This window comes from Sphingopyxis sp. Soil_C_28 (assembly GCF_057657055.1).
On sequence record NZ_JBDGJE010000003.1, the window covers coordinates 447792 to 503737 of the forward strand.

At 64.2% G+C, this 55946-nt stretch carries 58 protein-coding genes (2 of these 58 cut by a window edge); 26 read left to right on the plus strand and 32 right to left on the minus strand.

Going from position 1 to position 55946, the window contains the following annotated elements; genetic code table 11:
* Positions 1-1067, minus strand: the 5' portion of a protein-coding gene (locus tag AC3A43_RS15605; RefSeq protein ID WP_487793464.1) for a phosphoserine transaminase. The gene continues 61 nt to the left of window position 1, outside the view; the window shows 1067 of its 1128 coding nt (coding positions 1-1067); it begins with the start codon at positions 1065-1067; the stop codon falls past the left edge of the window.
* 171 nt (positions 1068-1238) lie between these two features.
* On the opposite strand from AC3A43_RS15605, the gene AC3A43_RS15610 reads away from it, so the two are divergent.
* Together AC3A43_RS15610 and AC3A43_RS15615 are read left to right on the plus strand one after the other, a co-directional pair.
* On the plus strand, positions 1239-1940 hold the full coding sequence (locus AC3A43_RS15610) for an extensin family protein (RefSeq protein WP_487793465.1): 702 nt from the start codon (positions 1239-1241) through the stop codon (positions 1938-1940).
* Positions 1941-1978: 38 nt separating this feature from the next.
* Positions 1979-2854 carry an LOG family protein gene (locus AC3A43_RS15615; protein ID WP_487793466.1) on the plus strand — a complete coding sequence of 292 codons (876 nt, stop codon included), beginning with the start codon at positions 1979-1981 and terminating at the stop codon, positions 2852-2854.
* A gap of 24 nt (positions 2855-2878) precedes the next feature.
* Here the strand turns inward: AC3A43_RS15615 and AC3A43_RS15620 are convergent, their stop codons facing one another.
* Complete coding sequence (locus AC3A43_RS15620) at positions 2879-3307, minus strand: c-type cytochrome (protein WP_487793467.1); 429 nt, start codon at positions 3305-3307, stop codon at positions 2879-2881.
* Positions 3307-3942: a c-type cytochrome gene (locus AC3A43_RS15625; protein ID WP_487793781.1), complete on the minus strand. Its 636-nt coding sequence runs from the start codon at positions 3940-3942 to the stop codon at positions 3307-3309. The genes AC3A43_RS15620 and AC3A43_RS15625 overlap by 1 nt, the downstream gene beginning before the upstream one ends.
* Positions 3943-4123: 181 nt before the next feature.
* On the opposite strand from AC3A43_RS15625, the gene AC3A43_RS15630 reads away from it, so the two are divergent.
* On the plus strand, positions 4124-5017 hold the full coding sequence (locus tag AC3A43_RS15630; protein ID WP_487793468.1) for a prephenate dehydratase: 894 nt from the start codon (positions 4124-4126) through the stop codon (positions 5015-5017).
* 10 nt (positions 5018-5027) lie between these two features.
* Here the strand turns inward: AC3A43_RS15630 and AC3A43_RS15635 are convergent, their stop codons facing one another.
* Positions 5028-5702, minus strand: coding sequence for a CDP-alcohol phosphatidyltransferase family protein (locus AC3A43_RS15635; RefSeq protein ID WP_487793469.1), 675 nt, complete (start codon positions 5700-5702; stop codon positions 5028-5030).
* A gap of 314 nt (positions 5703-6016) precedes the next feature.
* Between AC3A43_RS15635 and AC3A43_RS15640 the strand changes: the two genes are divergently transcribed.
* Positions 6017-6553: a DUF805 domain-containing protein gene (locus tag AC3A43_RS15640; protein ID WP_487793470.1), complete on the plus strand. Its 537-nt coding sequence runs from the start codon at positions 6017-6019 to the stop codon at positions 6551-6553.
* 2 nt (positions 6554-6555) lie between these two features.
* Here the strand turns inward: AC3A43_RS15640 and AC3A43_RS15645 are convergent, their stop codons facing one another.
* The 6 genes from AC3A43_RS15645 to guaA all read right to left on the minus strand — a co-directional run bounded on the left by AC3A43_RS15645 (position 6556) and on the right by guaA (position 14540).
* Entirely contained in the window at positions 6556-7059 is a 504-nt protein-coding gene (locus AC3A43_RS15645; protein WP_487793471.1) for a hypothetical protein, read from the minus strand.
* Complete coding sequence (gene polA / locus AC3A43_RS15650) at positions 7056-9866, minus strand: DNA polymerase I (RefSeq protein ID WP_487793472.1); 2811 nt, start codon at positions 9864-9866, stop codon at positions 7056-7058. Before polA ends, AC3A43_RS15645 begins: the two co-directional genes overlap by 4 nt.
* A gap of 28 nt (positions 9867-9894) precedes the next feature.
* A complete protein-coding gene (purT, locus tag AC3A43_RS15655) occupies positions 9895-11073 on the minus strand; it encodes a formate-dependent phosphoribosylglycinamide formyltransferase (protein ID WP_487793473.1) in 1179 nt (392 codons plus the stop codon).
* A 70-nt stretch (positions 11074-11143) separates the two neighbouring features.
* Positions 11144-12337, minus strand: coding sequence for an MFS transporter (locus AC3A43_RS15660; RefSeq protein ID WP_487793474.1), 1194 nt, complete (start codon positions 12335-12337; stop codon positions 11144-11146).
* 118 nt (positions 12338-12455) lie between these two features.
* Positions 12456-12947 carry a GFA family protein gene (locus AC3A43_RS15665; protein WP_487793475.1) on the minus strand — a complete coding sequence of 164 codons (492 nt, stop codon included), beginning with the start codon at positions 12945-12947 and terminating at the stop codon, positions 12456-12458.
* Between the two features lie 6 nt (positions 12948-12953).
* Entirely contained in the window at positions 12954-14540 is a 1587-nt protein-coding gene (gene guaA / locus AC3A43_RS15670; RefSeq protein WP_487793476.1) for a glutamine-hydrolyzing GMP synthase, read from the minus strand.
* Between the two features lie 196 nt (positions 14541-14736).
* Here guaA and AC3A43_RS15675 point away from each other — a divergent pair, with 196 nt between their 5' ends.
* Positions 14737-17196 carry a TonB-dependent receptor plug domain-containing protein gene (locus tag AC3A43_RS15675; RefSeq protein ID WP_487793477.1) on the plus strand — a complete coding sequence of 820 codons (2460 nt, stop codon included), beginning with the start codon at positions 14737-14739 and terminating at the stop codon, positions 17194-17196.
* Between the two features lie 17 nt (positions 17197-17213).
* Here the strand turns inward: AC3A43_RS15675 and AC3A43_RS15680 are convergent, their stop codons facing one another.
* The 5 genes from AC3A43_RS15680 to cobT form a co-directional block, all read right to left on the minus strand.
* Entirely contained in the window at positions 17214-18287 is a 1074-nt protein-coding gene (locus AC3A43_RS15680; protein ID WP_487793478.1) for a glycosyltransferase family 4 protein, read from the minus strand.
* Complete coding sequence (locus AC3A43_RS15685; protein WP_487793479.1) at positions 18284-19165, minus strand: UDP-2,3-diacylglucosamine diphosphatase; 882 nt, start codon at positions 19163-19165, stop codon at positions 18284-18286. Before AC3A43_RS15685 ends, AC3A43_RS15680 begins: the two co-directional genes overlap by 4 nt.
* Before the next feature lie 261 nt (positions 19166-19426).
* A complete protein-coding gene (locus tag AC3A43_RS15690; protein ID WP_487793480.1) occupies positions 19427-20860 on the minus strand; it encodes an aldehyde dehydrogenase family protein in 1434 nt (477 codons plus the stop codon).
* An 86-nt stretch (positions 20861-20946) separates the two neighbouring features.
* Positions 20947-22593 carry an acetolactate synthase large subunit gene (locus AC3A43_RS15695; protein ID WP_487793481.1) on the minus strand — a complete coding sequence of 549 codons (1647 nt, stop codon included), beginning with the start codon at positions 22591-22593 and terminating at the stop codon, positions 20947-20949.
* 172 nt (positions 22594-22765) lie between these two features.
* On the minus strand, positions 22766-24589 hold the full coding sequence (gene cobT, locus AC3A43_RS15700) for a cobaltochelatase subunit CobT (protein ID WP_487793482.1): 1824 nt from the start codon (positions 24587-24589) through the stop codon (positions 22766-22768).
* 185 nt (positions 24590-24774) lie between these two features.
* Between cobT and AC3A43_RS15705 the strand changes: the two genes are divergently transcribed.
* Positions 24775-25968 (plus strand): MFS transporter, encoded by a 1194-nt coding sequence (locus AC3A43_RS15705; protein WP_487793483.1) that lies wholly within the window; start codon positions 24775-24777, stop codon positions 25966-25968.
* Positions 25965-26096, plus strand: a complete 132-nt coding sequence (locus tag AC3A43_RS15710; RefSeq protein ID WP_487793484.1) for a hypothetical protein — start codon at positions 25965-25967, stop codon at positions 26094-26096. The genes AC3A43_RS15705 and AC3A43_RS15710 overlap by 4 nt, the downstream gene beginning before the upstream one ends.
* Here AC3A43_RS15710 and AC3A43_RS15715 read toward each other — a convergent pair.
* The 4 genes from AC3A43_RS15715 to AC3A43_RS15730 all read right to left on the minus strand — a co-directional run bounded on the left by AC3A43_RS15715 (position 26093) and on the right by AC3A43_RS15730 (position 29309).
* On the minus strand, positions 26093-27283 hold the full coding sequence (locus tag AC3A43_RS15715; protein WP_487793485.1) for an alpha/beta hydrolase: 1191 nt from the start codon (positions 27281-27283) through the stop codon (positions 26093-26095). The genes AC3A43_RS15710 and AC3A43_RS15715 overlap by 4 nt on opposite strands.
* Positions 27283-28272 (minus strand): cobaltochelatase subunit CobS, encoded by a 990-nt coding sequence (cobS, locus tag AC3A43_RS15720; RefSeq protein ID WP_487793486.1) that lies wholly within the window; start codon positions 28270-28272, stop codon positions 27283-27285. The genes AC3A43_RS15715 and cobS overlap by 1 nt, the downstream gene beginning before the upstream one ends.
* A 96-nt stretch (positions 28273-28368) precedes the next feature.
* Positions 28369-28806, minus strand: coding sequence for an ester cyclase (locus tag AC3A43_RS15725; protein WP_487793487.1), 438 nt, complete (start codon positions 28804-28806; stop codon positions 28369-28371).
* Positions 28807-28817: 11 nt separating this feature from the next.
* Positions 28818-29309, minus strand: a complete 492-nt coding sequence (locus tag AC3A43_RS15730; RefSeq protein WP_487793488.1) for a J domain-containing protein — start codon at positions 29307-29309, stop codon at positions 28818-28820.
* Between the two features lie 179 nt (positions 29310-29488).
* Between AC3A43_RS15730 and AC3A43_RS15735 the strand changes: the two genes are divergently transcribed.
* The 7 genes from AC3A43_RS15735 to AC3A43_RS15765 all read left to right on the plus strand — a co-directional run bounded on the left by AC3A43_RS15735 (position 29489) and on the right by AC3A43_RS15765 (position 33741).
* On the plus strand, positions 29489-29767 hold the full coding sequence (locus AC3A43_RS15735; RefSeq protein ID WP_487793489.1) for a BolA family protein: 279 nt from the start codon (positions 29489-29491) through the stop codon (positions 29765-29767).
* Positions 29764-30138, plus strand: coding sequence for a cupin domain-containing protein (locus AC3A43_RS15740; RefSeq protein WP_487793490.1), 375 nt, complete (start codon positions 29764-29766; stop codon positions 30136-30138). Before AC3A43_RS15735 ends, AC3A43_RS15740 begins: the two co-directional genes overlap by 4 nt.
* Before the next feature lie 2 nt (positions 30139-30140).
* A complete protein-coding gene (locus AC3A43_RS15745) occupies positions 30141-31022 on the plus strand; it encodes a pirin family protein (RefSeq protein ID WP_487793491.1) in 882 nt (293 codons plus the stop codon).
* Positions 31019-31468, plus strand: coding sequence for a hypothetical protein (locus AC3A43_RS15750; RefSeq protein WP_487793492.1), 450 nt, complete (start codon positions 31019-31021; stop codon positions 31466-31468). The genes AC3A43_RS15745 and AC3A43_RS15750 overlap by 4 nt, the downstream gene beginning before the upstream one ends.
* Positions 31469-31561: 93 nt before the next feature.
* A complete protein-coding gene (locus AC3A43_RS15755) occupies positions 31562-32485 on the plus strand; it encodes an alpha/beta fold hydrolase (protein ID WP_487793493.1) in 924 nt (307 codons plus the stop codon).
* Positions 32486-32716: 231 nt separating this feature from the next.
* Complete coding sequence (locus tag AC3A43_RS15760) at positions 32717-33493, plus strand: helix-turn-helix domain-containing protein (protein WP_487793494.1); 777 nt, start codon at positions 32717-32719, stop codon at positions 33491-33493.
* A gap of 2 nt (positions 33494-33495) precedes the next feature.
* Complete coding sequence (locus AC3A43_RS15765; RefSeq protein ID WP_487793495.1) at positions 33496-33741, plus strand: hypothetical protein; 246 nt, start codon at positions 33496-33498, stop codon at positions 33739-33741.
* Here AC3A43_RS15765 and AC3A43_RS15770 read toward each other — a convergent pair.
* Positions 33738-34157 (minus strand): hypothetical protein, encoded by a 420-nt coding sequence (locus tag AC3A43_RS15770; RefSeq protein WP_487793782.1) that lies wholly within the window; start codon positions 34155-34157, stop codon positions 33738-33740. The genes AC3A43_RS15765 and AC3A43_RS15770 overlap by 4 nt on opposite strands.
* On the opposite strand from AC3A43_RS15770, the gene AC3A43_RS15775 reads away from it, so the two are divergent.
* Positions 34156-35313, plus strand: coding sequence for a serine hydrolase domain-containing protein (locus AC3A43_RS15775; protein ID WP_487793496.1), 1158 nt, complete (start codon positions 34156-34158; stop codon positions 35311-35313). The two genes, AC3A43_RS15770 and AC3A43_RS15775, sit on opposite strands and share 2 nt — an antisense overlap.
* On the opposite strand, the gene AC3A43_RS15780 is transcribed toward AC3A43_RS15775, so the two are convergent.
* Together AC3A43_RS15780 and pdxH are read right to left on the minus strand one after the other, a co-directional pair.
* Entirely contained in the window at positions 35308-36129 is an 822-nt protein-coding gene (locus AC3A43_RS15780) for a PhzF family phenazine biosynthesis protein (RefSeq protein ID WP_487793497.1), read from the minus strand. The genes AC3A43_RS15775 and AC3A43_RS15780 overlap by 6 nt on opposite strands.
* Positions 36126-36704 carry a pyridoxamine 5'-phosphate oxidase gene (gene pdxH, locus AC3A43_RS15785; RefSeq protein WP_487793498.1) on the minus strand — a complete coding sequence of 193 codons (579 nt, stop codon included), beginning with the start codon at positions 36702-36704 and terminating at the stop codon, positions 36126-36128. The genes AC3A43_RS15780 and pdxH overlap by 4 nt, the downstream gene beginning before the upstream one ends.
* A gap of 133 nt (positions 36705-36837) precedes the next feature.
* On the opposite strand from pdxH, the gene AC3A43_RS15790 reads away from it, so the two are divergent.
* The 7 genes from AC3A43_RS15790 (at position 36838) to AC3A43_RS15820 (ending at position 44536) form a co-directional block, all read left to right on the plus strand.
* On the plus strand, positions 36838-37773 hold the full coding sequence (locus AC3A43_RS15790; protein WP_487793499.1) for a DnaJ C-terminal domain-containing protein: 936 nt from the start codon (positions 36838-36840) through the stop codon (positions 37771-37773).
* 3 nt (positions 37774-37776) lie between these two features.
* Entirely contained in the window at positions 37777-38868 is a 1092-nt protein-coding gene (locus AC3A43_RS15795; RefSeq protein WP_487793500.1) for a YihY/virulence factor BrkB family protein, read from the plus strand.
* A 2-nt stretch (positions 38869-38870) separates the two neighbouring features.
* The gene (fabI, locus tag AC3A43_RS15800; RefSeq protein ID WP_487793501.1) at positions 38871-39698 is read left to right on the plus strand and encodes an enoyl-ACP reductase FabI; all 828 of its coding nucleotides are present in this window, start codon (positions 38871-38873) and stop codon (positions 39696-39698) included.
* Positions 39691-40221, plus strand: a complete 531-nt coding sequence (locus AC3A43_RS15805; protein WP_487793502.1) for a GNAT family N-acetyltransferase — start codon at positions 39691-39693, stop codon at positions 40219-40221. The genes fabI and AC3A43_RS15805 overlap by 8 nt, the downstream gene beginning before the upstream one ends.
* 4 nt (positions 40222-40225) lie before the next feature.
* Positions 40226-41302 (plus strand): chorismate synthase, encoded by a 1077-nt coding sequence (gene aroC / locus AC3A43_RS15810; protein WP_487793503.1) that lies wholly within the window; start codon positions 40226-40228, stop codon positions 41300-41302.
* A gap of 7 nt (positions 41303-41309) precedes the next feature.
* Positions 41310-43094 (plus strand): sodium:proton antiporter, encoded by a 1785-nt coding sequence (locus AC3A43_RS15815; RefSeq protein ID WP_487793504.1) that lies wholly within the window; start codon positions 41310-41312, stop codon positions 43092-43094.
* A gap of 95 nt (positions 43095-43189) precedes the next feature.
* Positions 43190-44536, plus strand: coding sequence for a dicarboxylate/amino acid:cation symporter (locus AC3A43_RS15820; RefSeq protein WP_487793505.1), 1347 nt, complete (start codon positions 43190-43192; stop codon positions 44534-44536).
* Positions 44537-44552: 16 nt separating this feature from the next.
* Here AC3A43_RS15820 and AC3A43_RS15825 read toward each other — a convergent pair whose 3' ends face one another.
* Positions 44553-45467, minus strand: coding sequence for a hypothetical protein (locus tag AC3A43_RS15825; protein ID WP_487793506.1), 915 nt, complete (start codon positions 45465-45467; stop codon positions 44553-44555).
* A 173-nt stretch (positions 45468-45640) separates the two neighbouring features.
* On the opposite strand from AC3A43_RS15825, the gene AC3A43_RS15830 reads away from it, so the two are divergent.
* Complete coding sequence (locus tag AC3A43_RS15830; protein ID WP_487793507.1) at positions 45641-47047, plus strand: cytochrome P450; 1407 nt, start codon at positions 45641-45643, stop codon at positions 47045-47047.
* Positions 47048-47116: 69 nt separating this feature from the next.
* A complete protein-coding gene (locus tag AC3A43_RS15835) occupies positions 47117-47557 on the plus strand; it encodes a hypothetical protein (RefSeq protein ID WP_487793508.1) in 441 nt (146 codons plus the stop codon).
* Positions 47558-47608: 51 nt separating this feature from the next.
* Here AC3A43_RS15835 and AC3A43_RS15840 read toward each other — a convergent pair whose 3' ends face one another.
* Positions 47609-47821 (minus strand): type II toxin-antitoxin system Phd/YefM family antitoxin, encoded by a 213-nt coding sequence (locus AC3A43_RS15840; RefSeq protein WP_487793509.1) that lies wholly within the window; start codon positions 47819-47821, stop codon positions 47609-47611.
* A 165-nt stretch (positions 47822-47986) separates the two neighbouring features.
* Between AC3A43_RS15840 and AC3A43_RS15845 the strand changes: the two genes are divergently transcribed.
* Together AC3A43_RS15845 and AC3A43_RS15850 are read left to right on the plus strand one after the other, a co-directional pair.
* Positions 47987-49378, plus strand: a complete 1392-nt coding sequence (locus tag AC3A43_RS15845; protein ID WP_487793510.1) for a cation:proton antiporter — start codon at positions 47987-47989, stop codon at positions 49376-49378.
* A gap of 115 nt (positions 49379-49493) precedes the next feature.
* Positions 49494-50210 carry an extensin-like domain-containing protein gene (locus tag AC3A43_RS15850; RefSeq protein WP_487793511.1) on the plus strand — a complete coding sequence of 239 codons (717 nt, stop codon included), beginning with the start codon at positions 49494-49496 and terminating at the stop codon, positions 50208-50210.
* Here the strand turns inward: AC3A43_RS15850 and mddA are convergent.
* The 8 genes from mddA to sufB form a co-directional block, all read right to left on the minus strand.
* On the minus strand, positions 50207-50941 hold the full coding sequence (mddA, locus tag AC3A43_RS15855; RefSeq protein WP_487793512.1) for a methanethiol S-methyltransferase: 735 nt from the start codon (positions 50939-50941) through the stop codon (positions 50207-50209). The genes AC3A43_RS15850 and mddA overlap by 4 nt on opposite strands.
* Before the next feature lie 107 nt (positions 50942-51048).
* Positions 51049-51408 carry a HesB/IscA family protein gene (locus tag AC3A43_RS15860; protein ID WP_487793513.1) on the minus strand — a complete coding sequence of 120 codons (360 nt, stop codon included), beginning with the start codon at positions 51406-51408 and terminating at the stop codon, positions 51049-51051.
* A complete protein-coding gene (locus AC3A43_RS15865) occupies positions 51405-51899 on the minus strand; it encodes an SUF system Fe-S cluster assembly protein (RefSeq protein WP_487793514.1) in 495 nt (164 codons plus the stop codon). The genes AC3A43_RS15860 and AC3A43_RS15865 overlap by 4 nt, the downstream gene beginning before the upstream one ends.
* Positions 51896-53071, minus strand: a complete 1176-nt coding sequence (locus AC3A43_RS15870) for an aminotransferase class V-fold PLP-dependent enzyme (RefSeq protein ID WP_487793783.1) — start codon at positions 53069-53071, stop codon at positions 51896-51898. Before AC3A43_RS15870 ends, AC3A43_RS15865 begins: the two co-directional genes overlap by 4 nt.
* Before the next feature lie 2 nt (positions 53072-53073).
* Positions 53074-53805, minus strand: coding sequence for a SufD family Fe-S cluster assembly protein (locus tag AC3A43_RS15875; RefSeq protein ID WP_487793515.1), 732 nt, complete (start codon positions 53803-53805; stop codon positions 53074-53076).
* The gene (sufC, locus tag AC3A43_RS15880) at positions 53802-54545 is read right to left on the minus strand and encodes a Fe-S cluster assembly ATPase SufC (protein WP_487793516.1); all 744 of its coding nucleotides are present in this window, start codon (positions 54543-54545) and stop codon (positions 53802-53804) included. Before sufC ends, AC3A43_RS15875 begins: the two co-directional genes overlap by 4 nt.
* The gene (locus tag AC3A43_RS15885; RefSeq protein WP_487793517.1) at positions 54532-54801 is read right to left on the minus strand and encodes a hypothetical protein; all 270 of its coding nucleotides are present in this window, start codon (positions 54799-54801) and stop codon (positions 54532-54534) included. The genes sufC and AC3A43_RS15885 overlap by 14 nt, the downstream gene beginning before the upstream one ends.
* A protein-coding gene (gene sufB / locus AC3A43_RS15890) for a Fe-S cluster assembly protein SufB (protein ID WP_487793518.1) crosses the window boundary here: on the minus strand, positions 54798-55946 show its 3' portion. 339 nt of this gene lie beyond the right edge of the window; the window shows 1149 of its 1488 coding nt (coding positions 340-1488); its start codon lies beyond the right edge, outside the window; its stop codon occupies positions 54798-54800. Before sufB ends, AC3A43_RS15885 begins: the two co-directional genes overlap by 4 nt.

Genomic DNA, 55946 nt, shown 5'->3' on the forward strand with positions numbered 1-55946 from the left:
GTGTCGACGGTCGCGCCGCACCAGATGCGAAGGCCCGGAGGCGCGTCGCGGTATCCCGCGATGTCATACGCCGCGCCTTCGCCATCGAGCAGCCCCGCGAACCTCTTGATGAAGGCTTCGTCGGCCCCTGCAACCGACAGGCAGACCGACGTCTTCGAGCGGCTGGCCGGATCGGCGGCGAGGTGGCTCAGCCATTCGCGGTCGGCGACGATCTTGTCGAGCGCGGCGGCGTTCGCATCGCTGCGCGCTTTCAGCCCGTCGAGGCCGCCGAGCGATTTTGCCCATTCGAGCGCGAAGATCGCATCCTCGACCGCGAGCATCGACGGGGTGTTGATCGTCTCACCCTTAAACACGCCTTCGGTCAGCGCGCCCTTCGAGACGAGGCGGAAGACCTTCGGCAGCGGCCAGGCGGGGGTGTAGGTTTCGAGGCGTTCGACCGCGCGCGGGCCGAGGATCAGTACGCCATGGCCGCCTTCGCCGCCGAGCACTTTCTGCCAGCTGAAGGTCGCAACGTCGATCTTGTCCCACGGCAGGTCGTAGGCGAACACCGCACTGGTCGCGTCGGCGAAGCTCAGCCCCCCGCGGTCGTCGGCGATCCAGTCGCCGTTGGGGACGCGCGCACCGCTGGTGGTGCCGTTCCAGGTGAAGAGCACGTCGTTCGACCAGTCGACCTGCGTGAGGTCGGGAAGCTGGCCGTAATCGGCGCGAATGACGGTGGGGTCGAGCTTAAGCTGCTTCGCGGCATCGGTGACCCAGCCCTCTCCGAAGCTCTCCCAAGCGAGCGTCGTGACGGGTTTGGCGCCGAGCATCGTCCACATCGCCATTTCGAAGGCGCCGGTGTCGCTGCCCGGAACGATACCGATGCGGTGCGTGTCGGGAAGCTGGAGCATCTCGCGCATCAGGTCGATGCAGTAGGCGAGGCGCGTCTTGCCGATCTTCGCACGATGCGAGCGTCCAAGCGATTCGGTTGCGATTTTTGAGGCATCCCATCCGGGCGGCTTTGCGCAGGGGCCGGAGGAGAAATAGGGGCGCGCAGGGCGCAATACTGGTGTCGGCACTTCAGTCATTATAGTCTCTCCTTGCAGAGAGCTCGCGCGGCGTTGGGACCGCGTGGCCCGGCGCCGCGTTTAGGGTCACTCGCGCAACTGTCAAACAAATTGCATGGACCGCGCGAAATTTTCGACGAGCCGAGAAAAAGGTATACGACTTGTTAACCATATCGTCGGTAATTTGACGCTATGGCGATCCCCGCGTTCTTGAAACCCCGGATTTTGGTTGCCGCCACGGCGGCACTGGCGCTGTCGGCTTGTTTCGGCGCCCCGGAGGTGATGAAGAATAGCGGCGGGAAGCGGCCCACCGCAAGCAAGCCCAGCCGCCCCCAAGCCGTTGGTACGCCCTCTTTCACCAGCGCCGAAGCGCAGCAATGCGCCTTCGATCTCAAACAGGCCGGGGTGCGCTTCACGCCGCTCGCCAATCAGGATCATGGCGGCGGCTGCACTTCGATCGATTCGGTGAAGCTTCTCGATATCGGCACCCCGGTGTCGAACCTTGGCGCCATGACCTGTCCGCTCGCGAAGAATTTCGCGGCATGGGCGCAATATGCAGTGAAACCTGCGGCGCGGAAATATCTCGGGCAGGAGGTCGTGAAGATCGAGACCTTCGGCACCTACAGCTGCCGCAACATCTATGGCGGCCGCTCGGGCCGGATGTCGCAGCATGCGTTTTCGAACGCGATCGACGTGTCGGGCTTCGTGCTCGCCGACGGTCGCCGGGTCATGCTCGACGGCGGGTGGACCGGCGACAAATCGTCGCAGGATTTCCTCCGCGCGCTGCACAAATCGGGCTGCCGCCGCTTCGGCACCGTGCTCGGCCCCGACTATAATGCGGCCCACTATAATCACTTCCATTTCGACATGAGCGGCAATGGCTACTGCCGCTGAGCTTGGCAATCCGGCTCGCAGCGGCTAGCTGCGAGGGAATGACAACAGACAAACAACCCCATCGTTCGCGTTTTCACAAGGCCAAGGAAGACGCCAGGTTCGCCAAGCAGGCGGTGTCGACCCCGCAGACGCAAAGTCCGGCGTACCGGCTGGCGTTTCAGGACACCGAATTTCTGCTGCGCGAAGATTTGCGCCCGGTGCGCTTCCAGCTCGAACTGCTGAAACCCGAATTGATGCTCGACGAGGCGAAGATCGAGTCGATGCTCGTCATCTATGGCTCGGCGCGTATTCCGTCGCCCGATACCGCGCAGGCCGTGCTCGATGCGGCGCGTACGCCCGAGGAACAGCGGATCGCCGAACGCCTCGCGGCCAAGGCAAAATATTATGAGGAAGCACGCAAGCTGGCGCGGATCGCGAGCCAGGTGCCGCCCGACGAGAACGGCTGCCGCAACTTTGTCGTCTGTTCGGGCGGCGGGCCGTCGATCATGGAGGCCGCGAATCGCGGCGCCGACGATGAAGGCAAGGAATCGGTCGGGCTGAACATCGTGCTGCCGCACGAGCAGGCGCCGAACCGCTATGTCACCCCCGACCTCAGCTTCCAGTTCCACTATTTCGCGCTGCGCAAGATGCACTTCCTGCTTCGCGCGCGCGCGGTCTGTGTGTTTCCGGGCGGGTTCGGGACGTTCGACGAGACGTTCGAGCTGCTGACGCTGATCCAGACCGGCAAGATCAAGCCGATCCCGATCGTGCTGTTCAGCGAGGAATTCTGGACCCGCGTCGTTAATTTCGACGCGCTGGTCGAGGAGGGCGTGATCAGCCAGCGCGACCTCGCGCTGTTCCACTTTGTCGAAACCGCCGAAGAGGCGTGGAAGATCATCCAGGATTTCTACGGCGACGTGCAGCATCCGGACTGAGGGGCGCGCGCCGTCAGGCGCGCGTCACTTCGACTGCTCTTCCAGATACAGGATCAGCGCCTTGCGGTCGGCATCGTCAGGAATTCCTGCAAACGCCATCCTTGTGCCCGGCACCGCCATCATCGGCTGTTTGAGATAGGAGCCAAGCGCAGCTTCGTCCCAGACGCCGCCCTTGGCCTTCATCGCGCCCGAATAGGAAAAATCGGGGTGCGATGCGACCGCGCGGCCGACCACGCCATGCAGGTTGGGGCCGATACTGTTTGCGCCGCCCTTGTCGATCGTGTGGCACGCGACACAGCGTCGGAACACCTGTTCGCCCATCGCCGCGGTCGGCGCGACGGTCGGGGTCTTGACCGCTGGCTCGCCGGTGGCAGGCGCATCGGCCGGCGTTTCGCCCTTGCCACAACCGGCGAGCGTCAAGGCGCCCGCCAGCAGGACGGGCGCGAGCCGCATTATTTCTTGGCTTCGGCCGGGGCAGGGACCGCAGCGGCGGGCGCGCCAGCTGCCGGAGCGGCGGCTGCGCCTTCGGCGGGGGCCGCCGCAGCGCCTTCGGCCGGTGCAGCGCCTTCGGCGGCAGGCAGCGGCAGGTTCGAACCCTGGCTGTTCAGATAGACGATCAGGTTCGCGCGATCTTCGGCGCTGCCGAGGCCGGCGAACGACATTTTGGTGCCCGGCGCATATTTACGCGGGCTCTTCAGCCATTCGTCCATCCCGGCAAAGTCCCAATTGCCTGCAACGCCCTTGAGCGCCGCCGAATAGGCGAAGCCCGGGACATGGCCATGTGGTTTGCCAAGCGCACCCCACAGATTCGGACCAATGCCGTTGGCGCCGCCGGAAGCGATGGTGTGGCACGCGGCGCATTTTGCGAACACGGCCTCACCTTTCACCGGATCGGCGGCGGCGAGCAGATTGGGAAGCGGTACTGCCGAATCGCCGCCGCCTGCGCCGCCTTCGGCGTCTTCGATCGGATAACCGGGCTTTTCAGGATTGTGGCTGGCAAACAACATGCTCGACCCGACAGTCAGGCCCAGCGCGCAAATGCCGGCAAACAGCACCCATCCGGCAATAGTGTTGTTGCGATTGTCCATGCTCATGCAGCCCCGTTAACGGACGCCCGCTTGCCGGGCGCATATTTGATTTGGACGCTCCCTTACTGGCGCGGCGACGGCGGCGCAAGGGGATGAAATCGGGCGACGACAACAGAGCGCGCCGGTTGCGCGCCCGCAGCGGGGCGGCTATGCGCCGCCGCTCCAGCGTGGGAAGGCAATCATGGGCAGCTATTCGGCTTCGGCACAGCATCTGGTCGACGAAATGCGGGCGGCGGCGCTCGCCGAGCCGGCGCGCGGCTTGGCGTTCCAGGGGGCGCCTGGCGCGAACAGCGATCTGGCCGCGCGCGAATATGACGCGAACTCGTTACCGATGCCCTGCTATGCCTTTCAGGACGCCATCGATGCGGTGCGCGACGGCCGTGTCGATCGCGCGATCATTCCGATCGAAAACAGCCTGCACGGCCGCGTTGCCGACATTCATTTCCTGCTCCCCGAATCCGGTCTGTCGATCGTCGGCGAGCATTTCCTGCCGATCCGCTACGGCTTGATGAGCCGTGACCTCGGGCCTGTGACACGCGCGATGAGCCACGAACAGGCGCTCGGCCAATGCCGCCACTGGCTGCGCGCGAACAATATCGCGCCCGTCGCGCACAGCGACACTGCGGGCGCCGCCGCGTGGGTCGCCGACAGCGACGAGGTCGGCCTCGCCGCGCTGGCGCCGCCGCACGCCGCCGAACTCTATGGCCTGACGCTGCACGGCACAGGCATGGAGGACGCCGATCATAATACGACGCGCTTCGTCGTGCTGGCGCGCGAGCCGCTGGCTGACCTTGCGGCGCTCGACGGGCCGGTGATGACCACGTTCATGTTCGAGGTGAAGAATATTCCGGCCGCGCTTTACAAGGCGCTTGGCGGCTTCGCGACCAACGGCGTCAACATGACCAAGCTCGAAAGCTATCAAACGGGCGACAGCTTTGCCGCGACGCAATTTTATTGCGATATCGTCGGCGCTCCGGGCGACGAGCGGATCGACCGTGCGCTTGAAGAGCTTGATTTCCAGACGAAATCGTTGCGGCTGCTTGGCACCTATGCGCAGGCGCGCGCGCGCCGCTGAACCTTATCTGTTAACCGCCGCGGCGACGAAGCATCCGGGCAGTCGCTGACGTCTGGACGATGAATAACGTCACCAGAATGCTGGATACCACAAGCGCGAACAGATCGAAGGGCGAGAAATTGGTGCCGGTGATGTCGCGCCCGCCGACGATCGGCATCAGCACGGTCATCGCCATCAGCATCAGCCGCAGCTCGGTCGGCCCGCCCGCCATATAGGACAGGCGAAACTCGCCGACGACCTTGGCAGCGATGAAGGTGTGGATCGAGAGCAGGAAATAACCGATGACAGCCATCAGCGCGACGTCGAGCCGCATATAGGGGCTCATCCCGATCGCACTGATCATCAGCAGCGTCGCGAGCGCGTCGACGCTATGGTCGACGAAATAGCCATAATTGGGCCGCTCGATGCCGCGCCAGCGTGCAAGGCTGCCGTCGAGCGAATCGCCGAACCAGTTGACGATATAACCGACGAGCGAAAGGCCCAGCCATTCGCTGTCGAACCAGCTGAGGACATAGCCCGCGGCGACGAGCACCGCGCCGGCGAAGCCGAGCGTCGTGAGCTGGTCGGGGGTGACCCAGCCGGGAAGGCGCGCGCAAAGCCAATTGAGCAGGCGGCGCTCGCTGCGGGCGAGGATATTCTGCTGGATACGCACCGGCGCCTTGGCGACGGGTTCGAACTTGCTCATGTGGACCCTTTGTCGGTGGCTGTCACAAAGGCGCCAACCATATGTCATGGGTTCGTCATAGAGGCAAAGTTCCGTGTGCGAAAGGGCATGACGTTCGGCGCGGCGCGCCGGGGTGCCGGTCAGTCCCGCCGCGGGTCAATTTCGCCCGCTTCGCGTGGCGCGGTATTTGGCACTCCGATACATCATTGATATGCAGGCCGACATACCGATGGCGCGGGGGGATCATGGCCGAGTTTTCGATCAGGCATATTGCGCGGCACGGCTTTGGCGGCCTGTTTCACGCTCGCGGCCGCGACGGCCGGATGCAATTCTGGATGTTTGGCGCGCTGGTCTTCGCCCCGCTGATCGTCGTGCAGTTTGCCGCGCAGATCGTGCTGACCTTTCCGTCCTTCGATGAAATGGTCGCGGCCGCTCCCGGGGAAGGGATGGCTAACGCGAAGATTTTCGAAGCCCAGATGCGAGGTCTCGTCACGTCGGCCTATGTGAATATCGGCCTCTATTTTCTGGGGTCGGTGCTGTTGCTTGCGGCGGCGGCGCGGCGCCTGCATGACCGCGGGCGCAGCGGCTGGTGGGCGCTGATCCTGCCGCTCGGGCTATTTGCTACGGGGCTGGGTCAGGCTGAAAAAATGGCTGCAGCGACCAAACGCATGCCCGCGATGCTGGCGGAGCTGGAACGGCAATCGGCCCCGGACGCGAGCGCGATGTTCGATTGGGTGACCAAAGCCAATGCGTCCCCGGACGGCCCCAACTGGCTTGCGGTCGTCGGCTCTCTGCTGCTGTTGGGGCTTCTGATCGATTTGGCGTGCACGGGTGCCAGTGGCCCGAATCGCTTTGGATCTGCACCCGAATAGGTTCAGTCCTGCCAGGGACCGATTTCGCCGACCTCGCCGATCGTGCGGTAACGCACCGCCTCGTCGATCCACGCCACCTCCCACATCGGTGCGGGGCGCGCCCATTCGCCGATCACGAACAGCGGCAGCTTGTTGGTGGCGACAAAGGCGAGATCGTCGGGAGTCGGCCCGGGAACCGTCGTTTCCGACCGCTGATGCAAGCGGACGACCGCAAGCGTCGTGGCCGGCGGCGCCGGCAGGGACTGGCGCGCGGGAAAGCCGATGCTTGCGGCAATCACCGGAAAACCTTTGTCGTCGCGCGCAACCAGCAGAACCTTGTCGGCGGTGGCGTAAGGTCCGCCGACGGGCCGGCCCACGACCTTGCGCCCCGCGATGGCCGCGAATTCGCGCAAATCGGTGTCGGCGACAGGGGAAGGGCGCGCCGGCGAGGTTGCCGCTGCGGCGGCGGGAGGCACCGCGACGGGATCGGCAGCGAGCGCCGCGACGAACAACAGGGCTGCGATCAATGCGCTTCGCCCCAGCTCTTGCCGATTCCAACCTCGACCTCAAGCGGGACCGAAAGCTTGAGTACGGGCTCGGCGGCGCCCGACATCACTCTGCGGATCACCGCGCCCGCGGCTTCTGCCTTGCCTTCGGGGGCTTCGAACACGAGTTCATCGTGCACCTGGAGCAGCATCTTCACGTCGGACAGGCCCGCATCCGCCAGCGCCTTCGGCATCCGCGCCATCGCGCGCTTGATCAGGTCGGCGCTGGTGCCCTGGATCGGCGCATTGATTGCAGCACGTTCGCTGCCCGCGCGTTCGTTCTGGTTCGCGGCCTTGATGCGCGGGAACCAGGTTTTTCGGCCGAACAAGGTCTCGGTGTAACCCTTCGACCGGACGCTTTCGAGCGTGTCGGTGATATAGTCCGAAATGCCCGGGAAGCGCTCGAAATAGCGTGCGATCAGCGCTTGGGCCTCGTCGGGGGTAATTTCGAGGCGGCCCGCCAGCCCCCAGCGCGAAATGCCATAGAGGATCGAGAAATTGACCGTCTTCGCCTTGCCGCGCGTGTCGCGGTTGCTCTCGCCGAACAATTCGATCGCGGTCGCGCTGTGGATGTCCTGCCCCTGCGCGAAGGCTTCCTTGAGTTCGGGGACGTCGGCCATATGTGCCGCGAGGCGCAGCTCGATCTGGCTATAGTCGGCGGCGATCAGGACATGCCCCGGTGCCGCGATGAACGCGTCGCGAATCTGGCGCCCGGTCTCGGTGCGGATCGGGATATTCTGGAGGTTCGGATCGGTCGACGACAGGCGACCCGTCTGCGCACCGACGAGGCTATAGCTGGTGTGCACACGCCCGGTCGTCGCATTGATCTGCTGCTGCAGCGCGTCGGTATAGGTCGATTTCAGCTTTGCGAGCTGGCGCCATTCCAAAATCTTGCGCGCGATCGGCACGCCGTCGCGTTCCAGTCGCTCAAGCTCGCTGAGGTCGGTCGACCAGTCGCCCGACTTGCCCTTGCGCCCGCCCTTCAGGCCAAGCTTGTCGAAAAGGATTTCGCCGAGTTGCTTGGGGCTGCCGATCGCGAAGGGCTGACCGGCGAGGGCGTGGATTTCGCCCTCGATGCGCAGCATTTCGGTCGCGAATTCGCCCGACAGCTTCGCCAGATAATCGCGGTTCACCATGATGCCGGCGCGTTCCATCCCCTCGACGATCGAGGCGAGCGGACGGTCGACCATTTCATAGACGCGCGTTCCGCCCTCGACCGGAAGGCGCAGCTTCAACAGCTTCCACAGCCGCAGCGCGACGTCGGCATCCTCGGCGGCATATTCGGTCGCGCGGTCGAGTTGCACTTCGGCAAAGCTGATCTGCGATTTGCCCGTCCCGCACATGTCCTTGAAGGTCAGGCAGGTGTGATCGAGGTGGAGCTTGGCGAGCTCGTCGAGGCCGTGCTGATGCTTTCCGGCGTCGAGCGCGAAGCTCATCACCAGCGTGTCGTCATAGGGCGCGACGGTCACGCCATGCTGCGCGAGCACGCCGATGTCATATTTGAGGTTATGCCCGACCTTCAGCACCGCGTCGTCGGCGAACAGCGCCCCGAGCCGCGCGATCGCGACGTCGATCGCGATCTGCTCGGGCTTTTCGGCGAACATATCGGTGCCGCCATGACCGAGCGGGATATAGCAGGCGCGGCCGGGCGCGGTCGCCATACTGACCCCGACGAGGCGGCCGGTGACGCTGTCGAGGCTCGCCGTCTCGGTATCGACCCCGACGACATGCGCGGCGCGCGCTTCGGCGATCCAGCGGTCGAGCGCTTCGACGGTGGTCACGCATTCATAGGCGGACCGGTCGATAGGCGGCATTGCGGGCAGCGTCGGTGTCGACGGCCCGGCGGGCGTGGCAACCGGCGCGGCATTGGCGCGCGGGAAGGTCGGCGGGCCGCCCGGCGTTGCGCCGAGATCGAGTTTGGCCGACAGCGAGCGGAAGCCATGTTCGTCGAGGAAGGTTTTGAGCGGCAGCGGCGGGATGGACCCTAGCTTGAGGTCGTCGAGCGCATCCATCAGCGGCACGTCGCGCTTCAGCTCGACCAATATCCGCGAGAGCCGCGCCATATCCGCATGTTCGATCAGATTGTCGCGCAGCTTCGACGCCTTCATCGTCTCGGCGCCTGCCAGCGCTTTTTCGAGGTCGCCATATTCGACGATCAGCTTGGTTGCGGTCTTCGGCCCGACCCCGCGCACGCCGGGGACATTATCGACGCTGTCGCCCATCAGTGCGAGCACGTCGCCGACGAGGTCGGGTCCGACGCCGAACTTCTCGTCGACCGCCTCCAGCCCGAGGCGGACATTTTTCATCGTATCGAGCATGTCGACCTGCGGCCCCTCTGCGGGCTCGCGGATCAGCTGCATCAGATCCTTGTCGCTACTGACGATGGTGACGTCCCACCCCGCAGCGACCGCCGCCTCGGTATAGCTTGCGATCAGATCGTCGGCTTCGAAACCTTCCATCTCGATGCACGGCAGCGAAAAGGCGCGGGTCGCGTCACGGATCAACGGGAATTGCGGGCGCAAATCCTCGGGCGGCTCGGGCCGGTTGGCTTTATACTGGTCGTAAATCGCGTTGCGGAAAGACTGGCTGCTATGGTCAAGAATGACCGCCAGATGCGTCGGTCCGTCGGCGTCGTGCAGGTCTTTCGCAAGCTTCCACAGCATCGTGGTGTAGCCATAGACCGCACCAACGGGCACGCCCTTCGGGTTCGTCAGCGGCGGCAGGCGGTGATAGGCGCGGAAGATGTAGCTGGAGCCATCGACCAGATAGAGATGATTCTTGTCAGACATGGCGGGGATGTAGCAGGGGAGGTGCGGGCTAGCGATAGTCGATGACGAGTTTCGCCGCGGCCGCAACGGCTGCCTCGCGCGCCTCACTCGTGGTGCCGCTCGCGACCCGCGCGAGCGCGACACCCATGCGGCGATATGGGCGGGTGACCGGTTTTCCGAAAATACGCGCATCGACAGATGTTTCGGCGTTCGGCGCAGCCAGCGCCTCCGCGAGGCCGGTGATCGCAAAATCCACCGCATCGCGGTCGGCGAGCAGCACCGCGCTCGCGCTGGCATCGGGCACTGCGATCGCAGGGATCGACAGGCCGAGGATTGCACGCGCGTGGAGGTCGAATTCGGACAGCGATTGCGAGATCAGGGTGACCATGCCGGTGTCGTGCGGGCGCGGGCTCAGCTCGGAGAAGATCACCTCGTCGCCCTTCACGAAATATTCGACGCCAAAAATCCCGTGACCGCCGAGGGCATCGACGACCTTCGTCGCCATCTCCTGCGCCGCCTTCAGCGCGGCATCGGACATCGCGGCGGGCTGCCAGCTCTCGCGATAATCGCCGCGTTCCTGGCGATGACCGATCGGCGGACAAAAGCTGACGCCGTCCTTGTGGCGGACGGTGAGCAACGTGATCTCGTAATCGAAATCGATGAACGCCTCGGCAATCACGCGCAGCCGGTCGCCGCGCATGCCCGCGGCGGCATAATCCCACGCCGCATCGATCTCGGCGGTATCCTTGACCGTGCTCTGGCCTTTGCCCGACGACGACATCACGGGCTTGACCACCAGCGGAAAACCGATGCGAGTTGCGGCCGCCTGAAGCTCTTCGCGCGTTTCGGCATATTCGAAGGTCGAGGTTTTGAGGCCGAGTTCGCTGGCCGCGAGATCGCGGATCGCGTCGCGGTTCATCGTCAGCTGCGCTGCACGCGCCGACGGCACAACATGGAAACCCTCTGCCTCGACCTCGGCAAGGATTTCGGTACGGATCGCCTCCACCTCCGGAACGATATGATCGGGCTGGTGCTTCTCGATCGCCGCGCGCAACGCGTCGCCGTCGAGCATCGAGAAGACTTCATATGCGTCGGCGACCTGCATCGCGGGCGCGCCGTCATAGCTGTCGCACGCGATCACGCGGCAGCCCAGCCGCTTCGCCGAAATCACGAACTCGCGCCCGAGTTCGCCCGATCCAAGCAGAAGTATGGTGGCAGTAGGGGTCATGGGATCGCTCCGTCGCTGGCGTTTCGCACCGCGCTCTAATCGCGCTAACAAGATTTCGCCAGCGTCCGAATCACAGGTCGAGGGTGCGGATTTGCGGGATCATCTTCCACCACAGCAAGGCTCCCAGTAGGGACAGCGCGGCGGCCGTTGCAAAGGCATAACCATAGCCGCCGAGATAATCGACGATCAATCCGGTGACGATCGGTCCGACGATGCCCGAAATATTGCCTAGCGCGTTCTGTACCCCCATCCAGCTGCCCGCCGCGCGGGGCCCCGCGAAAATCTGGCCGACGGCAAAGATGTTCGTCGCGATCAGCCCGGCGCCGAACCCCGCGACCGCCAGCCATATCGCCAGCATCGCATACCCATCGGCGACCGCGATGCCCGCCGTGGCGACGCCGATGGCGATTTGTCCCGCGATCATCAGCCAGCGGCGAACTTCGCCTTCGTCGGCGCCGCGCGCAACCGCGCGGTCGGATAGCCAGCCGCCCGCGAGCGCGACGATCCCCTGCGTCATAAAGCTCAGCGTCGTCAGCGCGGTCATCGCGCCGATCGAATAGCCGCGCGTGTTGACGAGATAGAGCGGCAACCATGCGAGCAGGAAATAGAAGCCATAGTTCGACAGGAAATGGACGACGCCCATCTTCCATAGCGCCGGGACGCGGAGCAGCCGGCGGATCGAAACCCGCTCGCTGGTGTTTGCTGCGCGCCCGCGTGCCCGCATCGATGCCGACGCGAGCTGCCAGGGAATGAGCCATAGCAGAGTCACCGCACCGAAAATCCAGAAGACCGGCCGCCATCCCCACTCGCCGAGAATCGCGCCGCCTGCCAGCACGCCCACCGCGGGGCCGAACGCGATCGCGGCGGCCACCGTCGCATTGGCGATCCCGCGCCGTTCGGCTGGGACTTCGGCGGCAAAAATCTTGGTGCTACCCGGAAAAGCGATGCTCTCGCCCAGCCCAAGGAATAGCCGCAGGACGATCAGCGATATCAGCCCGCCCGCAAAACCGGTGAGCGCGGTGCTGATCGCCCAGATCGCGACGCCCAGTGCAAAGACGCGGTAGACGCAAAACCGGTCGCAGAGCCAGCCGACGAGCAGGCAGGCGGGGGCATAGACCCAGAAGAAGGCCGAAACGGCGAGGCCGAAGCCCGTCGCCGACAGCCCCAGTTCTTCCTTCATCAAAGGCGCGGCGACGCCGATCGCCCCACGATCGACATAGTTGAGGAGCACCGACAGCGCGATCAGGACGACGACCCACGTCACCCTTCTTCCGTCAGCCCGGCCTCCGATCGATTGCGTCGCCATATTCCAGCGCTCCCCTGCCCGGCAACAGGGCTAACAGATGGAGGGCCGCGCGCTAGCGGAAATTAGGGACGCCGGCTCATTCAGGCCACCGCGCCGTATCATGATCGGGATGCTGGTGGTTGCTCGCCTTGATCGCACCGACATAGGCGGCCATTGTTTCTTCGGTCGTGCCTTCGGCCTCGATCGGCAGGTCCTCGAACAGCGATAGCTGGCCTTCGAGCCCGAACTGGACGCGCGGCGGAAACGCTGACGGATCGTCGAACGACCCGGTTGTCAGGTTGATATGCTTGCTTTCGGCATAGTCATAAGTGAGCGGCGTCCCGCAGTCGCGGCAGAAACCGCGCGCCGCCTTGTCCGAACTGTTGAAGATCGCTGGCGTCCCGCGCGTCCATGTGATCGCATCGCGCGGCACGCCGATCAGCGCGATAAAGAAATTGCCCGCCGCCTTCTGACACATACGGCAATGGCAGATATGCGACGTGTCGAGCACCGCGGTGACATGATACCGCACCGCCCCGCACTGGCAGCCGCCTGAGGCTTGTGTCTCAATGCGTTCGGGGCTGCCCATGATGCTTCACTCCCATTCGATCGTCCCCGGCGGTTTCGACGTATAGTCGTACACCACGCGGTTGATGCCCTGAACCTCGTTGATGATCCGCGTCGCGCAGCGGCTGAGGAAGCTGGCGTCGAACGGATAGATGTCGGCGGTCATGCCGTCGGTCGAGGTCACCGCGCGCAGCGCACAAACCTGGTCGTAGGTGCGGTAGTCGCCCATCACGCCGACGGTGCGGACGGGCAGGAGGACCGCAAATGCCTGCCAGATCTCGTCATAAAGGCCGGCGTTGCGGATTTCCTCCAGATAGATGGCGTCGGCCTTGCGCAATATGTCGCAGCTTGCCTTGGTTACTTCGCCCGGAATGCGGATCGCGAGGCCGGGTCCCGGAAAGGGATGGCGGCCGACGAAGATGTCGGGGAGGCCGAGTTCCTTGCCGAGCAGGCGGACTTCGTCTTTGAAGAGTTCGCGCAGCGGCTCGACAAGCGCCATCTTCATGCGTTCGGGCAAGCCGCCGACATTGTGGTGACTCTTGATCGTCACGCTCGGCCCGCCGGTGAAGCTGACCGATTCAATCACGTCGGGATAGAGAGTACCCTGCGCAAGGAAATCGGCGCCGCCCAGTTTCTTGGCTTCTTCGTCGAAGACATCGATGAAGGTCTTGCCGATGAATTTGCGCTTGGCTTCGGGATCGGAAACGCCGGCCAGCCCCGTCATGAAGCGTTCCTCGGCGTCGACGACGACCAGCGGGATATTATAATGGTCGCGGAACAGACGCTCGACCTGTTCGCGTTCGTTGAGGCGGAGGAGGCCATGATCGACGAACACGCAGGTGAGTTGCTCGCCGATGGCTTCGTGGAGCAGAACCGCGGCAACCGCGCTGTCGACGCCGCCCGACAGGCCGCAAAGCACGCGCTGGTCGCCGACCTGGGCGCGGATGTCGGCGATCTTGTTCGCGCGGAATTCGGCCATCGTCCAGTCGCCGGCAAGTCCGCAGATCTTGTGGACGAAATTGGACAGCAGCTTTGCCCCGTCGGGGGTGTGAACCACCTCGGGGTGAAACATCGTCGTGTAATAGTGCTTCGCTTCGTTGACGCAGATCGCGAACGGCGCGTTGGGCGAAGTGCCGACGATCTCGAACCCGTCGGGCGCCTCGGTGACGCGGTCGCCATGGCTCATCCACACCGGATATTTGCTGCCGACCTCCCAGAAGCCGTCGAACAGCGGGCTCGCCTTTAGAATTTCGACGTCGGCGCGGCCGAACTCGGCGGCGTGGCCGCCTTCGACGGTGCCGCCGAGCTGGACGGCGAGCGTTTGCTGGCCGTAGCAGATCGCCAGGATCGGCAATCCGCTGTCGATGATGACCTGCGGTGCGCGGGGGCTGCCTTCGTCGGTGACCGAGGCCGGGCCGCCCGACAGGATCACCCCTTTGGGCTGCATCCGTTCGAACGCCTCTGCGGCGCTGTTGAACGGCGCTATCTCGCTATAGACACCGGCCTCGCGGACGCGGCGGGCGATGAGCTGTGTCACCTGGCTGCCGAAATCGACGATCAGGATGGATTCGCCAATAGCGGCTTTGGGCGGAGCGGAGGAGTTGGGAGTCGGCATGGGTGGCCGATAAGGAAGGTCGGTCCTGCTGTCCAGCGGTCGATATGGCCCGCCCGTCGAACTGGCATGGCCTCGACACATTGTTGCGACAATTGGGCGACATAAATGAACCGCAGGTCAAAACGCACGTCAGGACGGGTTAACCCCTGCCGTGCCAAAGAAAAACCAAGACAAAAAATAGAAGGCATCTCCCCCGATGAATATATCCAGCCTCTCCCTTTCCGCGCGCGCGGTCTTGCTGACGGCCAGCGCGGCGCTCGCGTGGCCCGCGATGGCGGAAACCGACGCGGCGTCCGCGAGCGTCGCCGTGACGGCGGACGTCGGCCAACCGGCCGAACCCGCGCCGACGGCGTCCGATGACGGCGATCTTTATGACGATATCGACGGCGAAGAAATCGTCGTGACCGCGCCGCGTCTTGCGGGCCAGCTGGAGACCGACATCAAGGCCGAAACCGAGCTCGATGAGGCGGCGATCGCAAGCTATGGCGTGTCGAACGTCTCCGAACTGCTCGACGCGCTCGCGCCGCAGACGCGCTCGGGCCGCGGGCGCGGCGGTGGCCGCCCGATCATCCTCGTCAACGGGCGCCGCATCGGCGGTTTCGGCGAGGTACGCAACCTGCCCCCCGAAGCGATCGCCAAGGTCGAGGTCTTCCCCGAAGAGGTCGCGCTGCAATATGGCTATTCGGCCGATGAGCGCGTCGTCAACATGGTGCTCAAGCCCAACTTCCGCCAGGTCGCGGTCGAGGCCGAAGGCGGTATTCCGACGCAGGGCGGCCGGTTCCAGAGCGAAATCCAGCCAAGTTTCCTGATGATCGGCAAAAATGGACGTCTCAACGTCAATGCCGGCTGGGACCACAAGACGATGCTGCTCGAAAGCGAGCGGAACCTTGTTTACGATGACCCAGCGCAGGCGGCCGAGGCCCCCGCACGCAGCCTGCTCGGCGCGTCCGACGAATATTCGGTCGACGCGACGATCCAACGCAGCCTGAACAAGCTGACCGACGCTTCGATCAACGTGCGCTTTGACCAGACCGACAGCCTGTCATGGCTCGGGCCCCGTAACGGCGACGCCACCGATCCGCTCGAACGCGACAGCCGTAGCCGCAATCTCAGCACCACGGCGAGCGTGAACGGCATGCTCGGCGACTGGCGCTGGTCGGTCTCGGGCAATTATGCGGACGCCGATCAACTGACCTTTACCGACCGCAACAGCGGCGTGCGCGACCGGTTCGAAAGCAGCCAGCAGAGCTTCGGCGGCAACGCCAACCTGTCGGGTACGGTGACCGAAGGCTGGGCGGGACCGATCCGCTTGTCGATGACGGGCAGCTATTCGGGCCTGCGCTTCGACAGCCAGTCGGACAATGCCAACGGCATCACGAACACAGACCTTGCGCGCGATCTGCCGGGGGTGTTCGGATCGCTGACCGTGCCATTGCTCGACCCCGAATATGAGGTCGGCAATATCGGCCGTGTGTCGTTGACGCTGAGCGGTCAGGTCCAGAATCCGAGCGATTTCGCAGCGCTCAAGAGCTGGGGCGCGAATCTCAACTGGGGTGTCACCGACAATCTGTCGCTGATCGCGAGCTTCAACCAGGATGAGGCGGCGCCCGGTATCCAGCAACTCGGCGCTGCGCCGCTGACGACCGATGGCGTGACCTATTATGATTTCAGGACCGGGCAGACCGTCCAGATCACGACGACGACGGGGGGCAATCCCTTCCTGCTCGCCGAACAGCGCCGCGATCTCAAGCTTGGGCTCAACTGGTCGCCGCCGATGATCGAGGGGCTGAACCTCTCGGTCAATTACAACAGCAACAAAAGCTATGATACGACGAACAGCCTGCCGCTGCTCACCCCCGAAATCGAGGCGGCCTTTCCCGATCGCGTGATCCGCGATGCGAACGGCGTGCTGCTCGCGCTCGACCAGCGCCCGGTCAATTTCGATCGCGCCGAAAATTCGCAGATCCGCTGGGGCCTCAACTTCGGCAAGAGCTTTGGTCAGCAGGAGCAGCGTGGCCCCGGCGCGGGGGGTCCCGGTGGCGGACGTCCCGAAGGTGCCGGCGCCCGCGAGGGTGGCGGACGGGGCGACGGTGCGGGCCGTCAGCGCGGCGGCGGTGGTGGGCCCCGCATGGGCGGTCGCGGCGGTGGCGGCCCCGGCGGCATGTTCGGCGGTCCGCAGGGCGGGCGCTGGCAGGTGTCGCTCTATCATACGATCAAGCTGACCGACAAAGTGCTGATCCGTCCCGGCGTGCCCGAACTCGACCTTTTGAACGGGTCGGCGACCGGCAATGGCGGCGGCAGCAACCGGCATCTGTTCGAACTCGACGGCGGGCTGTTCAACAAGGGCATGGGCGTCCGGCTCAGCGCCAAATATGACAGCGGCAGCACGGTGACCGGCGGCAGCGCTGGCGACCTGAAATTCGGCGACCTTGCGACCTTCAACCTGCGCTTCTTCGTCGACCTGAACCAGAAGGCGAAGCTGACCGAAAAGCTGCCCTTCCTGAAGGGTTCGCGCCTGCGCCTGTCGGTCGACAATGTCTTCGACGCCCAGCGCAAGATTACCGACGGCAACGGCATTGTGCCGCTCAATTACCAGCCCGGTTATATCGATCCCCTGGGCCGCTATATCGAACTGGAGTGGCGCAAGACCTTCTGATTAAATAGGGACAGTCCCTATTTAATCGACACAGCCGATATCGGCCGGTTCATCGACTCAATTAAATAGGGACTGTCCCTATTTATCGGGTCCACGAACGTCAGCGCCCTTGCGAATTGCGCGGTGCAGCTGGCCCAGCTGTACCGCGCGCCCAGCGCTTCTGCCTTGGCGCGATCGCATGTCAGCGCCGTGTCGATCGCCCGGCCGATATCCTCATCGAGCGCGCCCGCGCCGTCGGTCACGATGTCGCCGGGCCCCGGTACCGGATAGGCGGCAACCGGCGTGCCGCAGCTCAGCGCCTCGATGACCACCAGGCCAAAGGTGTCGGTGCGGCTGGGGAAGACGAAGACGTCGGCGCCTGAATAGGCCGAGGCGAGCGTTTCGCCGCCCAGCTTGCCGAGGAAGAGCGTGCCCGGGTGCTGCGCCTTGAGTTCGGCGAGCGCGGGGCCATCGCCGACGACGACTTTTGTCCCCGGTCGGTCGCAAGCGAGGAAGGCGCCGATATTCTTCTCGACGGCGACGCGGCCGACATAAAGCTGGATCGGCCGCGCGAGCCCCGCATACGCCGGCAGCGGTGCGCGGTCCGGGCGGAACAGGTCATGATCGACGCCGCGCTCCCACATCATCGTCTGCGGCAGGCCCTGTTCGGCCAGTTCGCGGGCAAGGCTGCGCGTCGCGACCATGATGTGCCGCGCCGGGCGGTGGAACCAGCGGATGAAGCGCCAGACGAACGCGGGCGAAACGGGCAGCCGCGCCGCGACATATTCGGGAAAGCGTGTGTGGTACGCGGTGGTGAAAGGGAAATTGTTGCGGATGCACCAGCGCCGCGCCGCGATACCCAGCGGACCCTCGGTCGAAATATGGATCGCCTGCGGTCCAAAGGCGCGGATATGTCGCCCGACCGTGCGCCAGCCGGCGAAGGCAAGGCGGATTTCGGGATAGGAGGGGCACGGCACCGACCGAAACAGGTCGGGCGACACCATCCCGACCACATGTCCCGCGGCGTGCAGCTCGGCGATCGTCGCCTGCAGCGTGCGGACGACGCCGTTGACCTGCGGCTCCCACGCGTCGCTGACGATGAGGATCCTCATGCGGCACGCGCCGGAGCAGGGAGTCGGAGCGTCGCGGGGACCGAACGCGCCGCGACCTCTTCGGCCCAGTGAAGTATTTCCATCGTGCCGTCATGATGTTCGACCAGCGCGGTGCAGCCTTCGACCCAGTCGCCGTCGTTGTAATATTCGGTGCCCTCGATCTCGCGCATTTCGGCGCTGTGGATATGGCCGCACACGACACCATCGACCCCGCGCGAGCGCGCGGCATGCGCGACGACTTCCTCGTAACGCCCGATGAACTGGACGGCGTTTTTCACCTTGTGCTTGGCGACCATCGACAGCGACCAATAGGGGAGGCCGAAGGCGCTGCGGATGCGGTTCACGACCACATTGCACTTCATCAGCGCGGTGTAGGCGGCGTCGCCGACGAAGGCGAGCCAGCGGTGCGCGAGCATCACCGCGTCGAACTCGTCGCCATGGACGACCAGCAGCCGGCGGCCGTCGGCGGTCTCGTGGATCGCTTCGCGGCGGATCTCGACCCCGCCAAAATCGAAGCCGTCGAACGGCTTGCACATCTCGTCATGGTTGCCGGGGACATAGACGACGCGCGTGCCACGCTTCGCGCGCTTGAGCACCCGCCAGACGACGTCATTATGCTCGGGCGGCCAGAAATGCCGCTTCTTGAGCCGCCAGCCGTCGATGATGTCGCCGACGAGGTAAAGCGTCTCGCAATCGACATGGTCGAAGAAATCGATCAGCATTGCGGCGTTGCACCCGCGCGTACCCAAATGGATGTCACTGACCCACACCGTGCGATAGCTCCGCCGCTCGCCGATCAACCGTTCGGGAACATGCGGATCGGTGGCGAAGGGATCGGGAAAGCGGGCGGGGATGGGCAGGGTCGAAATCGATGCCATGTCACACTCCGTAAGCAGCTTTGGGCTGCCCACGGCCTAGACAGGAGATTTGTTACACTGTGCGATTCAAAGCCGCGTCGGTTTGACGACGGTTTGAAGGCGGTTTGGTGACGTTGGGCATTCATATCCGCCCTGTCGCGAAGCGACGGGAAGGGGGGGACGCCGCCGCAGGCGGTGGTGGAGGGGCGGGAACAGCGGCGCGACAGCCCCTCCGTCAGTGCCTCGCGCTGCCCCCTCCCCATGCCTGCGGCACAGGGAGGATCAGGTCCGCCGGATCACCAAATTACGGATTTCGCTCATATCTTCGATCGCAAAGCGTACGCCTTCGCGGCCGAGCCCGCTGTCCTTCACCCCGCCATAGGGCATGTTGTCGACGCGGTAGGAGGACACGTCATTGACGACGATGCCACCGACGTCGAGATGATCCCACGCTTCGAGCACCTTCTGGATGTCGCTGGTGAACAGCCCCGCCTGCAGGCCGAACTTGCTGTCGTTGACCTCGGCCAGCGCATCGTCCCATTTGGCGAACTTCGACAGCACCACGACGGGCCCGAACGCTTCCTCGACGACGACATCGCTGCCCGCGGGTACATTTTCCAGCAGCGCGGCTTCCATCATATTGCCCTCGCAGCCGCCGCCCGCGAGCAAGGTCGCGCCCGCGGCGACCGCATCGTCGATCCAGCCTTTCAGTCGCTGCGCTTCCTTGACCGAAATCATCGGGCCGATGAAGGTGTCGCGCAGCTTCGGATCGCCCGATTTCAGCGTCTTGACCTTCGCGGTCAGCATGTCGCGGAATTTGTCGTAGATATCCTCGTGGATGATCACGCGCTGGACATGGATGCAGCTCTGCCCCGACTGATAATAGCCGCCGAAGATGATGCGCGCGAGCGCATGGTCGAGGTCCGCGTCCTTGTCGACGACCACCGCGGCATTACCGCCCAGCTCAAGCACGACCTTCTTCTTGCCCGCCTTGCCCTTCAGATCCCAGCCGACGCCAGGCGAGCCGGTGAAGGACAGCAATTTCAGCCGCTCATCGGTGGTAAACAGGTCGGCGCCCGCGCGGCTCGCGGGCAGGATGCTGAACGCGCCCTCGGGCAGGATATCGCACTCGGCGAGCACCTCGCCCATGATGATAGCGCCCAGCGGCGTCATCGACGCGGGTTTCATCACGAAAGGACAGCCGATTGCGATGGCCGGTGCGATCTTGTGCGCGGCGAGGTTGAGCGGGAAATTGAACGGCGAGATGAAGCTGCACGGCCCGATCGGCACGCGCTTCCACATCCCCATATAGCCCTTTGCCCGCGCCGAAATATCGAGCGGCTGGACCTCGCCATAATTGCGCGTCGCTTCCTCGGCGGCGATGCGGAAGGTGTCGATCAGGCGGGTGACTTCGCCCTCGCTGTCGGCAATCGGCTTGCCCGCCTCGACGCACAAGGCATAAGCGAGTTCGTCGAACCGCTCCTGAAACCGCCCGACGCAATGGGTGAGCACGTCGCGCTTCTCGAAACTCGCGAGCCGCGCCATCGGCTCGGCCGCCCGCACCGCGCCCGCGATCGCCTCGTCGATGACGTCGGGTGTCGCGAGCGCGGTGCGAAACGCGACCTCGCCGGTGAACTTGTCGATCACCTCGAGATCGGTGTTCGGCTGAACCGCCTTGTTGTTGAGATAGAGCGGATAGACGTCTTTGAGTTTCATGCGGCCGGTCTCCGTATCCCGGCGAAAGCCGGGACCCAGTGCGGGATATAGGACCCCGGCTTTCGCCGGGGTAGAGATTTCAAAGATTACAGCTCCTTCGACAGCCGCTTGATATCGTTATTCAAAATCTGGTCATTCTCCGAATAATCGACCGGGCAGTCGATCAGATGCACGCCGGGCGTATCACGCGTGTGGGCCAGCAATTCCTTCAGATGCGCCGCGCTCTCGACGCGATGTCCATGCGCGCCATAGGCCTCGGCATATTTGACGAAATCGGGATTGCCATAGGTCAGCCCCCAATCCTTGAAGCCCATGTTCGCCTGTTTCCAGCGGATCATGCCATAGCTGTTGTCGTTGAGAATCAGCACGGTGATGTTGAGCCCGAGGCGAACCGCGGTCTCCATCTCCTGGCTGTTCATCATGAAACCGCCGTCGCCGCAGATCGCCATGACCTTGCGCCCCGGATACACCATCGCCGACATCATCGCGCTGGGCAGCCCCGCGCCCATCGTCGCGAGCGCATTGTCGAGCAGCACAGTGTTCGGGCGATAAGCCGTATAACCGCGCGCGAACCAGATTTTATAGACGCCATTGTCGAGGCAGATGATCCCGTCGTCGGGCATCGCATCGCGGACCGACTGAACCAGATGCGGCGGGAAAATCGGGAAGCGCGCGTCCTTGGCCAGCGGCGCGGTATGGTCGACCTCGCCCTTGCGATAGGCGAGCAGATGGTCGAACTTCCAGCTCCCGTTCGGGACGATGTCCTCTTTTATCTGCCAAACGGCATTGGCGATGTCGCCGATCACCTCGATATCGGGGAAATAGACCGGATCGACTTCGGCGGTCTTGCTCGACACATGGATCACGGTCGGGCCGCCGCGCTGCATGAAGAAGGGCGGCTTCTCGATCACGTCATGGCCAAGGTTGACGATGCAGTCCGATGCTTCGACCGCGCGGTGGACGAAATCGCCCGACGACAGCGCTGCGCAGCCGAGGAATTTCGGATGGCGTTCGTCGATCACGCCCTTGCCGAGCTGTGTGGTCAGAAAGGGGATTCCGGTCTTTTCGATGAACTGCAGCAGCATGCGGCCGGTCATCGTGCGGTTCGCGCCCGCGCCGATGACGAGGACGGGCGAGGTCGCTTCCTCGAGCGCCTTCACCGCCTCGCGGATCGATTTCACATCGGCGGTCGGCCGGCGGACATGGCTGCGCTTCAGCGGCAGGCTGTCGGTATGCTCGTCGGCGATATCCTCGGGCAGCTCGATATGCACCGCGCCGGGCTTTTCCTCCTCGGCAAGGCGAAAGGCTTCGCGCACGCGGCTCGGAATATTGTCCGACGAGGCCATCTGGTGCGTGAATTTGGTGATCGGTCCCATCATCGCGACGACGTCGAGGATCTGGAAGCGGCCCTGCTTCGATTTCTTGATCGGTTTCTGACCCGTGATCATCATCATCGGCATCCCGCCCAGCTGCGCATAGGCGGCCGCGGTGACGAAATTGGTCGCGCCGGGCCCCAATGTCGCAAGGCACACCCCGGTCTTGCCGGTATGACGACCATAGGTCGCTGCCATGAAGCCCGCGCCCTGTTCGTGCCGCGTCAGGATCAGCTTGATCTTGGTCGAGCGCGACAGGCTGTCGAGGAAATCCAGATTCTCTTCGCCCGGAACGCCGAAAATATATTCGACGCCTTCTTCTTCCAGACATTCGATGAACAGGTCGGATGCTTTTTTCATGCGTAGTCGCCCCCTCAGCCACGCACCCCATCGGTGCGGCCCCAAGTCATGCCGGCGACCCCTCAGCATAATGTCGGTGCAACGGCTCTCGTCGTCAGGCCGCGAGTCCCTGCTGCACCGGGAAGGGTTTGTAACGAGGGGCAAAGGGCTTGTCACCCCGACCGCTTCAGGATCAGTCGATGTCGAACAATCCCGCGAGCTGTTCGACCATTGTGCCACCCAATTGTTCGGCGTCCATGATCGTCACCGCGCGGCTATAATAGCGCGTGACATCGTGCCCGATGCCGATCGCGCACAGTTCGACGGGCGAGCGATTCTCGATCCAGTCGATCACCTGACGCAGATGCTGGTCCAGATAGGCGCCGTGATTGACCGATAGCGTGCTGTCGTCGACCGGCGCGCCGTCGGAGATCACCATCAATATCTTGCGTTCCTCGGGACGGCCGATGATGCGGCTGTGCGCCCATGTCAGCGCCTCGCCGTCGATATTTTCTTTCAGCAGCCCTTCGCGCATCATCAGCCCGAGCGACTTGCGCGCGCGGCGATAGGGTTCGTCCGCGGGCTTGTAGATGATGTGGCGCAGGTCGTTAAGACGACCGGGATGCGCGGGGCGGCCGGCGGCTAGCCAGTCCTCGCGGCTCTGTCCGCCCTTCCACGTCCGCGTCGTGAAACCCAGGATCTCGGTCTTCACGCCGCAGCGCTCGAGCGTGCGCGCAAGGATGTCGGCGCTGATCGCGGCGATGCTGATCGGCCGCCCGCGCATCGACCCGCTATTGTCGATCAGCAAGGTCACGACGGTGTCGCGGAAATCGGTATCGCGCTCGATCTTGTACGACAGCGACTGGCCAGGCGACACGATAACGCGCGCAAGCCGTGCAGCGTCGAGCTGGCCTTCTTCCTGATCGAAATCCCACGCGCGATTCTGCTGCGCCATCAGGCGGCGCTGGAGGCGGTTGGCGAGCTTGGTCACCGCGCCCTGCAGATGCTGCATCTGCGTGTCGAGATAGGCGCGCAGCCGCGTCAGCTCGTCGGCATCGCACAGCTCGGTCGCGAGGATGATCTCATCATGCTTTTCGGTGAAGCGCAGATAGTTGAAATCGGGGATGTCGCTCGGCAGGCGGTTGGGGCGCACGGGCAACATGCCCTCGTCGCCTTCGCCGCCCATTTCGGGTTCGCCGTCGGCCTCCATTTCCTGCGCATCGGGGTCGCTGTCGCCGTCGTCAGCCTGGTCGCCTGCCATTTCGGCGCGCGCATCGACCTGCGATTCGCCGGCGCCGCCGTCCTCGCTATCCTGTTCTTCCTGGCTTTCATCGGCCTCGGATTCGTCTTCCTCGCCGCCGTCCTCGGCGCCTTCTTCCATCGGCTCGTCGCTCTGGATCAGGTCGAGGTGTCGCAGCGCCAGCTTCGCGGTTTCGGCAAAGGCGGTCTGATCGTCGAGCAACATCGACAGCGCGGTCAAATCGCCGCCCGCCTCATTGTTGATCCATTCGCGTACCAGCGACAGGCCCGTCTCGGTGCCCTGCGGCGCCTGCTCGCCGGTCAGCGCCTCGCGCAGCATCAGCTCGAGCGCGCTCGAAATCGGCACATCCTCGCGGCCTTGCGCGCGGCTGATCGGATCGCTGCGCATCCGCATCGCAAGGCTGGCGGACAGGTTGCTGCGCATCCCGTCCATGTGCCGCGCGCCGAGCGCCTCGATCCGCGCGCGCTCCATCGCGTCGAACGCGGCGGCGGCGAGCGGTTCGGCCGGACGCGCGGCGGCGTGCAATTTCTCGCTGTGATGCTTCATGCGCAGCGCATAGCTGTCGGCAAAGCCGCGCGCTTCGGCGACCTGATCGGCGGGCAGGGTGCGCGACGGGGTCGGCACCTTGATCGCCTTGCCGATCTGCGCTGGCGCGTCCGCGGTGAAACCCACCTCGACCTCGGCATCGCGGGTCACCGCGCGCGCGACGCTCGACAGCGCGGCCTTGAAATCGTCGAGGGGAGATTGGGAAGACATTTCGAGTCGGCTCTAACCAGCTTTTGCCGTTGAAGGATAGAGTGTCGCGCGGCCCTTTTCAATCGTCGCCCCGGACGTGATCCGGGTGACGAAAGAGGGGATGAATGGCGCGATAGCGAAGCTCGCTTGACCTCTCGCAGCCGGAAGAGCATCCGCCGCATATGTCCTCCCCCATCATATCTCCCATGAAAAAGCCGTGGGTCGTCATCGCCTGCGCAGCGTTCATCGTCACGCTGGCGATGGGCGTGCGCCAGTCGTTCGGCCTGTTCTTGCCGCAGATGAGCGTCGATATCGGCATCAGCCGCTCGGACTTCGGCCTCGCGATGGCGCTCCAGAACCTGCTCTTCGGCCTCGTCCAGCCTTTCGTCGGGGCGCTTGCCGACAAGCATGGCGCAGGGCGCGTCGTGCTCGGCGGCGCGCTGCTCTATGCGCTCGGATTGATCGGCGCGGCGTTTGCGACCGATGCGATCGGGTTGCATATCAGCTTTGGCCTGCTGATCGGCATGGCGCAGTCGGCAACGACCTTCGTCGTCGTGCTCGGCGCGGTTGGCCGCGTCGTCAGCCCCGAAAAGCGCAGCAGCGCGTTCGGGATCGTCACCGCAGGCGGCTCGCTCGGCCAGTTCCTCGTCGTGCCGCTGGCGTCGATGCTGCTCGGCGATATCGGCTATCATCACACGCTGTGGATCATGGCTGGCCTCGTCGCGCTGTGCGGGCTGCTCGCCATCGGTGTCTCGGGGCGCACCGATACGCCCGGGACGCTCGCGATCGAAGAACAGACGGCGCGCGAAGCCTTGCACGAAGCGGCCGTGCATCGCGGCTATTGGCTGCTGAACGCGGGATTTTTCGTCTGCGGCTTTCACATCGCCTTCATCGCGACGCATCTTCCGGCCTATCTCGACGACAAGGGCCTCGGCATCGAAATCGGGGCACAGGTGCTTGCGCTCGTCGGGCTGTTCAATATTCTTGGCTCATATGTGTTCGGACGTGCGGGCGATTTCCTGCGGCAGAAATATATACTCTCTGCGCTCTACACCGCGCGCTCGGCGGTCATCGCGCTTTTCCTGTTCCTGCCATTGAGTCACGCGAGCGCGCTCGTCTTTGCCGGCGCGATGGGCTTTTTATGGTTGGGCACGGTGCCGCTGACCAGCGGGATCGTCGGGCGCATCTTCGGCATCCGTCATCTCTCGATGCTCTATGGCATCGTGTTCCTGAGCCACCAGCTCGGCAGCTTCTTCGGCGCCTATACGGCCGGCCTGATATTCGACGCGACCGGCAGCTATAATATCGCGTGGGGCTTCTCGATCGCGCTCGGGCTGTTCGCGGGGCTCGTCCACCTGCCGATCGGCGACGCGCCCGTCAAACGGCTGCAGCCGGCATGAGGCTTGCGCGGCAGGACGGGATCGCGCTGGCGCTGTTCGGTCTGATCGCGGCCGGCGGACTGTGGCTGTGGACGGGCGAGGGGCCGGTCGTCTGGCTCACCAACTTTGCGATCATGTGCGGCTTTTAGGGCGCTGGCACTTCGGGAATGCGGTTGCAAATCGCCGCATCGTCGGGCTTCGGGTCGGCCGGATCGGGGAGCAGCCTGAAGACATGCGCGAGCTGCGTCGCCGTGCGCTCGGGCCGTGTCCGCTTGCCCGCGACGACATCGACGAAATCGCGGCACGCGACCGCGCTGCGCAGGAAATTGCTATGGCCCGTGGTCGTCCGCGAAACATCGGTGGTGTCGACTATAGTCAACCCCGAAACCGCGGTGGCATAGCAGCGGACCGGCAGTCCCTTGGCCTTAAGATCCGCGGCCTCGAAGGGGTTGAAGCAATAGGGCGAACCAAGGCGCGGGTAGCCGTGCAGCGCGCGCGATGCCGCGAGCGCCTTGTCGGCGTGCGACACATAAACGGTGATCCGCCGATTGTTCGCGACGCGCCGCGCCGACAGCACTTCCTCCTCGATATCGCGCTCGAAGGTTTCACGATCGATATCGGGCGAAGCGAGGATCACATTGGAAATATTGCTGCTGTCGGCACTACTCGACGTGCGGTCGACATAGGCGATGGCGGGGATCACCAGCCGCGCGCCCAGCGAGTGCGACACGACGACGATTTCCTTGACCCATGGCCGTTCCGCAAGTGTTTTCAGGAAATCGCGGAAATTGCGGACGTCGTGATACATGTTGGTTTCGTCGACGGCATAGCTCAGCACTTCGCCCTGAGACGGCCAGCTATATTCGATCACCGGCCCGGTAAAGCCCGTCATCCGCGCGATCTGCGCCGCATCCTTCGAAGTCGTCTCGAACGTCTCGCGATAGCCATGGACGTAGAGCAGGACGCGGCCCTGTCTTTTGTCGGTTTCGGCCTGCAAGGCTTTCCACCAGTCGCCCGATTCCTGAAACGCCATCGGGGTGCGCAGCTTCTTCTTCTTGCCGACTTCGATTTCGCGCGGGGCAGCAAAATGGCCATAGCGAATCTTGTCGCCGCGATGGCGGAGCAGGACGATGTCGTCGGTGCGGCAATCGGGCAGGCGGCTCGTCGCGAAGAAATAGGGCATCGCTTCGCCGTCCACCGTTGCGCCCGGCTGCGCGGCGCAGCGCGGGTCGGCGACATAGTCGGCGTGGCGGACCGGGCCATAATCGACCGCCGCGATGCTGCAACCCGACAGGGCCAATGCCGCGCACGCCACCGGCAGGCGGCGCATCGACATCACTTTCCGACCACGCTTTCGGGCAGGTCTTCGCCGAACACGCGCTGATAATATTCGGCGACGATCATCCGCTCGGCCTCGTCGCATTTGTTGAGGAAGGTCAGGCGGAAAGCGAAGCCGATATTGTTGAATATCGCGGTATTCTGCGCCCAGCTGATCACCGTGCGCGGCGACATTACGGTCGAGATATCCCCGTTGATAAAGCCCTGACGCGTCAGGTCGGCGACCTTGACCATATTGGCGACGGTCGTGTCGTTGGTGTCCGGCACCTTCGCAAGAATGATCGCGCTTTCAGTCGCGGCGGGCAGATAGTTCAGCGTGACGACGATGTTCCAGCGGTCCATCTGGCCCTGGTTGATCTGCTGCGTGCCGTGATAGAGACCGCTCGTATCGCCGAGCCCGACGGTGTTGGCGGTCGAAAACAGGCGGAAATAGGGGTTCGGGCGGATCACCCGGTTCTGGTCGAGCAGGGTCAGCTTGCCCTCGGTCTCCAGCACGCGCTGGATCACGAACATCACGTCGGGGCGGCCGGCGTCATATTCGTCGAAGACGAGCGCGGTCGGGGTTTGCAGCGCCCAGGGGAGCAGCCCTTCGCGAAATTCGGTGACCTGCTGGCCGTCACGCAGAACGATCGCGTCGCGGCCGACCAGGTCGATGCGGCTGATATGCGCGTCGAGATTGACGCGGATGCACGGCCATTTGAGGCGCGCCGCAACCTGTTCGATATGCGTCGATTTGCCGGTGCCATGATAGCCCTGCACCATCACGCGGCGATTATATTTGAAGCCCGCGAGGATCGCGAGCGTCGTGTCGCCGTCAAAGACATAGGCGGGATCGAGGTCGGGAACGCGTTCGTCGGCTTCGCTGAACGCGGGAACCTTCATGTCGATGTTGACCCCGAACACCTCGCGCGCATCGATCTCGACATCGGGCGCCGAAAGGAGCGTCGATCCGTGATGGTCGGGAAGGCTGTTCGGGATATCGGTCATGTCACAAGGTCCAGCGAAACGATAAGGGGAGAGTCGCCGGTTCCCCGGCGCTTCGCCGTCGCGGTATCGCCATGGGTTGCGGCTTGCAACGCCTTTTCAGAGCAGGCCGAGCGCCTTCATCACGGCCGACTGGTCGTAATAGGGCCGTTCGCAGACGATCTTGTCGCTGCCGGGCGCAAATTCGAAACTGGCGGCCATACGAATGCGGAACGCCTTGCCGGTAGGCTCGATCGTGCGCGGTCCAAGCTTCAGCGGGCCGAGATGTGTGCCAGTGAGCCAGAATTCGACCAGCACCGTGTCGGTCGCTGTGTCGGCGGCGATCGCAATGACTTCGTTCGCCTGATCCGGAAAGGGTTCGCGCGACGCGGCAAAATAGGATCGCACTGCGGTCTCGCCATCGAAGACCGTTCCCGGACCCAGCAATTCATATCGCGGATGGTCAAAGGTCGCGATCACGCCGTCCCAGTCGTGCGTAATTTCCAGCGCCATGTGGCGGCGGACCACGTCGATTCTTGTCTCGTTCAGGTCGGTCATCGCACGTCTCCCTATGCGAACGACTTTGTCTTGCGGAGCAGCTGGTACGCCGCGACGACTTCGCCCAGCCGCGACTCGAAACTGCGGTCGCCGCCGTTGCGGTCGGGATGATAGCGCCGAACGAGCTCGCTGTAACGCCGCCGCAGCGCCGCGCGGTCGGCATCGGCGGGCAGGGCGAGCAATTGCATCGCGGCATGTTCCTCGCGCGACAGGCCGGGGTTTGCCGCTTCGCGCCGCGCTTCGTCCATCCGCTGGCGGAACCGGGCGCCGAGCGCGTCGATCGGATCCCTGAAATCGGCCCAGCGCGGCGGCAGGTCGGCGCTGCCTGCGGCGCGGAACGTACGGCTTTCGGTTTCCCAGCCCGCGGTCGGCGACTGCGCTTCGATGATCTGGTCGGCGCTCATGCCTTCGAAGAAATTGTAACCCGCGTTGAATTCGCGCACATGGTCGAGGCAGAGCCAGCGATATTGCGGCGGCCCGTCGGGCGATCGCGTCCACGACATCGGCGCGCGAAATTCGCCCGGCTCGCGGCATCCGGGCGCAGCGCAGGATTCCTCACGGGGAACGCGGCCGTGAAAACGGGAGGGGCGGGACGGAGACGGCAAAACAGGCTTTCGGAATCGGGGAATCTGACTTCGGGGAGGCCTTATAATTTGGCGACGAAGCGCTTATGGTCAACCCCATGAGCAACAAAGGTCCCGCACAGCAAGAAATGGAAAGCCTGCTTCGTGCAGCCTTTCCCGACGCAAACTTCACCCTGAACAACGACAGCGCCAGCCATCATGGCCACGCCGGCGACGACGGCAGCGGCGAATCGCACTTCAGCCTGACGATCGAATGGGCGGGCTTTGCCGACCTGAACCGTGTCGCGCGGCAACGCGCGGTGAACAAGGCGCTCGGCGACCTGCCGGGGCAGCGCGTCCACGCGCTCGCGATCAAGGCGACCGCACCGGGAGAATGACGATGCCGGACAAGGTCAACCTCGCCGCCGCCTTCGCGACCTTCCACGATCACTGGAACCCCCGCGTCGCGGGCGACATCAACAATTTCCAGGTCAAGCTGGTGAAGTTCGACGGCAAGTTCGACTGGCATCATCATGATCATGAGGATGAATTGTTCCTCGTCGTCGCGGGGCGGATGAGGATGGGGCTGCGCACCGGCGACGTGGTCGTCGAACCCGGCGAATTCATCATCGTACCGCACGGCACCGAACATTGCCCCGAGGCGCTGGACGGCGAATGTCAGGTGCTGCTGCTCGAACCCAATTCGACGCTCAACACCGGCAATGTCGAAAGTGAAAAGACGCGCAAAGCGCTGGAAAGACTGGACTGACCATGGACATCATCACCCCCTCGACCCATGATCTCGGCGCTTTCGAAGTGCGCCGGACGCTGCCGAACAAGGCGCGGACGATGGTCGGCCCGTTCATCTTCGTCGACCAGTTCGGTCCTGCGCATTTCGACATCGGGCGCGGCATGGACGTGCGTCCGCACCCGCATATCAATCTCGCGACGGTCACCTATCTGTTCGAAGGCGCGATCGACCATCGCGACAGCCTTGGCACCCTCGCGACGATCCGACCGGGGGCGTGCAATCTGATGACCGCGGGCAGCGGCATCGTCCATTCGGAGCGCACCCCCGCCGCAGAGCGCGCGACCGGATCGGGCATTTCGGGAATGCAGACCTGGCTCGCGCTGCCCGATGGCAAGGAAGAGATCGATGCGGCGTTCGAACATGTCGCGAAGGACGACCTGCCGTTGATCGAGGATGGGGGTGTATCGGCGCGCGTGATTATGGGCAGCCTGTGGGGGGCGACGTCGCCGATCACGCAGCATGCCGCGACCATCTATGCCGACATATTGATGAACGCCGGCGCGTCGATCCCGATCGAGGCCGAAGCCGATGAGCGCGCGGTGCTGGTAGCGCTCGGCGACGCCAGTCTCGATGGCGAGGCGCTCGACCGTTACAGCCTCTATATATTGAAGCCGGGGCAGGCGATGACGCTGCGCGCCACGACCGACGCGCGCGTGATGCTGCTCGGCGGCGAGGCGTTCAAGACGCCGCGCCACGTCTGGTGGAATTTCGTGAGTTCCAGCCGCGATCGCATCAATCAGGCGAAGCACGACTGGAAAGAACGCAAATTCCCGCTCGTTCCCGGCGACAACGAGGAGTTTATCCCGATCCCCGAAGTGCCGAAGACGGTCAGCTATCCGTGAGTATCCTGCTCGCGCTGGCGCTCGCGGCAACGCCCGAACCCGTCTTCGCGTGCAGTTTCGGCGCCAAGCAGCTGACGGTGACACAGCAGGGCGATGCACTCGTCTATCGTTATGGCACGAAGGCGAGGACTGAACTCAGCATCGTCGCCGATGCGCCGGGCAACCGCGTCTTCTATCACCGCACCCTCTATGCGCGTGCCGAGGACCAGACGCTGCGCTTCGTCAGCGGCGCGTATAATTATGTCGTCTACGCCCACTGGTCGGCGCCCAGCCTGGGGACGACCGAGGAAAGCAGCACCGGCGAATTCTACTATGGTGGTCTGACCGTGCTGCGCGGCGAAACCGAACTGACCTCGCGTCGTTGTCGCAGTGGCGGCGACATGCGCGAATGGCCGATCTTCAAGACGCTGCCGCAGGACGAAACCAACCTGACCCCGCCGGAATGAGCGGCCCGTCATGTGTTGCAGCTTGCCAGTCGTAACGATCCCAGCCAAATTGGTTTTGAAAAGAAACCAAACGAGCCCTTGGGAGCAATGTCAATGATCGGCGATTTCGAACAACAGCGCGTGAAGCTATCGACCGGGGTCGAACTCGACGTCGTCGACGTCGGCCCGCGCGATGCGCCGGTCCTGATCTTCCTCCACGGCTTCCCCGAATCGCATCGTACCTGGCGTTACCAGTTGCCGCATTTCGCGACCCGCTTCCGCTGCATCGCGCCCGACCAGCGCGGCTATCGCGGATCGTCGAAGCCGCAGGATGCCGAATCCTATACGCCCGACAAGCTGATCGCCGATATCTTCGCGCTCGCCGATGCGCTCGGCGTCGGTGAGTTCACGATCGTCGGCCACGATTGGGGCGGGGCGATCGCGTGGGGCGTTGCGCTCGGCGGCCAGCCGGGCGGGCTCCATCCTGCATGGGCAGGCCGCGTGACGCGCGCGGTGATCGCCAACGCGCCGCACCCCGGCATCTTCCAGCGCCTGCTGGCGGTCAACGCGGAGCAGCGCGCCGCGAGTCAATATATCCGCACCTTTCGCGATCCCGCGAGCGATGCAATCATCGAGGAGCATGGCATCGCCGGTATTCTGGCGCATGCCTTTGAAGGACGCGTCCCAAGCGGCGGGATTCAGCCGCCCGAGGAGATCGCCCGGCTGCTCAAGGATTGGGAAGACCGCGACACTTGCCGCGCGATGATCAACTGGTATCGCGGCTCGACCGCTGTGGTTCCCGCGATGGACGAGCCCTATGACGAACCAGCCTCTACGCCCTTTCCGAAACTCAACATCCCGACGCTGGTAATCTGGGCGCTCGACGATGTTGCGCTGCCGGTATGCAATCTCGACGGGATGGAAGAGGTGGTGCCCGGGGTGACGATCGTCGAAGTTCCCGATTGCGGTCATTTCGTGCCGTGGGACGCACCCGACGCGGTCAATCTGGCGATGGATGAATTCCTCGGCGAACAATGAATTAAGGCCCCAGCTTTGCCTAAAAAAAGTGGCGGGCGGCGATCGCGCCGCCCGCCTTGGGGGGGGTCTGTTTATGCGTGTCTGGGGCACGCGAATTTAGTCTCGCCCACACCTCTTTTGTCTCGGCTGCGACTAAGGCCGAGCACTTTGGGTAGGGCGATTTAACCATAGAATTAGGGAATATAGCAGGCTTTCACATTTTCCCATTCTTGCCATACTCATGCGATGGAAGTGGGAGGACTCAGGGTCGCCTCGATCGTTGACCGGATCGATGGACCGTCGAGCTGGACGATCGAACGCGATGTCCATGCGCTGATCCTCTATGAGGCGGGAAGCTATCACTGGCTCGAAACCTGGCAGGGCGATCAGCGGACGTCGCTCGGCGATCCGCTCCCCGGCGAAATGTGGCTGGTGCCTGCCGGTCGTACCTATCGCGGCGCGGCGAAGGGCGGCGCGGTCCGCACGATCGAGGTCGAAATCCCGACATCGCTGCTGACGGTCGCACCCGACACGCGCCCGCTGGCGGCGCATCACGATCTGACGCTGGCGGCGCTCGTCCGTGCACTACACGCCGGCGATGCGGCGGCCGCCGACCCGCTGGTCGCGATTCTCGCCAAGACGCTCGACGGGATGGTGGGGCGTCCGGAATCGCCCGCGATCGCGCAGCGCATCAACGATCTGATGGCCTTCATCCAGACCCAGCTCGAAGTGTCGCTGACAGTCGAGGATATGGCGGCCGAGGCGGGCATGTCGGTGAACAGCCTGATCGTCCACTTCGCCCGCGTGACCGGACGCACGCCGGCGCAATATGTGCTGCGCCAGCGACTGCGCCACGCCTGCTGGTTCCTGATGAACCGCCCACTGTCGATTGCCGAAATCGCCTTCGCGACCGGTTTTTCGAGCCATGCGCATCTTTGCGCGATCTTCCGACGCAAGATCGGCATGTCGCCCGGCGAGTGGCGCCGCCGCCATCGATCGGCTATCCTTCCGGCGGACGGGGAGGAATAGCAATGTCACATACGATGATCATGCTGCTGGCCGGGCTCGCGTTGCTGCTCGTCCTTCGCCTGACGATCAGGGATGCAGCGCGCGCGACGCGCCTTTTTCTCGCCGCGTGGCTGGTCGTGACGATCTGCAATCTGCTCGTGGGCGTACTCCATGCGGGTTACGGCTGGGCCGAAGAGGCAGCAATCGCATTGCTCGTGTTCGGAATACCCGCCGCGGTCGCGCTCGCGGTCCGACGCTTCTCGCGTTAATTCTCGGGCCGCAGCAAACAGCCGCTCGCCCCCGCATAGCGCGCGCTGCGCGAGGCGAGCAGCGGCACGCTGCCGGTAACGGTCTTCGTGGCCGGATCTTCGCTCAGCGAGACCATCTCCATCCCCGGTTCGAAATCGCTCTGGCAGCTATCGAGGCTGCGACCCTGCACATATCGGCACGAACAGCCGACGCGCGCGGCATAGGCCGAGCCGAGCTCGGCCTGCGCCTTGAACGACGGAAATTTCCAGATCGCGAAGATCGCGAACAGCATGCCCAGCGCGATCGCCCACGGCAGGCAGCCGCCCCAACGGCTCGGTTTCTTCGGCGGAAGCACGGGCTTCGCGGGCGGCGGCGCGGCCATCGGCGTCTCGCCCGTTGTCGGCCCGGTCGGATTGATGTTATTCACTTGATCCATGATCACGAAAAAAAGGCTACTGGCAAGTGCCGCCCTCGCGGCGCTCGGCGCCTGGTCGCTGAGCCATGCGGCCGGGCAGGGCAATCTGGCGCCCGCTTCGCCCGCGCCTAAATTCGGCGCGTCGCTCGATGGCGTCGCGGCGGTCGACACGCCCCCGCCGCTCCCCGCGCTTCCCGCCGCGATCCGCGCCCGCGCCGATGCGCTGTTCACCGATGCCGAAGAGGTGGGGCAAACGCGCGCGCTCTATGTGCTGCGCGACGGCGAGCCGATCTACGAACGCTACGCCGCCGGCTTTGGCCCCGAATCGAAGCTGATCAGCTGGTCGATGGCGAAAAGCATCACCGCGGTGCTCACCGGCTTCCTCGTCGCCGATGGGCAATTGTCGCTCGACGGGCCGGCGCCGGTCGCGGCGTGGCAGCGCAGCGGCGATCCGCGCGGCACGATTACGCTGCGGAGCCTCCTCCACATGTCCTCGGGGCTCGAGCATGTCGAAAACGGCGATCCGGTGTGGCAGGGCGATACCGTCGCGATGCTGTTCGGCGGCGGCGCCGCGGACATGGCGGGCTTTGCCGAAGCCAAGCCCGCCGCAGCGCAGCCCGACGAGGTGTTCAACTATAGCTCGGCGACCAGCGTGATCCTGTCGGACATCATCGCCGACACGCTCACTCCGTCGCAAAACCCCGACGCGCGGCGCGGTGCGATGCGCGATTTCATCGGCGGCCGGCTGATCGAGCCGCTCGGGATGACCAGCCTCACCCCCGAATATGACGCGAAGGGCACAATGATCGGCGGATCGATCATGCACGCGACCGCGCGCGACTATGCCAGGTTCGGCGAATTTCTGCGCAACCATGGCGTCGTGAACGGTCAGCGGCTGCTTCCCGAAACCTGGATGAAATTCATGCTGTCGCCCTCCGCGAACGATGCGGGATATGGCGGGCATATCTGGCTCAATCGCAAGCGGCCCGCGGGCGTCACCCCGGCGCTATGGCCCGATCGCGGCCCGAACGACTTGTTCGCGTGCATCGGCCATCAGGGGCAATATATCATCGTCTCGCCGTCGCAGCGGCTGACGATAGTGCGGCTGGGCGTCACCAACGATGACCAGTTTCCCGCGCTGCGCCGGCACCTTGCCGACCTGACGGCGGCTTTATAGCAGAAAATCGCCGACCAGCGTCGTGACGCAGGTCCCGGTCAGTTCGACCATGTCGCCGTCGAGGCGGCAACCGACATGGCCGCCGCGCTCGCTCGCCTGATAGGCTGCGAAACGGTCGCGCCCCAGCCTTACTGTCCAATAAGGCGTCAGCACGCTGTGCGCCGATCCGGTGACCGGATCCTCGTCGATCCCGGCGCCGGGGGCAAAGGCGCGGCTGACGACCTCGGCACCCGACGGATCGCCGGCGCCCGGCGCGGTCGCGATATAAAGGGTGTCGCCGCCCTCTTCCAGCGCGCGCAGATCGGGCGTCAGCGCGCGGACGCTCGCCGCGTCGCGATAGGCGATCAGCGCATAGCCGCCATCGTGCCACATCGTCTCGACCGGATCGCCGCCGAGTGCGCGGACGATGTCGGGCATTGCTTTCGGCGCGGGGGTATAGGCGGGCAGCGCCATCTTATAGCCTTCGTCGTCGCCGTTCCGCGCGACGCGCAAGATGCCGGCCTTGCGGGTCCGGAATGTCATGTCGTTCCGCCACTGCGCGGCCGATAGCAGCGCATGCCCGCTCGCCAGTGTCGCATGACCGCACAGTGCGACCTCCACACTTGGGGTAAACCAGCGCAGCTCATAATCGGCCTCGCCGCTTTCGTCGGGGATCAGGAAGGCGGTTTCGGCGAGGTTATTCTCGGCTGCGATCGCCTGCAGCACAGCATCGTCGAGCCATTCCTCTAGCGGCATGACCGCGGCCGGGTTGCCCGTGAAGGGACGGTCGGCAAAGGCATCGACCTGGGTGATCGGCAGACGGCGGGGTGCGCTCATGGATAAAGCAATCCTGTGGACCAGCCGTCGCCGGTGCGGGTAAAGACGGTGCGCTCGTGCAGGCGATGCGCACGATCCTGCCAGAACTCGATAGCCGAAGGATTAACGCGCCAGCCCGACCAGCGCGGCGGCCGCGGCACATCCTGTCCTGCGAACTTTTCTTCCATCGCGGCAAAGCGCGCCTCGAACGTCGCGCGGTCGGCGAGCGGTCGCGACTGGTCGCTTGCCCATGCGCCCAGCTGGCTGTCGCGGCTGCGCGTAGCGAAATAGGCGTCGGCTACACTGTCGTCGACCGGCGTCACGGCGCCTTCGATGCGAATCTGCCGCCGCAGCGATTTCCAGTGAAAGAGCAGCGCGACGTGGCGGTTCGCCGCAAGTTCGCCACCCTTGCGGCTGTCAAGGTTGGTGTAAAAGATGAAGCCGTCGGGCCCATGGCCCTTCAACAGCACCATGCGCAGCGACGGGTGGCCGTCGGGCGTCGTCGTCGCCAGCGCCATCGCATTGGCGTCGTTGGGCTCGCTCGTCCGCGCCTCGGCGAACCAGCTATCGAACAGGTCAAAGGGGTCGGCTGTCATGCGCGGGGTCATAATGCGCCGCGGGCTTATGGTCGAGCGGCATCTATGGAACTTGACCGTTTCGCGGGACATTACCACATCGTCGCGCAATCGGGCCTTCACGGTCAGCCACTTATCGGGTTACAGGAGCAAAATGGCCGATCCCTATTCCACCCTGGGCGTTGCGAAGACTGCAAGCGAAGCGGAGATCAAATCCGCGTATCGCAAGCTCGCCAAGGAACTGCACCCCGACAAGAACAAGGATAACCCGAAGGCGTCGGAGAAATTCTCCGAAGCCGCGAGGGCGTATGACCTGTTGTCGGACAAGACGAAGCGCGCGCAGTTCGATCGCGGAGAGATCGATGGCGAGGGCAATCCCGCGATGCCCTATGGCTATGGCGGCGGCGGTTTCCGCGGCGATCAGCGCACGAGCCCGGGCGGTTTCAGCGGTTTCGGAAACGAAAGCGCCGATTTCGGTGATATTTTCGAAGGTCTTTTCGGCGGTCGTGGTGGTGGCAATGCTGGCGGCGGACCGTTCGGCGGTTTCGGCGGGCGCAGCGCGCCGCCGCAAAAGGGCGCCAATGTCGCCTATCGCCTGTCGGTCTCCTTCATCGATGCCGCGACACAGGCGCCACAGCGCATCGCACTCGCCGACGGCGCGACGATCGACCTGAAACTTCCCGCCGGGGTCGAGACCGGCACCCAGATGCGCCTCGCCGGCAAGGGGCAGGCGGGGCCGGGCGGTAACGGCGACGGCATTGTGACGATCACGGTCAAGGATCACCCCTTTTACGAGCGCGAGGGCGCGAACATCCGGCTCGACCTGCCGGTGACGTTGAACGAGGCGGTCAAGGGCGCGAAAATCAAGGTGCCGACCGTCGACGGCCCGGTGATGCTCTCGATCCCCGCGGGTTCCTCTTCGGGCAAGGTTATGCGCCTCAAGGGCAAGGGTTTCAGCCAGAAAGGCGGCAGCCGCGGCGACCAGCTGGTGCGGCTGATGGTCGATCTGCCCGCCGACGACGACGCGCTGGTCAAGCTGCTCAGCGAATGGACCGATCCGCGCGACGTGCGGGCGGAGCTCGGCGTGTGATGCGTGGCTGACGCCACACCCCCCCGCCAAGCGTCAGCCGACGCGGCCGCTATCGACATACTGGCGCGCGAGGTTGCCATCGAGGTCGATCAGGAGTTTCTGGCCGGCGGACATTCGCCGCACTCGCCCGAGGCGCGTGCCGAGCGCGCCAAGCGTTTCGAACTTCGCGCCCATACGAAGGGCCTCCTCCATCGCGGTCGGGAAACGCTTGGTCCGGGAACGCGTGCTTTCAAGATCATGCGCCGCGTCGTCGTGGGCACCTATACTGACGGCTTCATCCACGCGGGCAATCTCGCCTATCTCGCGCTGATTGCGCTCTTCCCCTTCTTCATCCTGCTCGCCGCCGCCTTCTCGATCTTCGGCGGCAGCGTTGGCGGCGAGGCGGCGATCGAGGCGGTCTTCTCGACGATGCCGCCGACAGTCGCAAAGGCGCTCGCAGGGCCGATCCGCGAAGTCATGACTGCGCGCACCGGCATCTTTCTGTGGCTCGGCGCGCTCGTTGCGCTGTGGACCGTCGGCAGCCTGATCGAAACGGTGCGCGACATCTTGCGCCGCGCCTATGGTACGCATTTCAGCAAGGGTTTCTTCCACTACCGCCTGCTGTCGATCGGCATCATCACCGGCGCGGTCGTGCTGATGCTGCTGTCGTTCAGCATGCAGGTGCTGATCGTCGGGATCGAACAATTCGTCACCCGCGTGCTGCCCGAACAGTTTCAGGCGTGGGGCGTGGTCGCGATCTCGCGCGGGGTCTCCGGCGCCGGCCTGTTCCTCGCGATCTATATGCTCTTCTACAGCCTGACGCCCTCCAAATATCGGCGAAAACAATTCCCCAAATGGCCCGGCGCGTTGTTCACGACCCTGTGGTGGATGGGGGTCACGCTTGCGCTGCCGCCGCTGCTCGCCAGCCTGCTCAGCTATGACGCAACCTACGGCAGCCTCGCGGGTGTGATGGTCGCGCTCTTCTTTTTCTACCTTGTCGGATTGGGTATGGTGATGGGCGCCGAACTCAATGCCGCTTTGGTAGAGGTTGAGGATTTGGGCCATGACGCTATTGGGCGCGTCGACGACGTAATTATAGAAAAGACCGGAGAATAAGAATGACGGGTCTGATGACTGGCAAGCGCGGGCTGATTATGGGCCTCGCAAACGACAAATCGCTTGCATGGGGCATCGCGAAGGCGCTGCACGCGCACGGCGCCGAACTGGCGATTTCCTATCAGGGCGACGTGATGCTGAAGCGCGTCAAACCGCTCGCCGACGAACTCGGGTGCGATTTCCTGATCGATTGCGACGTGTCCGACATGGATAATCTCGATGCCGCGTTCGCCACGCTCTCGGCGCGCTGGCCGACGATCGACTTCGTCGTCCATGCTATCGGCTATACCAATAAGGAGGCGCTGCGCGGCCATTATGCCGATGTGACGCTCGAAGACTTCCTGATGACGATGAATATCAGCGTCTACAGCTTCACCGCGGTCGCCAAGCGCGCCGCCTCGATGATGACGCCGGTCGACCCCGAAACGGGCAAGGGTGGCGGCTCGATGCTGACCCTCAGCTATTATGGCGCCGAAAAGGTGATCCCGCACTATAACGTCATGGGCGTTGCCAAGTCGGCGCTCGAAACCAGCGTCAAATATCTCGCGAACGATTATGGCCCGCAGGGCGTGCGCGTGAACGCGATCTCGGCGGGTCCGATCAAGACGCTGGCGGCATCGGGCATCGGCGATTTCCGCCTGATCCTGAAATGGAACGAGCATAACGCCCCGCTGCGCCGCAACGTCACCATTGATGACGTTGGTGGTTCGGCGCTCTATCTGCTCAGCGATCTTGCGAGCGGCGTCACCGGCGAAACGCACCATGTCGACGCGGGCTATCACACCGTCGGCATGAAACAGGAAGACGCCCCGGACATCGCGCTTGTCTGATGGGCTCGTCATCCGCGCCGCAACGGCGGCGGATGCCGATGCAATCGATGCCATTCATCGCGCCGCCTTCGCCGGGACCGAATATGGGTATCAGGGCGAGGCGGAGCTGGTGCGGATGATCGAAGAAGATTGCGATACGCTGGTGTCGCTCGTCGCCGGGCAGGGCGGCGACATTGTCGGGCATGTCCTGTTCAGCCGCATGGATGTCGAGGCCGACGATAAAGCGATACCGGCGGCAGGGCTCGCGCCGGTGGCGGCTTTGCCCAAAAAACAGGGACAAGGTATCGGCGACGCCCTGATCCGGGCCGGGCTGGACGTGCTGCGCGCGCAGGGCGTGGCAATCAGCTTCGTCCTTGGGCACGAAGAATATTATCCCCGCTTCGGCTATTCGCCCGAGCTTGCGGCGCGTTTCGCATCGCCCTTTGCCGGTCCGCATTTCATGGCAATGATGCTGGACTCGGGCGCGGCTTGGCCGCTAGGCGGACGGGCGGATTACGCACCCGCGTTCGGCCGGATGGGATAGGGCAATGAGTTTCAACAGCTTCGGACGCATCCTTCGCTTCACGACGTGGGGGGAAAGTCATGGCCCCGCGCTCGGTGCCGTGGTCGACGGCTGCCCGCCGCGCCTGTCGCTGTCCGAAGCCGACATCCAGCCTTATCTCGACAAGCGCCGCCCCGGCCAGTCGCGCCACACGACGCAGCGGCAGGAGCCCGACCAGGTCCGTATCCTGTCGGGGGTTTTCGAGGGCAAGACGACGGGCACGCCGATCAGCCTGATGATCGAGAATGTCGACCAGCGCTCGAAGGATTATGGCGAGATCGCGCAGGCCTATCGCCCCGGGCACGCCGATTATGCCTATGACGCGAAGTACGGCATTCGCGACTATCGCGGCGGAGGCCGGTCGAGCGCGCGCGAAACCGCCGCGCGTGTCGCCGCGGGCGGGGTCGCGCGGCTCGTGATTCCCGAGGTGCAGATTCACGCATGGGTCGCCGAAATCGGCGGCGACGCGATCGACCCCGCGAACTTCGACCTCGAAGAAATCGACCGCAATCCCTTTTTCTGTCCCGATCCTGCCGCGGCGCAGCGCTGGGAAGGGCTGATGGACGCGGCGCGCAAATCGGGCAGTTCGCTGGGTGCGGTGATCGAATGCGCTGCCAGCGGCGTTCCGGCCGGCTGGGGTGCGCCAATTTATGCCAAGCTCGACAGCGACCTCGCCGCTGCAATGATGGGCATCAACGCGGTAAAGGGCGTCGAAATCGGCGCCGGCTTTCACGCGGCGCGCCTGCGCGGTGAGGAAAATGCCGACCCGATGCGTCCCGCGAGCGACGGCAGCAATCGCCCCGACTTTCTGTCGAACAACGCCGGCGGCATTGCGGGTGGCATCTCGACCGGTCAGCCGGTGGTGGTGCGCGTCGCATTCAAGCCGACCAGCTCGATCCTTACCCCGGTACCGACGGTGAACAAGGCAGGCGAGGCGACCGATATCGTCACCAAGGGGCGTCACGATCCGTGCGTCGGCATCCGCGGCGCCCCGGTGGTCGAGGCGATGATGGCGCTCGTCCTCGCCGATCACAAATTGCTCCATCGCGCGCAGTGCGGATAGGCGCCGCATGATCGAGGCGCTGCGAGCTTTCATCGAAGCGCATCAGGCGGTCATAACGCTGCTGATCCTCGCCGCGATGTTCGTCGGTTTTCTGATGGAGCGCCTGCCCGCGACGGTGATCGCGATCCTCGGCGCCTGCACCTGCCTCGCGCTCGGCATCCTAGACGACAAGTCGATCTATTCGGTCTTTTCCAACTCGGCGCCGATCGTCATCGGGGCGATGTTCGTCCTCTCGGGTGCGCTGATCCGCACCGGGGTGATCCAGCGCATCGCCGATCTGATCATGGCGCGCGCCGAAAAACATCCGCGCCTCGCGATCGTCGAAGTTCTGCTCGGCGCGCTTGTCGCCTCGGCTTTCCTCAACAACACTCCTGTCGTCGTCGTCCTGATCCCGATCATGATGAAACTCGCGGAGGTCACCGGGGTCAGCGCGAAAAAGCTGCTCATGCCGCTGTCGATCGTCGCGGTGCTGGGCGGGACTCTGACCTTGATCGGAACCTCGACCAACCTGGTGGTCGACGGGATCGTGCGCGAGGCGGGAATGCCGGGATTCGGCATTTTCGAAATCACAAAAATTGGCCTCGTCACCGCTGCCTCGGGCGTGATCGGGCTCGCCTTGATGTGGTGGCTGCTGCCATCGGACAAGCCGGTGAAGGGGCCTGCTGGAACGCATGACGCGCACCAATATCTGACCGAACTGGTGCTGGACGAGGACGACGATCTGGTCGGCATGACGGTCGAGGCGTTCCGCGACTTGCCGCGCTCGGGCCGGGTCGTTGGGGTGCGCCGGGCATCGGCGGTCGTGCGCGGCGCCGACCTCGAGCACTGGACGCTCGCGGCGGGCGACCGCCTCATCGTCCGTGTTGATGGCGCGACGCTGATGACGTGGCGCGAGCAGGGGCGCTTCCGCCTTGGTATCGGCAACGGCGAGCCCGCGGCAAGCGACATGGTTGTCGAGACAATGATCGCGTCGAACCATCCCGGGATCGGCCAGCGGCTGATCGATATCCCGTTCCTGCAAAAAATCCGCGCGCGTATCATCGGCCTCGACCGCCCCGCGCACGAACCTGGCCCCGACCTTGCCAGCGTCCGCATTCGTCCCGCTGACCGCCTGCTCGTCGCCGGCGGTGTGCGCGAGGTCGAGGCGCTGCGCGACAATCCGCACCTTATCGGCGCCGATCTTGCCAAGGTGCGCGCTTTCCGCCGCGGCAAGGCATGGATTGCGATCCTCTGTATGTTGTCCGTGGTAACGCTCGCCGCGTTCGACGTCCTGTCGATCGGGGTCGCCGCGATCATCGCGATCGGCGTGATTCTCATCACCCGCTGTATCGACAATGAGGAGGCGTGGGGAACGATCGACGGCGACGTGCTGATTCTGATCTTTGCGATGCTTGCGGTCGGCCTCGCGCTCGAAAACAGCGGCGCGGTCGCGATGATGGTCGGCTGGGTGAAGCCTTCGCTTGCCGACGCGCCCGCGTGGATGCTCGTTTTCGGCATCTATTTCTTTGCCCTGATTTTGTCCGAATTGCTCAGCAACAATGCGGTGGCGGCGCTGATGACGCCGGTAACGCTGGCGATCGCCGCCGAACTCGGCATCGACCCGCGCCCGCTCGTTATCGCGCTGATGATCGGCGCCTCCGCCTGTTTCGCGACCCCGATTGGTTATCAGACCAACACCATCGTTTATGCCGCGGGCGACTATCGCTTCGTCGATTTCGTAAAGATCGGCGTGCCGCTGAATATCATTACCGGCGTTTCGACCTGCTTCGCGATCGTCTTTTTCATGACCTAGCGTAAGCTTAGGCGTCGGGCGATTGCCCGCAGCGCGTCAGGCTGTTAACCCCCCACCCCACAGACACCGCACCAGCGGGGCAGGGGAGTAAATACATGGGCCATCGCCTGACTTTGTATATTTTGATCGGCATGATCCTCGGGGTCATCACCGGCTATCTGGTCCGGGTCTATGTCCCCGCCGACAGCCAGGCCTTCGAATATTGGCTGCGCAGCTTCAGCACGCTGTCCACGATCTTCCTGAACCTGATCAAGCTGGTCGTCGCGCCGCTGATCCTCGGCACGCTCGTCGCAGGCATCGGTCATATGGGCGACAGCTCGGCGCTCGGACGCATCGGGACGCGTGCGATCACCTGGTTCATCCTCGCCAGCCTGATTTCGATCAGCCTTGGCCTGATCATGGTCAATTTCTTCGAGCCCGGCGCGGGGCTGAATCTCACGGTCGGCGCGCATTCGATCGCCGAGGTGGGCGAGGTCAAGAAACTCGATCTGTTCGAGTTCGTCGAACATGTCTTTCCGAAGAATATCTTTCAGGCGATGGCGGACAACAACGTCCTCCAGATCCTCGTTTTTGCGCTGTTTGCGGGCGTTGGCCTCACCGCCATCGGCGACAAGGGCAAGCCGTTGCTGCGCGGTGCCGAGGCACTCGCCGAACTGATGCTGCAGATCACCGGCTATGTCATGCGTCTCGCGCCGATCGCGGTTTTTGGCGCGCTCGCGGGTGTCGTCGCCAAATACGGCCTCGGCATCCTTGGGACTTACGCCGAACTGGTCACCGAATTCTATCTTTCGCTTGTCGTGCTGTGGGTCATCCTGCTCGGCATCGGCGCGATCTTCCTGCGCCGCCGCATCTTCTCGCTGATCCGCTATATCCGCGAACCGCTGTTGATCGCTTTCTCGACGGCCTCGTCCGAAGCCGCGATGCCGAAGCTGTTCGAACAGCTCGACCGTTTCGGCGTGCCGCGCCGCATTTCCGGGTTCGTGCTGCCGTTGGGGTATAGCTTCAACCTCGACGGCTCTATGATGTACGCCAGCTTCGCGACGCTCTTCATCGCGCAGGCTTATGGCATTGAGCTGTCGATCACACAGCAGATCCTGATCCTGCTGACGCTGATGGTGTCGTCAAAGGGCATCGCCGCGGTGCCGCGCGCCAGCCTCGTCGTGATCACCGCGACGCTCGCGATGTTCGATCTGCCGGTCGAGGGTGTCGCGCTGATCTTCGCGATCGACCAGTTCCTCGACATGGGCCGCACCGCGACCAATGTCGTCGGCAATGCCGTCGCGACCAGCGTCATCACCAAATGGGAAGGCATGCTGGAAGAGCCCGAACCGGCCGATCTCGAACGGCCGCACGCGCCCGCGCATACCGCGCACGGCGGCGCGCGCGGGCTGGAGCTTGCCGAGGATATGGTGACCGACGCCCGGTCGAAACCGGACGCCTGACGCCGGGGTCGCGAACCTAGTCGGGGCGCGCGTTGTTGCCCCGGTCGCTACGCGCGCGGCCGGCTGACGGCGCGGGACGCGGCTCGGGCGCACTGCGTACCACCGGCTCCGACTGCGGCGCGGGCGGGCGATAGGCGGGGGCGGGCCGTTCGGCGCGCGGAGCGCGGTCGGGCATCGCAGAGGGGGCAGGGCGGGTCCGCGGCGGACGGCCGCCTCCACGGTCGCCGCGCGGCGCCGAAAAAACGTCGCCGGGTTCGGTTGCGGGCAGGTTGCGGACCGGACGCGGGCGCCCGGCGGTCCCCTCCTGCGGAACCGGGCGCGGACGGCCCGCGCCCCAGTCGGGGCGACCTGGACGACCGGGATTGTTCGCTCCCGGCGGTGTGCCGTTAGCGCCGTCACCCGGTCTGCCGCCCGGGCGCGTGCCGCGCGGTCCGTCATCGTCGCGATCACCGCGGTTCCAGCCGCCGGGCCTGCCCGGGCGGCCATCACCCGGCCGTCCGTCGCCGTCGCCGCGATTCCAGCCACCGGGGCGCCCCGGCTGACCGTCGCCGCGTCCACCATGATGTTTCCACCACGCGCGGCGCCCGCCCCAATAATTCAGATACTGATCGCGCAGCGGGTAACGGTTGCGGGAATTGTCGAACATCCACATGCCATAACCGGGATAATAATAATCATTGTACCAGCCGCCGCCAAAGCCGATCTGTGCGAAACCGCCTCCATAGTCGGACGCGTCGTAACAGTCATAGCCATAGCCGTCGTCATAGGCATAGCCTTCGCTGTCGTAATAAGCGTCGCCATAGCGCGACGAACAATCGCCGCCCGACGCATAGCTCGATCCATAGACGTCGCCATAATAGCAGCCGCCGAGCGTCGTCGTCGCGAGCGCGCCCAGCGCGATGGAGAGGGGACGCCTGAAACTCTTGGCCATAGCTTGATCCTTTTGGGTCCAACGGATGCGACCCGTCACCTTGGATATCAAGTTGCGCGAGTCGAGTTGAATTTGCGGTGAATAGTGTCCCACGACGCCCGCAGCGTTACTTGCATCGATGTCAGTAGTGCGATACGCATTGGGTAACGCAAGATGGACGAGGATTTGACCCGATGAACGCGCCCACCAATATCCAGCAACCGAGCCAGTGGTCCGAAGCCCGTTTTGGCCCCGAAACACGGCATTGGCTGCCGCGCAATCCCGACCAGACGCTCGACCATATCCCGGGCGAGGACGGCATGCCGGTGATCGGCAACACTCTCGAACAGCTCGGCGACTATCGCGGGTTCACCAATCGCATGGTCGCCAAATATGGCCGCGTCTATCGCAACAACAGCTTTGGCGGGCGCAGCGTCGCGCTGCACGGGCCGGAGGCGAACGAGCTTGTCATGTTCGACCGCGAGAAGATCTTTTCATCCGAACAGGGCTGGGGGCCGGTGCTCAACCTGCTCTTCCCGCGCGGGCTGATGCTGATGGATTTCGAAAAGCATCGCGCCGACCGCAAGATACTCTCGGTCGCGTTCAAGCCCGAACCGATGCGCCACTATGCCGATTCGCTGAACGAAGGAATCAAGAGCCGCATCGCCGACTGGAGCGGCAAGACCTTCAAATTCTATCCGGCGATCAAGGAACTGACCCTCGACCTCGCAGCGACCAGCTTCCTCGGTATCCCCTGGGGTCCCGAGGCGGACAAGGTCAACAAGGCCTTCGTCGACATGGTGCAGGCGTCGATCGGCGTCGTGCGTGTGCCGATGCCTTTCACCGCGATGGGCCGCGGCGCTAAGGGCCGCGCCTATCTGGTCGACTATTTCGGCAAGATGGTGCCCGAGCGGCGCGAAGGCACGGGCGAGGACATGTTCAGCCAGATTTGCCGGACCCGCGACGACGCGGGCGAATATCTCTCGGCGGAGGCGATCGTCGACCATATGAACTTCCTGATGATGGCGGCACATGACACGATCACCAGCTCGCTCACGTCGATGGTCTGGGAGCTGGCGAAGCATCCCGAATGGCAGGACAAATTGCGCGAAGAAATGCTCGCGGTGTCGCCGGCGGGCGAGGGCGTCGGCCACAACAGCCTCGGCGAGCTTGAGATGACCGAATGGGCATTCAAGGAATCGCTCCGTCTCGTGCCCCCGGTGCCGAGCTTCCCGCGCCGCGCGCTCAAGGATTTCGAATATGGCGGCTACCGCATTCCGGCTGGCACCTCGGTCGGCGTCAGCCCTGCCTATACGCATATGATGGCGGAGCATTGGCCCGATCCCGAGACGTTCGACCCGATGCGCTTTTCGCCCGAGGTCGCGCGCGAACGGCACAAATATGCGTGGGTTCCCTTCGGCGGCGGCGCGCATATGTGCCTCGGCCTCCACTTCGCCTACATGCAGGCGAAGATCTTTTTCCACCATGTCATCACGACGCACCGCATCGTCGTCGCCGAGGGTTATGAACCGAAATGGCAGGTGCTGCCGATCCCGCGGCCGAAAGACGGGCTGACGGTGAGCTTCGTACCGCTGGCCTGACCCGCCCCGCTCCGCTTGTTTGCGCGGGGCGGCAACCTATCTCCGATCTTTGGAGATAGGGGGACGGGCGTGGTCTTTGCACTTTTTCTGGCGGGTCTGGTCGCGGTAATGCTGTTCGCGTCCGATACGGCAGCTGCGTGCTGGCTCCACCGCGCGACCGTCGAGGAGCCGCTCCGGCTCGTCGCGCGGCTCGAACGCAAACATATCCTTTTCCTCATCGTCGGGCTGTTCGCCATCCAGGCCTATGCCGCCGTGCTCCCCGCCGAACTCGCCGTGGCACTGGCTTGGGACATGACCGCCTATGTCGATGCGATGATCGCGACATGGGCGCTGTCGACCTTTGCGCGCTTCCGGTCGATGCGGGCCTTGATGGCGCTTCGCATGGCCGCGCTGCTCGCGCCGCTCAGGCGTCTCCGCATGCGAGCGCGCCGCAGCCGTCCGCGCCGCCCCGACCTCCGCAAGCCCGCTGCAAACGACGATGACCCATGGCCCGTCGCGATGGCGGCCTGAACCTGCGCCGCGAAGGACCGGTTAGGTTGGGAAGCGGGCGCTTCCTGTTCGTTATCCCGGGCTTGACCCGGGATCCCACGGCGGCGGGGCCGCGAGCAGCTCTGCCATATTCTCGCGCTCGCCGCTCAATTGCCGCCACGCGTCGATGCCGATCAGGACATGGGTGGCTCGCCCCCGGTCGGTGACGAACACTGGTTCGACCAGCGCGAGTCGTTTCGCCCGGCTGCCGTCCTGATTGCGCTCACGGCTTGTTACGAGCTTCATCAAATGTTCCCGTCGTCGGAAATCGAAAGCGGCGACGGGACCAATCGGGGATTTGGTATTGCATGCCTTGCTGTTTCATGTCTCCATCGCGTCGTAAAATGGCAATTGGCGGTTCTATGCGAGTCGCACGATGCCATGGTGGGAAGATGGCAATTGGTATCACATATGTTCGATGAACTGCTGCGCGCTGTCGGTGACGTGATCGGCGCGCATGGTCCGGCGGTGAACGCGGCGCAAAGCTATGCGCCGAGCGATTACAGCATCCATTTCTTCCTCCAGATCGCAGTGATCCTGCTCGTCTGCCGCGTCGTCGGATGGCTCGCGCACCGTTTCATGGGACAGCCGCAGGTCGTGGGCGAAATGATCGCCGGCGTCGTGCTTGGCCCCTCGCTGTTCGGCCTCGTCTTTCCCGAATTTCAGGCCGCGCTGTTCCCGAAGGAGACGCGCAACATGCTGTATGTCGGCGCGCAATTCGGGGTCGGCCTTTACATGTTCCTCGTCGGCACCACCCTGCGCCTCGACCATTTCCAGTCGAAGGCGAAAAGTGCGGTCGGCGTATCGGCTGCGGGCATCGTCGCACCTTTCCTGTTCGCCGCCGCGATCACGCCCTTCCTGCTCGATATCCCCGGGCTGTTTACCGAGGGGCTGGGGCAGGGCAGCGCGACCCTCTTCATGGGCGCGTGCATCGCGCTCACCGCGTTCCCGATGCTCGCACGGATCATCAACGAGCGCGGCCTTGCCAACACCTCGCTCGGTACGCTGACGCTGACCGCGGGCGCGTTCGACGATGCGGTGTCGTGGTGCGTTCTCGCGATCGTGCTTGCCACGTTCGGCGCCGGGCCGGGTGTCGCGCTGCTCGCGATCCTTGGCGGGGTCGGCTTCGCGCTTTTCATGGTCTTTTTCGGCCGCAAGCTGCTGATCCCGCTCGGCCGGGCGGTCGAGGCCAAAGGCGAACTCACCCACGGCCTGCTCGCGGTTGTGCTGATGCTTTATGCGATGTCGGCCTTCTTCATGGACGCGGTCGGTATCCATGCGGTGTTCGGTGGCTTCCTGCTCGGCGCCTGCATGCCGCGCGGGCTGCTGACCGAGGAGATCAAGCGCAAGGTCGAGCCGATGACGGTCGTCTTCCTGCTGCCGATGTTCTTCACCTACTCGGGGCTCAACACCCAGCTCACGACGGTGAACAGCCTGTCGCTGCTCGCAATCGCGGCGGGCATATTGTTGGTCTCGATCGCCGCCAAGTTCGGCGCCTGCTGGCTCGCGGCGCGGCTCGCGGGCGAGGATAATCGCACCGCGATGGGGATCGGCGCGCTGATGAACGCGCGCGGGTTGATGGAACTGATCATCATCAACATCGGCCTGCAAAAGGGCATCATCGGCCCGACGTTGTTCGCGATCATGGTGCTGATGGCGATCGTCACGACGGTGATGGCGGGGCCGCTGTTCGAACTGGTCTATGGCCGCAAGGCACGCGAGCGGGGTGAACTCGGCGCACTGGGTACCGAAGGGCCCGACGACGCCGAGGCCCGCGAAAGGCTGGCGGCGGGGCCTGTCTGAATCAGCTGTTGGCGCCGCGGCCGGCCCGCGATCAGGATCAGGCGTTTCTTCAATCCGAACGCCATCGAGCGGCGCAGCTCTTTCAACGAGCAGTAAATTATGCTGTGCGGGACGGGTGGCTACTCTCCGTCCCTATCTGACCTGGTTCACCGTCGCGGTGCTGCTGACCCTCGGCGCGGTCCTTGGCATGCAATGGGTGCGCGCGCATCCCGAACATATCCCCGGCGCGCGCTTTGAACTGGCGCATCCGCAGGGCTGGGCAACGAACCGCAAGCTGGGGGCGCTGGCAAAAGACGACAGCGCCTGCTTCGCGGCGTTCGATCGCGCCAATGCGGGTTATCTGCGCCGGCCCGCCATCGGCAGCGGCGCCTGCCGCGCGAGCCAGCGCATGATCCTGACCGGCGACAGCTTCGTCCCGACGATGCGCCCCGCGAATGTCGCGCCGGGCTGCGCGGTAACCGCGGCGATGGCGCTATGGACCCGCGACGTCGTCCAGCCGCTCGCGCAAAAATATTTCGGGCAAAAGGTGGTCGAGCTCGAAAATCTCGGCAGCTATAATTGCCGCAAGATCGCGGGACAGCCGAACCAGAGCCAGCATTCGACTGCCAATGCGATCGACATCTCGGCCTTTGTCCTCGCCGACGGCACGCGCATCTCGTTGATCAACGACTGGACGCCGGGCGACACGCGCAGCGAATTCCTGCACGAAGTTCGCGACGAAAGCTGCGGCCTGTTCAGCACGATCCTGTCGCCCGACTATAACCGCGCGCACGCCGACCATTTCCATCTCGATATGGCGGCACGGACCGCGGGCTGGACCGTCTGCCGCTAGCCGCGGCGAACGCGCGGGATCAGCATGCCGACGCGCGTTCGATAGCCGACATAGGCCTCGCCAAAGATCGCGACGAGATCGCGCTCCTCCAGCCGGATCGCGATCAGCATATAGATCGACAGGCCGGCGGCGAGCAGCAGATGGCCCGTCGTCATCACCGGTGTCGCCCAGAAGGCGATGAAGAATCCCGAATAGAGCGGATGACGGACGAATTTGTAGAAGAAGGGCTGACGCAGCATCGGCGGCGCGGCGGCGCGCTTACGCAGCGCGAACCAGGCTTGCTGCAGCCCGAACAACTCGAAATGATTGATCAGGAAGGTGCTGGTCAGCACGATCGCCCAGCCGCTCGCGAACAGAACCCAAAGGATCGCGGCGCCCGCGCCGTGGGTGACCGTCCAGACCGGTGCCGGAAGCTGATGCCAGAAGGCCATCAGCACGATGAGCGCCGCGCTGGCGAACAGCACATAGGTGCTGCGTTCGATCGGCGCCGGCACGATGCGCGTCCAGCCCGCCTTGAACCCCGGCCGCGCCATCACGCTATGCTGGATGCCGAACAGCGCGATCAGCGCCGTGTCGATCAGCACCGCTTTTCCGGGCGTCGCAACGCGCGCGAAGTCGACCGTCACCGGAACGAGCGACAGATTGCCGACAAAAGCGATCAAGTACAAAAAGGTCGCGAAAAAGATCGCGTAAGCCGCTGCGGCATAAAGCAAATAGAGCGCACGCATCATGACAGCCCCTGCTATTTCGGGGCGTTATAGCATGTTTCGCGCAGAAATGCGCGCTTAGGGTCGGGGCCTGCTAATGGCGCGAACGTGCCATTAGCAGGCCCCGACCCTCAGACGGTAAAGCTCTCGCCGCAGCCGCACGCGCCCTTGGCATTCGGATTTTCGAAGACAAAGCCCGCGGCGAAGTCATCTTCGACCCAGTCCATCGTGCTGCCGATCAGGTACAGCACCGACGCGCCATCAATGTAGAACACCCCGCCCGGCGTCTCGATCTTCTCGTCGAACTTCACCTCTTCGGTAATATAGTCGACCGAATAGGCGAGTCCCGAACAGCCGCGGCGCGGTGTCGACAGGCGGACACCGATCGAACCCTCGGGCGCCGACGCCATCAGCTTCGCGATGCGTTCTTCCGCTCCGGCGGTCAGGGCGACGGCGGCGGGGCGAGCGCGGGTCTTGGTTTCGGTCATCATAACATTCCCAATTCAAGCCGCGCTTCGTCGCTCATATTCTGCGGCGACCACGGCGGATCCCAGACCAGATTGACTTCGGCATCGCCGACGCCGGGAACCGCACCGACGCGCAATTCGACCTCGGCGGGCATCGATTCCGCGACCGGGCAATGCGGCGTCGTCAGCGTCATCGTCACGACGGCGTGCCCTTCGTCGATCTCGACATTGTAGATGAGGCCGAGGTCATAGATGTTCACCGGGATTTCCGGGTCGTAGATGTCTTTCAGCGCGTTGATCACGGCCTCGTACAGGTCGCCGCCCACCGCGCTTGGTTCGACCGCCGCGGGTTTCGCTGCGAGGAAGCCTTCGAGATAGTCGCGCTTGCGCTCGAGCTTCGCGCCCATCGTTTCTGGCGCCGTTTCGACATCCGCGACGCGCGCCTTCGGCGGTGCCTCGACGCTGTCCACTTCCTCGACCCGAATCCCGGTCTCACTCATGCGGTTCTCGCTCATCCGAAAATCCTTTCGACGCGGGCGAGGCCATCGATCAGCGCCGCCACATCGTCGTCATTGCTGTAAACGCCAAAACTCGCGCGCGCGGTCGCGGGAACCCCGAGATGCTCCATCAGCGGCTGTGCGCAATGGTGCCCGGCGCGGATCGCGACCCCGCTTTCATCCAAGATAGTGCCGATATCGTGCGGATGAACCCCCGCCATCGAAAAGCTTACGATTCCGGCGCTGTTTTCGGGGCCGAAAAGCGTGATGCTGTTCTTGCGCGCGAGCGCCTCGCGCAATGTGCCGACCAGTGACACCTCATGCGCGTGGATCGCGTCGACACCGATGGCTTCGACATAATCGACCGCCGCAGCGAGCCCGATCGCCTCGATAATCGCCGGCGTGCCCGCCTCGAAGCGCGTAGGGGCGGGGGCATAGGTCGTCTTCGCAAAGGTCACGCGGTCGATCATTGACCCGCCACCTTGCCACGGCGGCAGCGTGTCGAGCTTGTCGCTCCACAACACGCCGATGCCGGTGGGACCGTACAGCTTGTGCCCGGAGAAGACATAATAGTCGCAGCCGAGCACCGCGACATCGACGGGAAGCCGGGGCACCGCCTGGCAACCATCGATCAGCAATTCGGCGCCGACCCGGTGCGCCAGTTCGGCAGCGCGCGCGACGTCGAGCGGGCTGCCGAGCACGTTCGACACATGCGCAAAGGCGACCATCTTGTGTTCGGGGGTCAGCAGCTTCTCGGCGGCATCAAGGTCGATGCAGCCGTCGGCGGTCAGCGGGCACACATCGACCTGCCAGCCCGCAAGCTGCCAAGGCACGATATTGCTGTGATGCTCGAGCATCGACAGCAGCACGCGACCCTTCTTGGGGTGCGAATAAGCGATGAGATTGATCGCCTCGGTCGCCCCGCGCACGAACGCGATCTCATTCTCGCGCGCGCCGATAAAGCCCGCAATCCGCCGCCGCGCCGCCTCATAGGCGAGTGTCATGTCGGCCGAGCGCGCGTAGACGCCGCGGTGCACCGTCGCATAGTCGCGGCCCATCGCACCCACCGTCGCGTCGATCACCGCCTGCGGCTTCTGCGCGGTCGCGGCGGTATCGAGATAGTGCCAGCCGGGCGTCAGGCCGGGGAAGTCGGCGCGGACGTCAGTCAAGGTGCGGAGCGCGGTCGCGATGCTCACACCAACTCTCCCAGCTTCGCCAGCGCAAGCGCCTGAAGCTTTTCCTCATCCTCGGCACCGTCGAACACGCCGGCGACGAACGCCTGCAGCATCAGCTTCTTCGCTTCGCCGGGCGGCAGTCCGCGCGACTGGAGATAATAAAGCGCCATCGCATCGAGCTCGCCGATCGCGCAGCCGTGTGCGCACTTCACATCGTCGGCGAAGATTTCGAGTTCGGGTTTGGCGTTGGCGGTCGCGCTGCGGTTCAGCAGCATCGCCTTCACATCCTGCGCGCTGTCGGTCTGCTGCGCATCGCGCGCCACCGCGACCTTGCCCAGATAGGTGCCGGTCGCCGTGCCGCCGAGTACCGATCGCACAACCTGCCGCGACGTCGCGCCGGGCTCGGCGTGGGTCACCGTGGTGACGACCTCGAGATTCTGCTCGCCGCCGCCGATCTGCGCCGCGCCGAGGTGGAAGTCGGCGCCCTCATGCAGCGTAACCGCGAGTTCGATGCGGCCATACGCGCCGCCGATATTGAGCACATGCAGCGAAGCCACCGCGCCCTTGCCGAGCACCAGTTCGATCTGCCGGATGTCGCCGGCGTCCTGCACGATCGCGCGTGCAAACTTGCCGCCTGCGGGCACAATGATGCTCTCGGGCGCGGGCAGCGGCCACGCCGCGGTCACCGCGTCGATGTCGCTATAGCGCCATGCTTCTTCGCGGCGCGAGGGGAGAGCGCTTAAGGTCAAGCCGCAATCTCCGCATAACCATGCGCTTCCAGCTCGCGCGCGAGTTCGGGCCCGCCCGACTTCACGATCCGGCCCGCGGCCAACACATGCACGAAATCGGGCTGCACATAGTCGAGCAGGCGCTGGTAATGCGTGATCAGCAGCACCGCCTTGTCGGGGCGCCGCATGATGCTGTTGATCCCGTCGCCGACGGTGCGCAGTGCGTCGATGTCGAGGCCGCTGTCGGTCTCGTCGAGGATCGCGAGCTTCGGATCGAGGATCCCCATCTGCACCATCTCGTTGCGCTTCTTCTCGCCGCCCGAAAAGCCGACGTTCACGGGGCGTTTGAGCATGTCCATGTCCATCTTGAGCAGCCCCGCCTTCTCGCGCGCCAGCTTCAGAAAGTCGCCGCCCGACAGCGGTTCCAGCCCGCGCGCCTTGCGCTGCGCATTGAGCGCCTCGCGCAGGAACTGGACGTTCGACACGCCGGGGATTTCGACCGGATACTGGAAGCCGAGGAACAGACCCGCCGCGGCGCGCTCGTGCGGCTCCATGTCGAGCAAATCCTGCCCGTTGAAGTCTACCGAACCGTCTGTAACTTCATAACCGGGCCGCCCGCCGAGGACATAGGACAGCGTCGACTTACCCGCGCCATTCGGCCCCATGATCGCATGGATTTCGCCCGCATTGATGCTGAGCGACAGCCCCTTCAGGATCGGCTTATCGGCGACGGTGGCGTGGAGGTTTTCAATTTTGAGCATCAGATTTCTCGGACTTCCGAAGCCGCCAGACAAGCAGCGCGGGGATAAAAAGGAGCGGCATGTAGACGATTGAATTTACACAAGCCCAAAGGAGCGTTCCGACGGTCTGATCCAGCAGATGCTCCGAATAGACGAATGGTGGCGGGTCAGGAATAATGCTGAAGTAACCGCGAAATCCCGAACCGATAATGAAAATGGGGATGCCGATGCAGAGCCAAATGGCCATGGCCACCTTGAACCAGAAGGGAGCTTTCATCCCACGCTCCCCTCAAGGCTGATCCCCAGCAACTTCTGCGCCTCGACCGCAAACTCCATCGGCAGCTGCTGCAGCACTTCCTTGGCAAAGCCATTCACGATCAGCGCCACCGCCTCTTCCTGCCCCAGCCCGCGCTGCATTGCGTAGAAGAGCTGGTCGTCGCTGATCTTGCTCGTCGTCGCTTCATGCTCGACGGTCGCGGTCGGGTTGCGGACTTCGATATAGGGAACGGTGTGTGCGCCGCTGAGCGACCCCAGCAGCAAGCTGTCGCACTGGGTGAAGTTGCGCACACCCTCGGCATTCGGCGCCACCCGCACGATCCCGCGATAGGTGTTGTTCGACTTGCCCGCGCTGATCCCCTTCGACACGATGGTCGAGCGGGTGCGCTTGCCATTGTGGATCATCTTGGTGCCGGTGTCGGCCTGCTGGTAATTGTTGGTGACCGCGACCGAATAGAATTCGCCGACGCTGTCGTCGCCGTTGAGCACGCAGCTCGGATATTTCCACGTGATCGCGCTGCCCGTTTCGACCTGCGTCCACGACACCTTGCTGCGCTTGCCCTGACACAGCGCGCGCTTGGTCACGAAATTATAGATGCCGCCCAGCCCCTCGGCATTGCCCGGATACCAGTTCTGCACGGTGCTATATTTGATCTCGGCATCGTCGAGCGTCACCAGCTCGACCACTGCGGCATGAAGCTGGTTCTCGTCGCGCATCGGCGCGGTGCAGCCCTCAAGGTACGAGACATAGGCGCCCTTGTCGGCGATGATCAGCGTCCGCTCGAACTGCCCCGTATTTTCGGCATTGATCCGGAAATAGGTGCTGAGCTCCATCGGGCAGCGCACGCCCTCGGGCACATAAACGAACGTGCCGTCCGAAAAGACCGCGCAGTTGAGCGCCGCGAAATAATTGTCGTGCATCGGCACAACCTTGCCGAGCCACTTCTTCACCAGCTCGGGATATTCGCGGATCGCTTCCGAGATCGAGAGGAAGATCACGCCCGCGCGCTTCAATTCCTCGCGGAAGGTCGTGGCGACGCTGACGCTGTCGAATACCGCATCGACCGCGACCTTGCGCGCGCCCTCGACCCCCGCGAGCACCTTTTGCTCCTCGATCGGGATGCCGAGCTTTTTGTAGACCTCGAG

Excerpts from the sequence above, each read along its gene's own strand:
- AC3A43_RS15610 (WP_487793465.1), top strand. The coding sequence starts at position 1,239 with ATGGCGATCCCCGCGTTCTTGAAACCCCGGATTTTGGTTGCCGCCACG.
- AC3A43_RS15615 (WP_487793466.1), top strand. The coding sequence starts at position 1,979 with ATGACAACAGACAAACAACCCCATCGTTCGCGTTTTCACAAGGCCAAG.
- AC3A43_RS15620 (WP_487793467.1), bottom strand. The coding sequence starts at position 3,307 with ATGCGGCTCGCGCCCGTCCTGCTGGCGGGCGCCTTGACGCTCGCCGGT.
- AC3A43_RS15625 (WP_487793781.1), bottom strand. The coding sequence starts at position 3,942 with ATGGACAATCGCAACAACACTATTGCCGGATGGGTGCTGTTTGCCGGC.
- AC3A43_RS15630 (WP_487793468.1), top strand. The coding sequence starts at position 4,124 with ATGGGCAGCTATTCGGCTTCGGCACAGCATCTGGTCGACGAAATGCGG.
- AC3A43_RS15635 (WP_487793469.1), bottom strand. The coding sequence starts at position 5,702 with ATGAGCAAGTTCGAACCCGTCGCCAAGGCGCCGGTGCGTATCCAGCAG.
- AC3A43_RS15640 (WP_487793470.1), top strand. The coding sequence starts at position 6,017 with ATGTTTGGCGCGCTGGTCTTCGCCCCGCTGATCGTCGTGCAGTTTGCC.
- polA (WP_487793472.1), bottom strand. The coding sequence starts at position 9,866 with ATGTCTGACAAGAATCATCTCTATCTGGTCGATGGCTCCAGCTACATC.
- purT (WP_487793473.1), bottom strand. The coding sequence starts at position 11,073 with ATGACCCCTACTGCCACCATACTTCTGCTTGGATCGGGCGAACTCGGG.
- AC3A43_RS15665 (WP_487793475.1), bottom strand. The coding sequence starts at position 12,947 with ATGGGCAGCCCCGAACGCATTGAGACACAAGCCTCAGGCGGCTGCCAG.
- guaA (WP_487793476.1), bottom strand. The coding sequence starts at position 14,540 with ATGCCGACTCCCAACTCCTCCGCTCCGCCCAAAGCCGCTATTGGCGAA.
- AC3A43_RS15675 (WP_487793477.1), top strand. The coding sequence starts at position 14,737 with ATGAATATATCCAGCCTCTCCCTTTCCGCGCGCGCGGTCTTGCTGACG.
- AC3A43_RS15680 (WP_487793478.1), bottom strand. The coding sequence starts at position 18,287 with ATGAGGATCCTCATCGTCAGCGACGCGTGGGAGCCGCAGGTCAACGGC.
- AC3A43_RS15685 (WP_487793479.1), bottom strand. The coding sequence starts at position 19,165 with ATGGCATCGATTTCGACCCTGCCCATCCCCGCCCGCTTTCCCGATCCC.
- AC3A43_RS15690 (WP_487793480.1), bottom strand. The coding sequence starts at position 20,860 with ATGAAACTCAAAGACGTCTATCCGCTCTATCTCAACAACAAGGCGGTT.
- AC3A43_RS15695 (WP_487793481.1), bottom strand. The coding sequence starts at position 22,593 with ATGAAAAAAGCATCCGACCTGTTCATCGAATGTCTGGAAGAAGAAGGC.
- cobT (WP_487793482.1), bottom strand. The coding sequence starts at position 24,589 with ATGTCTTCCCAATCTCCCCTCGACGATTTCAAGGCCGCGCTGTCGAGC.
- AC3A43_RS15705 (WP_487793483.1), top strand. The coding sequence starts at position 24,775 with ATGAAAAAGCCGTGGGTCGTCATCGCCTGCGCAGCGTTCATCGTCACG.
- AC3A43_RS15710 (WP_487793484.1), top strand. The coding sequence starts at position 25,965 with ATGAGGCTTGCGCGGCAGGACGGGATCGCGCTGGCGCTGTTCGGTCTG.
- AC3A43_RS15715 (WP_487793485.1), bottom strand. The coding sequence starts at position 27,283 with ATGTCGATGCGCCGCCTGCCGGTGGCGTGCGCGGCATTGGCCCTGTCG.
- cobS (WP_487793486.1), bottom strand. The coding sequence starts at position 28,272 with ATGACCGATATCCCGAACAGCCTTCCCGACCATCACGGATCGACGCTC.
- AC3A43_RS15725 (WP_487793487.1), bottom strand. The coding sequence starts at position 28,806 with ATGACCGACCTGAACGAGACAAGAATCGACGTGGTCCGCCGCCACATG.
- AC3A43_RS15730 (WP_487793488.1), bottom strand. The coding sequence starts at position 29,309 with ATGTCGTGGACGCGATCGCCCGACGGGCCGCCGCAATATCGCTGGCTC.
- AC3A43_RS15735 (WP_487793489.1), top strand. The coding sequence starts at position 29,489 with ATGAGCAACAAAGGTCCCGCACAGCAAGAAATGGAAAGCCTGCTTCGT.
- AC3A43_RS15740 (WP_487793490.1), top strand. The coding sequence starts at position 29,764 with ATGACGATGCCGGACAAGGTCAACCTCGCCGCCGCCTTCGCGACCTTC.
- AC3A43_RS15745 (WP_487793491.1), top strand. The coding sequence starts at position 30,141 with ATGGACATCATCACCCCCTCGACCCATGATCTCGGCGCTTTCGAAGTG.
- AC3A43_RS15755 (WP_487793493.1), top strand. The coding sequence starts at position 31,562 with ATGATCGGCGATTTCGAACAACAGCGCGTGAAGCTATCGACCGGGGTC.
- AC3A43_RS15765 (WP_487793495.1), top strand. The coding sequence starts at position 33,496 with ATGTCACATACGATGATCATGCTGCTGGCCGGGCTCGCGTTGCTGCTC.
- AC3A43_RS15775 (WP_487793496.1), top strand. The coding sequence starts at position 34,156 with ATGATCACGAAAAAAAGGCTACTGGCAAGTGCCGCCCTCGCGGCGCTC.
- AC3A43_RS15770 (WP_487793782.1), bottom strand. The coding sequence starts at position 34,157 with ATGGATCAAGTGAATAACATCAATCCGACCGGGCCGACAACGGGCGAG.
- AC3A43_RS15780 (WP_487793497.1), bottom strand. The coding sequence starts at position 36,129 with ATGAGCGCACCCCGCCGTCTGCCGATCACCCAGGTCGATGCCTTTGCC.
- pdxH (WP_487793498.1), bottom strand. The coding sequence starts at position 36,704 with ATGACAGCCGACCCCTTTGACCTGTTCGATAGCTGGTTCGCCGAGGCG.
- AC3A43_RS15790 (WP_487793499.1), top strand. The coding sequence starts at position 36,838 with ATGGCCGATCCCTATTCCACCCTGGGCGTTGCGAAGACTGCAAGCGAA.
- fabI (WP_487793501.1), top strand. The coding sequence starts at position 38,871 with ATGACGGGTCTGATGACTGGCAAGCGCGGGCTGATTATGGGCCTCGCA.
- aroC (WP_487793503.1), top strand. The coding sequence starts at position 40,226 with ATGAGTTTCAACAGCTTCGGACGCATCCTTCGCTTCACGACGTGGGGG.
- AC3A43_RS15815 (WP_487793504.1), top strand. The coding sequence starts at position 41,310 with ATGATCGAGGCGCTGCGAGCTTTCATCGAAGCGCATCAGGCGGTCATA.
- AC3A43_RS15820 (WP_487793505.1), top strand. The coding sequence starts at position 43,190 with ATGGGCCATCGCCTGACTTTGTATATTTTGATCGGCATGATCCTCGGG.
- AC3A43_RS15825 (WP_487793506.1), bottom strand. The coding sequence starts at position 45,467 with ATGGCCAAGAGTTTCAGGCGTCCCCTCTCCATCGCGCTGGGCGCGCTC.
- AC3A43_RS15830 (WP_487793507.1), top strand. The coding sequence starts at position 45,641 with ATGAACGCGCCCACCAATATCCAGCAACCGAGCCAGTGGTCCGAAGCC.
- AC3A43_RS15840 (WP_487793509.1), bottom strand. The coding sequence starts at position 47,821 with ATGAAGCTCGTAACAAGCCGTGAGCGCAATCAGGACGGCAGCCGGGCG.
- AC3A43_RS15845 (WP_487793510.1), top strand. The coding sequence starts at position 47,987 with ATGTTCGATGAACTGCTGCGCGCTGTCGGTGACGTGATCGGCGCGCAT.
- mddA (WP_487793512.1), bottom strand. The coding sequence starts at position 50,941 with ATGATGCGTGCGCTCTATTTGCTTTATGCCGCAGCGGCTTACGCGATC.
- AC3A43_RS15860 (WP_487793513.1), bottom strand. The coding sequence starts at position 51,408 with ATGATGACCGAAACCAAGACCCGCGCTCGCCCCGCCGCCGTCGCCCTG.
- AC3A43_RS15865 (WP_487793514.1), bottom strand. The coding sequence starts at position 51,899 with ATGAGCGAGAACCGCATGAGTGAGACCGGGATTCGGGTCGAGGAAGTG.
- sufC (WP_487793516.1), bottom strand. The coding sequence starts at position 54,545 with ATGCTCAAAATTGAAAACCTCCACGCCACCGTCGCCGATAAGCCGATC.
- AC3A43_RS15885 (WP_487793517.1), bottom strand. The coding sequence starts at position 54,801 with ATGAAAGCTCCCTTCTGGTTCAAGGTGGCCATGGCCATTTGGCTCTGC.